Consider the following 54,307-nt stretch of genomic DNA (forward strand, 5'->3'; position numbering starts at 1 on the left):
CCTGGACCTGCTGCTGCCGGGGGCCACCGCGGGAGGGGGCCTGGCCGGGGCCGCGCTGGTCGCCCCGTTCGCGGGCCCAGCGGGCGAGCTGGCCGACCCGCTTGACCACGAACTGGGTGTCCAGGATGCCGAGCATGCCGGCCAGCTGGACGGCGACCTCGTGCTGCGAGGAGCTGTTCTTGATCCGGGCGACGACGGGGGCCGCCTCGTCGAGCGCGGCGCCGCGTCCGGCCGGGGTCTCCAGGTCGTACCGGCCGACGATCTGGCGGAGCGCGAACTCGAAGAGCGGGGTGCGGGGTTCGACCAGGTCGCGGACGGCCTCGTCGCCCTTGACCAGGCGCAGATCGCAGGGGTCCATGCCGTCCGGGGCGATCGCGATGTACGTCTCGGCGGCGAACTTCTGGTCGTCCTCGAAGGCGCGCAGGGCGGCCTTCTGCCCGGCCGCGTCGCCGTCGAAGGTGAAGATCACCCGGGCGCTGCCGTTGTCCATCAGGAGGCGGCGCAGGATCTTGATGTGGTCGCCGCCGAAGGCGGTGCCGCAGGTGGCGATGGCGGTGGTGATCCCGGCGAGGTGGCAGGCCATGACGTCGGTGTAGCCCTCGACGACCACGGCCCGGCTGGCCTTCGCGATGTCCTTCTTCGCCAGGTCGATGCCGTACAGCACCTGGGACTTCTTGTAGATCGCGGTCTCGGGGGTGTTGAGGTACTTCGGTCCGTTGTCGTCGTCGCGCAGCTTGCGGGCGCCGAAGCCGACGACGTCGCCGGAGGTGTCGCTGATCGGCCACATCAGCCGGCCGCGGAAGCGGTCGATGGGGCCGCGCCTGCCGTCCTGGGAGAGGCCGGAGGCGATCAGCTCCTTGTCGCTGAAGCCCTGGCCGCGCAGATAGCGGGTGAGGTGGTCCCAGCCGGCCGGGCTGTAGCCGACGCCGAAGTGGGCGGCGGCCGCCTGGTCGAAGCCGCGCTCGGCGAGGAACCTGCGGCCGATCTCGGCCTCCGGGCCGTCCAGCTGCTCGACGTAGAAGCGGGCGGCCGCCTTGTGCGCCTCGACCAGCCGGATGCGCTCGCCGCGCTGGTGGGAGGGGTTGTACCCGCCCTCCTCGTACCGCAGGGTGATGCCGGCCTTGGCGGCGAGCCGCTCGACGACCTCGGCGAACGTCAGGTGGTCGATCTTCTGCACGAAGGCGATCGTGTCGCCGCCCTCCTGGCAGCCGAAGCAGTGGAAGAGACCCTTGCTCGGACTCACCTGGAAGGAGGGGGACTTCTCGTCGTGGAAGGGGCAGAGTCCCTTGAGGTTGCCACCGCCCGCGTTGCGCAGCTGGAGATACTCGGAAACGACGGCGTCGATCGGGACCGCGTCCCGTACCGCCTTCACGTCGTCGTCATTGATCCTGCCTGCCACGGGTGAAGTCTACGGGTGGGGTGGGACAGCCGTGGAGCGCGCCGATGTGATCCGTGGAACCGCCGGTGCGGCGCGCACCGGCCGGCTCGTCCCGTCCGGGAGCCCCGGCGGGACGGCCGGGCCGCGCTCAGCCCAGGGACTCCAGCGGTACGGACGGGTCCGCCAGTGCGTCCGGGTCGACCGGCCGGCCGGACCGGATCAGCCCCTGCACGGTCTCGGTGACGTCCCACACGTTGACGTTCATCCCGGCCAGTACCCGGCGGTCCTTCAGCCAGAAGGCGATGAACTCCCGCTTCCCGGCGTCGCCGCGGATGACCACCTGGTCGTAGCTGCCCGGCGGCGCCCAGCCGGAGTATTCGAGGCCGAGGTCGTACTGGTCGGAGAAGAAGTACGGCACCCGGTCGTAGCTGACGTCCTGGCCGAGCATGGCGCGGGCGGCGGCCGGGCCGCTGTTCAGCGCGTTCGCCCAGTGCTCCACGCGCAGCCGGGTGCCGAGCAGCGGGTGGGCCACGTTGGCGACGTCACCGGCCGCGAAGATGTGCGGGTCGCTGGTGCGCAGCGAGGCGTCGACGGCGATGCCGCCGCCGTCCGCGCGGGGGGCCATCGCGAGCCCGGCGGTCTCGGCGAGGGCGGTGCGGGGCGCGGCGCCGATCGCGGCGAGCACGTCGTGGGCGGGGTGCTCCTCGCCGTCGTCGGTGCGGACGGCGAGCACCAGGCCGTCCTGGCCGATGATCTCGGTGAGGTGGAGGCCGAAGTGGAAGCGGACCCCGTGGTCGCTGTGCAGGTCGGTGAAGATCTGGCCGAGCTCGGGGCCGACGACCTGGTGCAGCGGGGTCGGCTCCGGTTCGACGACGGTGACCTCGGCGCCGTAGCCGCGGGCCGCCGCCGCGACCTCCAGGCCGATCCAGCCGGCCCCGGCGATCACCAGGTGGCCGTTGTCCCTGCCGAGTGCGGCCAGTACGTTGCGCAGCCGGTCGGAGTGGGCCAGGCGGCGCAGATGGTGGACCCCGGCCAGCTCGGTGCCGGGGACGGGGAGGCGGCGCGGCTCGGCCCCGGTGGCGAGCAGCAGCTTGTCGTAGTGGACGACGGTGCCGTCGCCGAGCCGTACGGAGCGGGCCTCCCGGTCGAGTGCGGTGACCGGCTGTCCCAGGTGCAGTTCGATGTCGGCGCCCGCGTACCAGGCGGTGTCGTGGACGAAGACGCTGTCGCGTTCCTCCTTGCCGGAGAGATAGCCCTTGGAGAGCGGGGGCCGTTCGTACGGATGGTCGCGTTCGTCGCCGAGCAGGATCACCCGGCCGCTGAAACCCTCCGCCCGGAGCGTCTCGGCTGCCTTCGCTCCCGCCAGTCCTCCGCCGACGATGACGAACGTCCGATGTGCGTCGACCACTTGATGCCTCCTCGGTGCTTGCTTCGCGGCGCCGCCAACTGCGAGCGTCCCGCACGCAGTGTGATGGCGAAAGAGGGTGTACCCCGATCAGGTCACACCCAGTGGCCGGGTCCAGTCTGCGCGGCGCCGGCCCCGACGCGGGGCGCGGCTCGCAGACGGGGCGGAATCGGGTCGGGCCGGACGGGGCTCCGCAGGCCGGTCACCGGCGGTGTCCGGTGAGCGCGGCGTGCAGCGAGCGGGCCGAGGCGTCGGTCAGGGCGGCGATCTGGTCGACCAGCACCCGCTTGCGGGCCCGGTCGTCGCGGGCGGCGCCGAACAGCGCCCGGAACTGCGGCTCCAGCCCCTCCGGAGCGCGCGCGGTGAGGGCGGCGGCCAGCTCGGCGATGACGATGCGCTGGTCGGCGCGGATCGCCTCCTGCTCGGCGCGCTGCATGACGTACCGGTCGGCGACCGCCTTGAGCACGGCGCATTCGTTGCGGGCCTCGCGGGGCACGACCAGCTCGGCGGCGTACCGTCCGAGGCGGCCCGTACCGTGAGCCTGCCGGGTGCTGCTCTCGGCGGCGAGGCAGAACCGGCCGATCAGCTGGCTCGTCGCGTCCTTCAGCCGGGCCTGGGCGACGGCCGAGCCGTCGTAGCCGTGCGGCCACCAGTCCTGGGCGATGAGCCGGTCCAGCGCGTCGGCCAGCTCCTGGGGCTCGGTGTCCGCCGGGACGTAACGGCCGACGGCGACCGCCCAGATCGCGTTCCGCTCCGGTTCGGCGTGCAGGCAGTCGGGGTCGATGTGCCCGGCGTGCAGCCCGTCCTCGAAGTCGTGCACGGAGTAGGCGACGTCGTCCGACCAGTCCATGACCTGGGCCTCGAAGCACTTGCGGTCCTTCGGTGCCCCCTTGCGGGCCCATTCGAAGACCGGCAGGTCGTCCTCGTACACCCCGAATTTCGGCGAACCGGGGTCGGTGGGGTGTGCGCCGCGCGGCCAGGGGTACTTGGTGGCGGCGTCCAGGGCGGCACGGGTCAGGTTGAGTCCGACGCTGACCAGCTCGCCGGTGCGGGTGTCGGGGACGAAGCGCTTCGGTTCGATTCTGGTCAGCAGCCGCAGCGACTGGGCGTTGCCCTCGAAGCCCCCGCAGTCCGACGCGAAGTCGTTGAGCGCCTGCTCTCCGTTGTGCCCGAACGGCGGATGGCCCAGGTCGTGGGCGAGGCAGGCCGTCTCGACGAGGTCCGGGTCGCAGCCGAGTGCGGCCCCGAGCTCCCGGCCGACCTGGGCACATTCGAGGGAGTGGGTGAGCCTGGTCCGGGGGCTGGCGTCCCAGGCGTGGCCGCGGGTGCCCGGGGTGACCACCTGGGTCTTGCCGGCGAGCCGGCGCAGTGCGGCGGAGTGCAGCACCCGGGCACGGTCGCGCTGGAACGCGGTGCGGCCCGGCCGTTTGTCCGGCTCGGTGTCCCAGCGCTCGGCGTCGGCCGGGCCGTAGGGGCCGGTGCCGTGGTCCTTTGTGCCGTCCATGCCGTCCATGCCGTCCATGCCGTCCATGGTTCCGACAGTAAACGGCCGGACCGACAAGAAGGCTCAGGCAGCCGCCCCGAGATGTCCGTTCATCAGGTTCTTCCTGCGGATACGTCCCGGGCGTCGTCCCGGGGCCGGGCGTCCGCCGGTACGGGTCTGCGGGTCCCGTTCCGGGTGACCAGGCAGAGCTGGGTGCCGAGCTGTGCGGTGAAGCGGGTCAGCAGTTGCGCCGTGCTGTCGAGGGGCAGGGACTCCTGGGCTGGTGCCGGTGCCGGCTGCGTCATGGCTCGATGGTGCGGGAGAGAGGTTGCGGCGCCGTTGCGTGCGGGTGACGGGCCGCGTGCGGCGGGGTTCAGCCGGCGGCACCGAAGAGCCGCTCGATGACGTCCGCGACCCCGTCCTCCTCGTTGCTGAGCGTGTGCGTCGCCATCGCGGCCAGCACGCTCGGGTGGGCGTTGCCCATCGCGTAACCGGCGCCCGCCCATTCGAGGACGCTCAGGTCGTTGGGCATGTCGCCGAAGGCGACGACCTCCGCGGCGTCGATGCCCAGCCCGGCGCACAGCACCGACAGGGTGCCCGCCTTGGTGACCCCGCACGCGCTGATCTCCAGCAGCCCGCGCCCGCCGGAGTGGGTGAGCTGCACCCCGTCGACGGCCCCCGCCTCGGCGGCGGCCAGCAACGCGTCCGCGTCGAGCCGGTCCGACCAGGCGAGGAGCTTGGTGACCGGGACGTCGGCCAGCCAGAGGTCCGCGAGCGACGGTACGGGCAGCTCGGCGCCGGTGTCCTCGGAGAGCCGCAGGCGGTAGGCCGGCTCGTACAGGATGTGGTTGCCGGTCTCCAGGGCGAAGCCGATCCCGGGCACGGCGGCGGCGAGCGCGGTGGCCACGCGGCGGGCGGTGGTGAGCGGCAGGGCGCGGGAGGAGACGACGGTGCGCGTCCCGATGTCGTACACCAGCGCCCCGTTGCTGCACACCGCCGTCCCCCCGAAGCCCGCGGCGTCGGCGAGCCGGTCGACGAACCTGGGCGGCCGGGCGGTGACGAGGACGATCTGCGCGCCGGCGCTCTCGGCGGTGCGCAGGGCGCGCAGCGTGCGGGGCGAGAGGGTGCCGTCGTTGCGCAGGAGGGTGCCGTCGAGATCGGACGCGATCAGTCGTGGACGCAGCATTGGGCGATGCTAAGGGGCGGCCCGCCCGGCGGCGCGCGCGCCCCGGTCCGGTGGGGCGTACGGCATTCGTCCCGTCCGTCCGAGAACCCTTTCGGCCTCCGGATCGTCCGATCAGGTGGGACGCCCGAGCGGGACGCCCAAGCGGAACGACCGGACGCGGTACGGAAAGAGGGGGCTCCCATGCGGGTGAAGTGGCCGGGACGGCAGCTGCTCGGGCGGTTGCGGCCGCGGTTGCCGCGGACGCGGCGCGGACAGCGGCGGGCCGTGCAGGCGGTGATGCTCGCGTGCGTGGCCGGGCTGGCGCCGATGACCTGGATGTACTCCGTCGCCGACGCCCGGGTCAGGACGACCGCGGACGCGCCCGCGCAGCAGGTGGTCATGGTGTTCGGGGCGGGGCTCTGGCAGGGCAGACCGTCGCCGTATCTCGCCAACCGTCTGAAGGCCGCCGCCGAGCTGTACCGGGACGGGAGGGTGAAGGTCGTGCTCGTCACCGGGGACAACAGCCGGAAGGAGTACGACGAGCCGGATGCCATGCGCACCTATCTCAAGGAGCACGGGGTGCCGGACGAGCGGATCGTGAGCGACTTCGCCGGGTTCGACACCTGGGACTCCTGCGTGCGGGCCAAGAAGATCTTCGGGGTCGACCGGGCGGTGCTGGTGAGCCAGGGGTTCCACATCCGCCGGGCGATCGCCCTGTGCCGGTCCGCGGGGATCGACGCGTACGGGGTCGGCGTGGACGCCAAGCACGACGCGACCTGGTACTACGGCGGGACGCGGGAGGTGTTCGCGGCGGGGAAGGCGGCGCTGGACGCCCTGTTCAAGCCCGATCCGCACTTCCTGGGGCCCCAGGAGACGGGGATCGGGGAGGCGCTGGCGGCGCGGGAGCGGTAGGCCCCGCAGCCCCGGGTCCTGCGGGGCTACAAGGACGTGACCGGCGCGGTCTCGGCCGAGACCCAGGCGAGGTAGCGGGCGCTGCCCCGTACCACCGGGATCGCGATGATCTCCGGGGTCTCGTAGTCGTGCGCCGCCTCCAGGTGGGCCTCCAGTTCGCCGTACCGCTCCGCCGTCGTCTTGATCAGCAGCTGCCACTCCTCGGTGGTCTCGATGGCGTTCTGCCAGCGGTAGACCGAGGTGACGGGCGCAGAGATCTGTACGCAGGCGGCGAGCCGCGCCTCCACCGCGCCCTGCGCCAGGGCATGGGCCTTCTCCTCACTGTCCGTCGTGGTCAGTACGGTCAGCCATGCCGGCGTCGTCACTTTCGGCTCCTGCGGGGTCGGGTCGCCGGATGTCCCGGCACCCGTCGATTGTCGGGGACGTCGCGGCGCGGCGCAGCGCTCCCGGGTCAGGCGCCGTACGGGCGGACCGCCTTGGCCTCGCGCAGGGCGTGCCCCCACCAGACCAGCTGGTCCAGCAGCACCTTGGCCGCCGCGTCGCAGCCCGCCGGGTCCTGGTGCCTGCCCTCGTCGTCGAAGAGCGCGCCCGCGTTGTGGAAGGACACCGTTTCGCGGATGCCGACGGTGTGCAGCTCCGCGAAGACCTGCCGCAGGTGCTCGACGGCGCGCAGCCCGCCGGAGACCCCGCCGTACGAGACGAAGGCGACGGGTTTGGCCTGCCACTCGTCGCGGTGCCAGTCGATGAGGTTCTTCAGCGGGGCCGGGTACGAGTGGTTGTACTCGGGGGTGACGACGACGAAGGCGTCGGCCGCCGCCAGTCTGGACGCGACGGCCGCGAGCCGCTCCCGCGACTCGTCGTCGGGCCGGAAGGAGAGGGCGACCGGGAGGCCGAGTCCGGCGACGTCGACCAGATCGGTCTCGATCTCCGGGTGGGAGCCGGTGTGCGAGAGGAACCAGTCGGAGATGACGGGGGCGAAGCGCCCCTCCCGGTTGCTGGCGAGGATGACCGCGACCTTCAGGGGGGCGGTGGAACCGGTCGTGGGTGCGGTGGATGAAAGTGCCGTGGTGAGGTCCATGCGGAGAGACTCGTAGGTAAACCATGGTTGAGGTCAAGCTCCGTCCGGACCGGGCCCGCGAGATTCCCGGTCCCCGGGATCTGCGCGGCTCCCGACTCGTGACCGCGATGCGCGCAATGCCCGTCACCACGGCGCCGCCCGGCGCCCGTTACCCCGCGCCGGACGAGCGCCTCCATTTCGTCGGCCCGGAAGAGAGCGGCAACAACGTGTCGATGCCGATACCGCCGGGCTCGCTCCATCTCGGCGGGCACCGTCCGACCGTCGGGTCGAAGGGTGTGGAACGGAGCTTCGGCCTGCGGCCCGGGGCGCGGTTTCGGGCGCTGCGCGACGCCGCCGGGCGGGACCGCACCGCCGCCGGACGCAAGCTGCCGCCGAACGGCACCCCCGACGAGCCGCCGCGCTCCTGACCAGGAACGCGCACCAGGGACCGCCCTGACCGCTCCCCCGGCCCCGGGGCCGTCGCCTCGCGCTTCGCCGGGCCTACGGTGGAGGCATGACGACTCCCCCGCACCAGCCCTTCCCGTACGCCGAGTTCGACGGCCGTCCGGCCACCGAGGCGGATCTGCGGATTCCGGCCTTCCTCGGCTACGGCCATTTCACGGCCATGCAGGTCAGGGACGGAAAGGTACGCGGCCTCGATCTGCATCTGGCCCGGCTGGACGGCGCGAACCGGGAGTTGTTCGAGCGCCCGCTCGACGGGGAGCGGGTCCGTGCGCTGATCCGGCACGCGCTGGAGGGCGCCGGGGTGCGGGACGCCTCGGTCCGGGTGCACGGCTATCTGCCGCCGGGTGACACGGAGACGACCGTCATGGTCACGGTGCGCGGACCGGCCCGGAAGTCCGCACAACCGCACGCCCTGATGTCCGTCCCGTACGCCCGCACCGTGCCGCACATCAAGCGGCCCGGCGAGTTCGGCCAGACGTACTACGCGCGGCTGGCCGCCCGCGCCGGGTTCGACGAGGCCCTGCTGACCCTGCCGGACGGCACGGTGACGGAGGGTGCGATCACCAACGTCGGCTTCTGGGACGGCACTTCGGTGGTCTGGCCCGACGCGCCGTGTCTGACCGGCATCACCATGGCGCTGCTGGAGCGGGAACTGCCGGGCGCGGGGCCAAAGTCCGTACGGCGTCCGGTGACCCTGGACGGGCTGGGCGCGTTCCGCTCGGCGTTCCTCACCAACTCGCAGGGCATCGCGCCGGTCGGGCGGATCGACGCCAAGGAATTCGTGGTGGACGAGGAGCTGATGCGGCGGATCGGGCGGGCGTACGACGGCGCGCGGTGGGACACCGTCTGACGCACCCCGGCCGTGTGCGGGCTACTTCTCCCAGCCCACCGTCTCGGGGAGCGGGCTGTGGAAGATGGTGGCGCCGACGTTGGCGAGGCCCTTCTTCACGCTGTACGTCGAGGGGCCGCTGAACAACGGCAGGAAGGCGTACTGCCGGAGCGCCTTCTGCTCGACCTCGTTGACCGCCTTCACCTGCTCGTCGAGGTCGGCAATCGCGGTGGTCGCGCGGATCTCCTTGTCCAGGGCCGGCGTTCCGGCGCCGGTGATGTTGGAGTCACGGTCGGAGCAGTAGAAGTCGCACAGGTAGCGGGCGCCGAACGGGTCCATGGAGCGGTTGCCGGACAGGAAGAGGTCGAACCTGCGCTCGCTGAGGATCTTCGAGAAGTCCGCCTCGTCGGCCTTCCTGGTGACGACCTCGACGCCGATCGGCTTCAGCATCGCGGTGAAGGCACCGGCGATCGCCTTGTCCAGCGGCTGGTCGCCGAGGATCGTGTAGCCGACCTCCAGCTTCTTTCCGTCCTTGACCCGGATGCCGTCGCCGCCGGGCTTCCAGCCCGCCGCGTCGAGCGTCTTCCTCGCCTCGTCGGGTGAGTACTTCAGGACGGCGGAGACATTGTCCCGGTAGCCCTTCTGGAAGCTGTACAGCACCGCCGAACCGGGCAGCGGCTCCTTGTAGTCGAGCCCCTGGAACTGGATCTTCGCGATCTGGGAGCGGTCGATGCCCTGCTGGACGGCCTTGCGGACGGCCGTGTCCGAGAGGTTCGCCGACTTGGTGTTGAAGTAGAGGGAGTACTCGAAGGGGCTGCCGCCGCTGCGGATCTCCGTCCCCTTGAGCCCCTTGACCTGCTTCAGGCTCTCCGCGTCGACCGCCGAGGTGTAGTCGAGCTGGCCGTTCTTGAAGGCGTTGACCGCCGCGGTCGACTCCAGATTGACGTAGACGCGCTTGTCGAGCTTGCCCTTCTTGCCCCACCACTTCGGATTGCGGACGAAGGTGATGCCGCCGGAGTGGGTGTTCCACTCGCCGACCGTGTACGGACCGGCGCCCCACTCCGGGTGGGCCTTCTTGACGTACGCCTTGTTGAAGTTGGCGACGGTGGCCGCCTTCGGGTGCAGGAAGGTGGTGAACAGGGTCGTCCAGGAGGCGTTGACGCCCTTGAACTCGATGACGGCCTGCTTGGCGTTCGCGCCCCGGTGGACGGAGGAGATCTGGTCGTAGCCGTCGGTGGAGGAGGTGTCGAACGCCTTGTCCGAACCGTTGTTGGCCTTCCAGGTGGCCTCGATCGCGGTCCAGTCGATCGGGGTGCCGTCGTTGAAGGCGGCCTTGTCGTTGATGGTCAGCGTGACCGTCTGCCTGCCGCCCTCGACGGAGACCTTCACATCGCTGTAGTAGTCCGGGTTGTACTGCACCTCGCCGGTGGGCGAGTACGTGATCGCGTCGGCGTTGTACCAGGCCCAGACGCGGGACGCGGTCAGGGTGGCGTTGACGTTGAAGGGGTTGCCCTGGTCGTCGAAGGTACCGGCGGTGGTGTACGTGCCACCGTCCTTGATCCGGTCGTACGGCACCGGGTTGTAGTCGGCCGCGGCCGACGCGGCCCTGGGGGCGTCCTTGCCCGCCGCGTCGGACCCGTCCTTCCCGGACGAGGCGTCACAGCCGGTGGCGGCGACCGAGACGGCGGCGACAAGGGCGATGGGCAGGGCCAGTCTTGCGCGCATGGCGGAAGGGCTCCTTCTGGTTTCGGTGAGGCAGGGAGGAATGGCGTGCGCGAGGGGTGCGGCGGGGCTCAGACGGCGTGACAGGCGTACTGGTGGCCGGGGCGTCCGGCCACCGCCGTCGGCTCGGGGCGCTCCGTGCGACAGCGCCGGCGCACCTCCTCGTCGGCGAGGCGGTACAGGGGGCAGCGGTCGACGAAGACGCAGCCCGCGGGCGGCCGGGTGGCGCTCGGCTGCTCGCCCCGGAGCACGACCCGTTCGCGGGCGCGTTCGCGCCGCGGGTCGGGCACCGGGATCGCCGAGAGCAGCGCCCGGGTGTAGGGGTGCTTCGGATCGGCGAAGATCGTCCCGGTGTCCCCGGTCTCGACGATGTGCCCGAGGTACATCACCGCGATGCGGTCGGAGATGTACCGGACCACGGCCAGGTCGTGGGCGACCACCAGGTAGGCGAGGCCGAGTTCGCGCTTGAGCCGGGCCAGCATCTTGATCACCCCGGCCTGCACCGATACGTCGAGGGCCGAGAGCGGCTCGTCGAGTGCGAGCAGTTTCGGCTCGGTCGCCAGGGCCCTGGCGATGCCGACCCGCTGGCGCTGGCCGCCGGAGAGCGCGGCCGGGAAGCGGCCGCTCACCGAGGCGTCCAGGCCCACCAGCGTGAGCAGTTCGTGGATCCGGGCGCGAATGGACTCGCGGTCCCGGCCGGTGGCCCGGAGGGGTTCGGCGAGCAGTTGGAAGACCGGCAGCCGGGGGTTCAGGGCCCCCAGTGGGTCCTGCATGACGATCTGTACGTCCTGCCGCAACTCCCGTACCCGCGCGCCGGAACCGGCCGTCGCGACGTCGGTGCCGGCGATCTCGATCCGGCCGCCCTCGGGCTGTTTCAGCCTCAGGACCTCCAGCAGTGTCGTGGTCTTGCCGCTGCCCGATTCGCCCACCAGTCCCAGGGTCTCCCCGGCGCGCAGCTCGAAACTCACCCGGTTGACGGCGTGCAGCGTGCCGACCCGGCGCTTGAGAAGGGCGCCCTTGGTGACCGGGAAGGTCTTGACCAGGTCCTCGACCCGGAGCACCACATCACCGGCCACCGCGGTCCCGGCGCCGTCCGGGGCGCCGTCCGGGGCGCCGTCCGGGGCGCCGTCCGGGGCGCCGTCCGGGGCGCCGTCCGTCCCGGTCCTCCCGGCGGGGTCCAGGGTTCCGTCGGCGATCTCGTCCGCACGCAGGCAGGCCACGTGCCCGTGTCCGGTGATCTCGCGCAGTTCGGGCTCCTCGGCCCGGCACTCGTCCCGGGCGACGGCGCAGCGGCCGGCGAAGGGGCAGCCGCCGGGCAGGTCCACGAGGGCGGGCGGTTCCCCGCCGATCGGGACCAGGGGGCGGTGGACCCCGCTGTCCACGGTGGGAACGGCGGCCAGCAGCCTCGCGGTGTACGGCATGGCCGGCCGGCCGAACAGCTCGTCGACGCCCGCCCGTTCCACGAACCGGCCCGCGTACATCACGGCGATGTCGTCCGCGTGGCCGGCCACGACCCCGAGGTCGTGGGTGATGAGGACGAGGCCGGCCCCGGTCTCCTTCTGTGCCAGTCGCAGGACGTCCAGGATCTGGGCCTGCACGGTGACGTCGAGGGCGGTGGTGGGCTCGTCGGCGACGAGGACGGACGGCTTGTTGGCGATCGCCATGGCGATGACGACGCGCTGGCGCATGCCGCCGGAGAACTCGTGCGGGAACGACTTGGCCCGGCCCCGCGGGTCGGGTATGCCGACGAGATCGAGCAGTTCGACCGCCTGTTCCCAGGCCGCCCGCTTCGTGAGGTCCTGATGGACGCGCAGGGCGTCGGAGAGCAGCCGGCCCACGGAGAAGATCGGCGTGAGCGCGGACAGCGGGTCCTGGAAGACCATGCCGATGGAGTTGCCCCGTACCGCGGAGAGCTCCTTGTCCCCGAGGCCGATCAGGTCCTGTCCGCCGAGCAGCACCCGGCCCCGCAGTTCGGCGGCGGGCGGCAGCAGGCCCATCACGGCCATCGCGGTGGCCGACTTGCCCGATCCGGACTCGCCGACGATGCCGAGGGTCCGGCCCGGCAGGAGGTCGAAGCCGATGCCGCGCACCGCCTCGACGGGGCCTGCCTCCGAGGGGAAGGTGACCCGCAGGTCCCGCACCGAGAGCACGGGGGTGTCGCCGGTGGCCGCCGGGGATCCGGCCGGAGTGGTGAGGGTCATCGTCGGCCTCCTGCCGCACCGGTCACGGACGTGGGGTCGAGGGCGTCGCGCAGCCCGTCGCCGACGAAGGTCATCGACATGGTGAGCAGGACGACCAGACCCGCGGGGAAGGCGAAGAGCCACGGGGCACTCGTGACGGTGCTCGCACCGTCCGCGAGCATCGTGCCGAGGGAGACGTCAGGGGTCTGGACGCCGAACCCGAGGAAGGACAGGGCGGTTTCGCTGAGCACGGTCGCGACGACGCCGAGCGTCAGATTGACGATCAGCAGTGAGCCGAGGTTGGGGATGATGTGGCGCAGGATGATGCGCGGTGCGCCGACGCCCATGAACTCGGCGGCCGTCACGTAGTCCCTCTCCCGCAGCGAGGTCGAGACGGACCAGATGACCCGCGCGGTGGACATCCAGCCGAACACTGTGAGCACGACGATCAGGACCCGCCAGTCCCCGGCGAGGCGGTGCGAGACCAGGGCGAGGATGAGGAACGAGGGGACGACCAGCAGGAAGTGGATGACGGCGAGCGTCGCCCTCTCCACCCGGCCCCCGAAGTACGCGGCGCTGGAGCCGATGACCGCGGCGACGACGACGGTCAGCGCGGAGACGCTCACGGCGATCGCCAGGGAGCGCTGGAGCCCGTGCACGGCGGAGGCGTAGACGTCGTTCCCGCCCTGGTTGGTGCCGAACCAGTGGGTGGCGCTCGGTGGTCGGGTGAGCGCGGCGAAGTCGGCGTCGGAGTACGCGTAGGGGGTGAACACCCCGCCGAACAGGCTGAACAGCACCAGCAGCACGAAGATCACCACCCCGGCGACGGCGAGCCGGTTGCGCAGGAAGCGCCGCAGGTAGAGCCGGCCGAGTCCGAGGTGGGGCACGTCCGCCTGCCGCGCGGCGGGATCCGCCGGCGTCGCACCGGACGCGGTGTCGGTCGTCATGTCCGTGGTCACGTCAGTTCACCCTCACCCGGGGGTCGAGGAAGACCGTGGCGACATCCGCGAGGATCGCGCCGATCGCGGTCAGGGCGGCGGCGAAGGCCGCGGTCGCGACCGTGCCGTGCACGTCGTTCTTGGCGATGGTCTGGATGAAGTAGCGGCCCATGCCGTTCCAGCCGAAGATCGTCTCGGTGATGACGGCGCCGGTGAACATGGCCGGGATGCCGAACGCCACGGAGGTCGCCGTCGGAATGAGCGCGGCGCGCAGGGCGTGCCTGCGGATCGCTCCGGACCGGGTGAGGCCGGTGGCCCGGGCGGTGCGTACGAAGTCCGCGTCGATCGTGTCCAGCAGCAGCGAACGCTGCGTCAGGTGGTAGCCGACGTAGCCCATCAGCGTCAGGCTCAGGGTCGGCAGGATCAGATGCAGCAGGCGGTCCCCGATCGTCGGGAGCAGTCCCTGGACGCCCGGCGAGTTCTCACCGGCGACGTAGAGGAAGTGCAGCCCGGCGTTCTGGTTCAGCCAGATGGCGACGAAGACCACGGCGAGCGCGGCGACGGAGGTCGGGACGTTGAACACGGCGATGGACACGGCCTGCGAGATCCGGTCGGCCCAGCCGTACTGCCGCGACGCGGTGAACACGGCCAGCGTGACACCGACGACCACGGACAGGACGGTCGCGATGATGACCAGTTCGCCGCTGATGAGCGCCCGGTAGCCGATCTCGCCGTTGACAAAGACGCCGGTGGGGGACCTGCCCCAGTCGAAGTGGAGCACCACCGAGCTGAACCAGTCCCACCAGCGGTGGACCAGCGGTTCCTGCGGGCTCAGGTTGTACGGGGCGAGGGCCCGGTCGATCTGGGCCTCGCTGCGGACCGGGCGCAGCTCCTTGAAGTTCGACCGCGGGTCCAGGAACCAACTGGCCAGGAAGTACGTGGCGTTGGTCGCGACCACGATCATCAGGAGCCAGCCGGCCGCCTTGCGGATCACATGGCGCACCATGCCCGGCACCTCCTCCCCGCATGCGGGAGAAGCACCTCGAAGGCGCCGGGTCTGGGGGACGTGTGCATCTGCGGCGGGGACTTTCTGGGTACGGAGCGTGAGCACGAATGTGCGAGTGCCAGCCTGGTCCGCCGCTGCGGGCCGACGCCAGCCCTTGATCGTTCTCGCCACGAGGCCGAAATACTGCCGCAGCATTCGGCCACAAATAGTGACGGAGCGTGTGCGGACGGGGGCCCTCCGCTCCCGGCCCACTCCCCCTCGGCGCGAATCCGCCCTCACCGGGTCCAGGGGGGCGGACCCGGTGAGGGCGGCGGCCGGGGGCGGCCTCGTACACCGTCCCGTGGGGGGTGACAGACGTGTGCCCGGCACCCGCGAGGTCATGCATGTGACGTACGCCACTTTATTCCCGGGCTCCGTCACTCGATCGGCACCGGGCTCCACGAGACCAGCCCGACCGACCTCCATCACCGCTGTGACCTGCGCGATCACCCCCTGGCAAGGAGGCCGCGCCGGTCCGTTCGAGTGAAAGCTGACTTGGTGTCAGCAGGCATGGATGGCGGCCCGCCCGTTAGCTCAGTGACAGGACACACCTACTCGCGCCATCGCCGGAGGAATCCCCCATGCGTCCTGTCCGCCTAGTGACCGGTACCGCCGCATCCGCGGTGACCATAGCCACGCTCGGCTTCCTCGCCGCTTGCCCCACCGCATACGCGGACGGGGCCGGCGCACAGCGGACCAGCTCGGCCGACGCCGCGTCACGGGCCGCCGACGGTCTCGGGACACGGACCACCGAAGGTCTCGGGACGCGGACCACCGGCGTCGAGGCCGCGGACGACGGGGGATCCGGCGACGGCGCCGGGTCGGGGGCCGGTACGGACACCCCGTTCAGCCTCGACAAGCTCTCCGGACTCGACGCGCCCTCGTTGTTCGACTCGGCCGGCGGGCTCGACGCCTTGTCCGGCCTCGGCATCGCGGGCGCACGCGACACCCCGCCCGGGGACGAGGACACGGACCGGGGCGAGAGCTCCGACCAGGGCGAGGGTTCGGGCCGGGGCGACAGCTCGTCGTCCGGGCGCGAGGACTCGTCCTCGTCCGGGCAGGACAGCTCGGGCGGGCGCGAGAGCGGGAAGCCCTCCGACGAGGAGGGCTCGGGCAAGCAGGAGGACTCGGGCAAGCAGGAGGGCTCCGGCAAGCAGGACGGCTCGTCGTCCGGACATGACAGTTCGTCGTCCTCCGGGCACGACAGTTCCTCGTCGGGCCATGACAGCTCGTCCTCGTCCGGGCACGACAGCTCGTCGTCCGGACACCGCCCCTGGAACCCCACCGGTCCCACCGGGCACGTCAAAACCGGAGTCGGCGGCAGCGTCCGGCCCGACACCACCCAGATCGCGGCGGGCGCCGGCGTTCTCGCCGCGACCGCCGTCGGCGGAGCCTGGCTCCTGCGTCGCCGGGCGAGCGGCACGCAGGAAGCCGGCTGACGGAGGCGGATTCACGTCTCCGTACCGCCTGGTTTCCGTCCCGGTGGCCGCGCGCCACCGGGACGGGACCGTCCCCGTTCCGTCACCCGGAGGACGACCGTGTCCGAGAAGGCCAAGGGCTGGCTGCTGGTCATCGCGGCGCTGGCCGGTGTCTGGCTGATCCGCAACGGCGCCGGCGCCCAGCTGGTCCCGCCCCGGCCGACCGCCGCGCAGGCCTTCGCCGACGGCCCGGTACCGCAGCCGGGATCCCCGGTCGCCGACCCGCTGAAGCCCTCGGCCCCCGTACGCATCCGCATCCCGAGCATCCGGGTGGACGCCCCGATGATGCGTCTCGGTCTGGGGCCGAACGGCAGTCTCGACGTGCCCCCGGCCGGCAACCGCAACGTCGTCGGCTGGTACCGGGACGGCACTCCCCCGGGCTCCAGGGGCAGCGCGATCGTGGCCGGCCACGTGGACGACGCGCAGGGGCGGTCGGTCTTCTACGACCTGGGCGCCCTGCAGAAGGGCAGCACGGTCGAGGTGGTCCGCCAGGACGGCCGTACCGCCGTCTTCTCGCTGGACGCGATCGAGGTCTACGAGAACGACGACTTCCCCGACCGGCGGGTGTACGGCGCCGCGTCCTTCGCCTCGCTGCGGCTGATCACCTGCGGCGGCGGCTTCTCGAAGGAGACGGGGTACGAGGGCAATGTGGTGGCGTACGCGCACCTGACCGCCGTGCGGTGAGGCCCGGCCGGCGCCCGTGGGCCGCTCAGGCCGTCCACTGGTCGAAGGCCAGCTTCGCGACCAGCGAGAACACCACGACCAGCAGCACCCCGCGGACGAACTCGCTGCCCTTGCGGAGCGCCATCCGGGCGCCGATGAGCCCGCCCGCCAGGTTGAACACCGCCATCAGCGCGGCCAGTTGCCACAGCACGCTGCCCTGGTGGGCGAACATCGCCAGCGCGCCGGCGTTGGTGCAGACATTGACGATCTTCGCGGTGGCGGACGCCGTCACCAGGTCGAGGTGGAGCACCGCGGTCAGCGCCAGTACCAGGAACGTGCCGGTACCGGGGCCGAACAGCCCGTCGTAGAAACCGATGCCGCCGCCGACCAGCACGATCGCGGTGACGGTGCGGGCCCGGGTGACCCGCTGCCGCGTACCGTCGCCGGTGTCCTTGCCGAACGAGGGCCGCAGCATCACGAACGCCGCGACGGCCAGCAGCACCACCATGATCACCGGCCGCAGCACGTCGCTGCTGATCCCGGCGGCGAAGAACGCGCCGGCCATCGATCCGGCCAGCGCCGCGAGCCCGATCCGCAGCGCGGTCCCGACCTTCACCGGCGCCTTGCGTACGTAGGTCACGGCCGCGCCCGAGGTGCCGACGATCGCGACCGCCTTGTTGGTGCCCAGCACCTGCGCGGCCGGGACGTGCGGCAGGCCCAGGAGCAGCGCGGGCAGCAGAAGCAGTCCGCCGCCGCCGACCACCGCGTCGATCCAGCCCGCCGCGGCCGCGGCGAGGCAGAGGACGATCACGGTGGTGAGTGCTATGTCCGGCATGATCATGACCTTATGGACGCGGAACGCACGCCGTCCAACCCCGTCGGCCGGATCACGGAAAAGTTGAGCGACTCCTGAGGTTCACGCCCCCCGGTACGCCCCTGCGCCGCCGGGCGCACCCGGGCGCGTATCCGGACCGGCCCGGCAGGTCCGGGCCGCACATCGCGGCCGTACGCTGAGCCCATGAGCCACGGCTGGAACGCGAACGACATCCCGGACCAGAGCGGCCGCACGGCCGTGGTCACCGGAGCCAACAGCGGCCTCGGTCTGCACACCGCGCGGGAGCTGGCCCGGCGCGGTGCGCGGGTCCTGCTCGCCTGCCGGGACGAGACGCGCGGCAGGGCGGCCGAGTCCCGGATCCGGAAGGCCGTGACCGGCGCGGACGTGACGTTCGTACCGCTGGATCTGGCCGATCTGGGCTCGGTGCGCGAGTTCGCCGCGGACCGTGCGCCCGACCGGATCGATCTGCTGATCAACAACGCGGGCGTGATGGCCCTCCCGTACGGGACGACGGCCGACGGCTTCGAGAGGCAGTTCGGCGTCAATCACCTGGGGCACTTCGCCCTGACCGGGCTGCTGCTCCCCCGCCTCCTCGACACCCCCGGGGCGCGGGTGGTGACCGTCTCCAGCGGGCTGCACGCGCTGTCCGACATCGACATGGGGGATCTCAACAGCGAGCGGAACTACCGTCGCTGGATCGCCTACGGCCGCTCGAAGACCGCCAACCTGCTCTTCGTCCACGAGCTGGCGCGACGGCTCACGAAGGCGGGCTCCCGGCTGATGGCCGCCGCCGCGCACCCGGGATACGCGTCGACCAACCTTCAGTCCGCCGCGGCCCGGATGGAGAACCGGCGGGCGGTGGAGCGGTTCTTCGAGCTGGGCAACCGGATCATCGCCCAGCCCGCTTCGGCCGGTGCGCTGCCGACGCTGTACGCGGCCACCGCGCCCGGCGTGCGCCCCGATTCGTTCACCGGTCCGGGGCTGCTGGGCTGGCGCGGTGCGCCCGCGCCGTCCTGGCGGGCGGGCTGGACCCGGGACGATGTCACGAGTGAGCGGCTCTGGATGGCGTCCGAGCAGCTCACGGGGGTGACGTACCCGAGCCTCACCCCCTGAGGCCCGGTCGCCGGCCGGCTCAGCCCTGCCGGTCCTCGACGGCGGCCGGGTCCATCCACATGACCTCCCAGATGTGGTGGTTCGGGTCCTGGAAGGAACGGCCGTACATGTGGCCGTAGTCGACCGGCTCGTTGGCGGGCGATCCGCCGGAGGCGAGGGCGGCGTCGACCAGCTCGTCCACCTTCTCCCTGCTCTCGGCGCTCAGGGCGAGGATCACCTCGGTGGACTTCGCGGAGTCGGCGATCTCCTTCTTGGTGAAGTCCTTGAAGCGCGGCTCGGTGAGGAGCATCGCGAAGATGGTGTCGCTGATGACGAGGCACGCCGTGTTCTCGTCGGAGAACTGCGGGTTGCACGAGAAGCCCAGCTTGCCGAAGAAGGCCTTGGTCGCTTCGAGGTCCTTGACCGGCAGGTTGACGAAGATCATCTGAGGCATGGTCGCTTCGCTCTCTCTTGTTCGAACGTGTACGACAGGTAGACGGCGGGGCCTGCGGGAACTCATCGCCGCCGGCGGAAAAACTTTCGCCGCCCCCAGCCTCCCCTCGCCGCCCGGACCCGGCCACCCGGTCGCCCCGTTCTCAGGACAGGGCGAGCGGGGCGCCGCCCCGGAGCAGCGAGCCGCCCAGCGGCGTGAGTGTGTGCAGGACCGATCCGCCGTGCCGCAGGGTGTGTATCAGGCCCGCCTCGCGCAGCACGCAGGCGTGCTGGCTCGCCGAGGCGAGGGACACCCCGGCCCGCAGCGCGAGCTCGCTGGTCGTGCAGCCGTTGCCGATGGCGCTCAGGACCGTCGAGCGGGTGTTGCCGAGGAGCCGGCCGAGCCAGGGGCCCGGTCCGGCGAAGACGGGGGCGCGGGAGTGGGTGACCGGGTAGACGAGGACCGGCGGGAGTCTCGGGTCGCGGTAGACGACCGGGGTGACGCGGCAGAAGAAGGACGGCTGGAGCAGCAGTCCGCGCCCGTCCAGGCGGACCTCGCGGTCGACGGGGTAGTCCGCCTCCAGCACGGGGGGCCGCCAGCGGATCATCGGCGGGAGGGAGGCGAGCAGCTCGTGCGCGCCGCCGTCCAGGAGGGCGCGGCCGCGGACGGCGCGGTCGGCCTCGACGCTGGCCCGGATGTGCGGCCAGTAGGGCTCGATGGCGGCGCGGTGGTAGGCGCGCAGCGCGTCGACGAGCCGGCCCGGCGCTTCGGTGCGGCCGTCCGGGGAGCCGTACGCGTCGCGGCGTTCGGCGCCGAGCAGGGCGAGTTCGGCCCGGATCCGAGCGGGCGGGGTCTCGCGCAATGCCTGCATTCCCGCGTCGATGCCGTACGGCTCGCCGCTTTCCTGAGAAGGCGTCAGGAAATCCGGGAAATAGCCGCGCGGTGGAATCACGGCGGACAGCAGGCGTACTTCACCATTCAACCGAGGCCGGGTTTCCGTACGCCATTTCCCGAACACCGCGGAACCGCGCCGGTCCCGCAGCCGATGGAAACTCAGAGCGGTTTCCCACAGCGCGTCGGGCCGGGTGGCCATCCGCACCCTGGAAAGGTCCACTCCGGACATATGGATACGCAGCACCGGTCCCCCACCTGTTGCACCTGCAATTACCCCCACCCCAGGGTAGGTGATCCGTAACAGCACGTCACCACGGGGTTTCGGCCAGAGGTGAAACGCCTCGCACCCGCACGGCATCACCCGAAAAGCTGTACGGCGTCGGGTACGAATCCGGCGCCACCGGAAGGGCGAGTGAAGGCCGTGGGGGGTTTTGCTCGCCCGGCGGCGGTGGACGACGGTGCGGCTCCGTGCCCGACGGGGGTAACCCGGGTGCGGCCCATGGATGGGGATCCATGGGCCGCGTCCCGGTCCGTTCCCGGCCCGGCTCTTTGCGTATTGAACGAACTTTGCGTAATGCGCGAAGATGTGTAATGCACAGAGAAAAAGCACAACGCCGCACAACGATTTCCCCGGAACAGAACAGGACGGCGGCACCCCCGCACAGGGTGCCGCCGTCCTCGGGTGTTCCGGAGTCGCCGTCGGGCCGGTGAGGGTGGTGCCCGGCCGACGGCGGCTCCGTCAAAGGGTCATGGATTCACCGCGTCGAAGGTTCACGGAGCCGGTGGACCCGGTGCCGGTTCAGCGGCTGTCGCTGCCGGTCGAGCCCGCCGCCGCACGGCCCGCTTCGAGCCGGGCGACGGGGATGCGGAAGGGGGAGCAGGAGACGTAGTCCAGACCCACCTCGTGGAAGAAGTGCACCGACTCCGGGTCTCCGCCGTGCTCGCCGCAGACGCCGAGCTTCAGGTCCGGGCGGGTGGCCCGGCCGGCCTCGACGGCGCTGCGGACCAGCGAGCCGACGCCGTCCTTGTCGATCGTCTCGAACGGCGACACCCCGAAGATGCCCTTCTCCAGGTACGCGGTGAAGAACGAGGCCTCCACGTCGTCGCGGGAGAAGCCCCAGACCGTCTGGGTCAGGTCGTTCGTGCCGAAGGAGAAGAACTGCGCGGCCTCGGCGATCTGGCCCGCGGTCAGCGCGGCGCGCGGCAGCTCGATCATCGTGCCGATGGTGAGCTTCAGCCGGGTGCCGGTGGCGGCCTCGACGTCGGCGATGACCTGGTCGGCCTCCTCGCGGACGATCTCCAGCTCCTGGACCGTGCCGACGAGCGGAATCATGATCTCCGCGCGCGGGTCACCCTTGGCGTTCTTGCGCTCGGCCGCGGCCTCGGCGATCGCCCGTACCTGCATGGCGAACAGACCGGGGATGACGAGCCCGAGGCGTACCCCGCGCAGGCCCAGCATCGGGTTCTGCTCGTGCAGCTTGTGCACGGCCTGGAGCAGGCGCAGATCGTTCTCGTTGGCGTCCTTGCGGGACTCGGCGAGCGCGACCCGTACCGAGAGCTCGGTGATGTCGGGCAGGAACTCGTGCAGCGGCGGGTCGAGCAGCCGCACGGTGACGGGCAGTCCGTCCATCGCCTCGAACAGCTCGATGAAGTCGGCCTTCTGGAGCGGGAGCAGCTCCTCCAGCGCGGTTTCGCGCTCGGCGTCGGTGTCCGCGAGGATCAGCTTCTCGACCATCTCGCGGCGCTCGCCGAGGAACATGTGCTCGGTGCGGCACAGGCCGATGCCCTGGGCGCCGAAGCGGCGGGCCCGCAGCGCGTCCTCGGCGTTGTCGGCGTTGGCCCGCACCCGCAGCCGGCGCACCCGGTCCGCGTACGCCATGATCCGGTGCACGGCGGCGACCAGCTCGTCGGCGTCGTCGGCGCCGGCGTGCATCCGGCCCTCGAAGTACTCGACGACCGGGGACGGCACGACGGGGACCTCACCGAGGTACACCTTGCCGGTGGAGCCGTCGATGGAGACGACGTCGCCCTCCTCGACGACCCGGCCGCCCACCGTCATCCGGCGGCGCTTGGTGTCGACCTCAAGGTCCTCGGCGCCGCAGACACAGGTCTTGCCCATGCCGCGGGCGACGACGGCCGCGTGCGAGGTCTTGCCGCCGCGCGAGGTCAGGATGCCCTCGGCCGCGATCATGCCGTCGAGGTCGTCGGGGTTGGTCTCGCGGCGGATCAGGATGACCTTCTCGCCGGAGCGGGACCACTTGACCGCGGTGTACGAGTCGAAGACGGCCTTGCCGACCGCGGCGCCCGGCGAGGCGGCGATGCCGCGGCCCAGCAGCTCGGTCCTCGCGTCGTCGTCGAAGCGCGGGAACATCAGCTGCGCCAGCTGCGCGCCGTTGACCCGCTGGAGCGCCTCGGCCTCGTCGATCAGGCCCTGGTCGACGAGCTGGGTCGCGATCCGGAAGGCGGCACCGGCGGTGCGCTTGCCGACCCGGGTCTGGAGCATCCACAGCTGGCCGCGCTCGATGGTGAACTCGATGTCGCACAGGTCCTTGTAGTGCGTTTCGAGGGTCTTCATGATCTGCATCAGCTGGTCGTACGACTTCTTGTCGATCGACTCCAGCTCGGCGAGCGGCACGGTGTTGCGGATACCGGCGACGACGTCCTCGCCCTGCGCGTTCTGCAGGTAGTCGCCGTACACGCCCTGGTGGCCGCTGGCCGGGTCGCGGGTGAACGCGACGCCCGTACCGGAGTCGGGGCCGAGGTTGCCGAAGACCATCGAGCAGACGTTGACGGCCGTGCCCAGGTCGCCGGGGATGCGCTCCTGGCGGCGGTAGAGCTTGGCCCGGTCGGTGTTCCACGAGTCGAAGACGGCCTTTATGGCCAGGTCCATCTGCTCGCGCGGGTCCTGCGGGAAGTCGCGTCCGGCGTCCCGCGCGACGATCTTCTTGAACTGCTTGACCAGCTTCTTCAGGTCGGCCGCGTCGAGGTCGACGTCGACGGTGACGCCCTTGGCCTCCTTGGCCGCCTCCAGCGCCTCCTCGAAGAGGTCGCCGTCGACGCCGAGGACGGTCTTGCCGAACATCTGGATGAGGCGGCGGTAGGAGTCCCACGCGAACCGCTCGTCGCCGGCCTGGGCGGTGAGACCGACCACGGACTCGTCGGAGAGACCGATGTTGAGGACCGTGTCCATCATGCCGGGCATCGAGAACTTCGCGCCGGAGCGGACCGAGACCAGCAGCGGATCGTCGGCCTGGCCGAGCTTCTTGCCCATCTGTGCTTCGAGGGCGTCGAGATGCGCGCTGACCTCGGCGCGGAGCGCGGTCGGTTCCTCACCGCTCTCCAGGTAGACCTTGCACGCCTCGGTGGTGATGGTGAATCCCGGAGGGACGGGAAGCCCGAGGTTGGTCATCTCGGCGAGGTTCGCGCCCTTGCCGCCGAGGAGGTCCTTCAGATCCTTGTTGCCCTCGGTGAAGTCATAAACGAACTTCTCGCCCTTGAGCTCCGGGGATTCCGGGGTGGCTACGTGGGGATCTTTGTTTTCCGACACGGGTCTCGACTCCTCGAGGACGCGGTGGCTGCCCTGACGGCGAGGAACATACCCAGATCGAAGGTGTCTGGGTACGTCCACTTGTGCGTCATGAGGCCTCAACCACCCGTCCGCCAGCAGATCGAAAGTGACGCGATCCGTAGCCCGATCGGCAGCATTCGTTCACTTCTTGAACACATAAACACCGAGAGCCACGGAAATCCGCCATTTTGATGACGCTACGCAGCGGAAGCGTCGATCGATCAAAGTGGAGGCCCTTGGCACCCAGTGCCATCATTTGAGAAATGCAGCTCTCAAAATTGCGCTCATCTGAGCGCATCGGCTCTCAGGGTGGCGAGAATCACTCTACGGTCGACGCTCAGATGTCACCATCCGGACGCCCGATCGGCAACCGCCCGTCACGTCGCGATCACCAATACGGAACCAAGGGGAGGCGGAGTCACCGCGCGACGCCCGTTTCCGACTCGTTCGAGTCGCGTCCCGACCGAACCACCGCCGATTCCGGCCGAATACTGCGCTCACATGAGCGAGGTAAAAGAAGAGGCACGCGGTGCCTGTGGCGCCGCGTGCCCGAGAGCTGCCCGGAAGACCGGGCGGACCCCCTCAGCCGCCCGAGGTGTCCAGCTCCGCGTCCGGGCTCACGCCCGCGCAGTCGTACGGGTCCTTCAGCCAGCCGTCCGGCAGCACCACGCGGTTGTTGCCCGAGGTGCGCCCGCGCGGCCCGTCCGCGCCGTCCGGCCACGGCTGGTCCAGGTCCAGCTCCCGCAGCTGTCCGCCGAGCTCCTCCAGCGAGGAGGTGACCGCGAGCCTCTTGCGCATCTCCGAGCCGACCGAGAAGCCCTTGAGGTACCAGGCCACGTGCTTGCGGAAGTCGATCACGCCGCGCGTCTCGTCGCCGATCCACTCCCCCAGCAGCGTCGCGTGCCGCAGCATCACATCGGCGACCTCGCGGAGCCCCGGCGCCTGCCGCGCCCCCGTGCCCTCGAACTCGCTCACCAGGTCGCCGAAGAGCCAGGGACGGCCCAGGCAGCCCCGGCCCACGACCACACCGTCGCAGCCGGTCTCGCGCATCATCCGGCGGGCGTCGTCCGCGCACCAGATGTCGCCGTTGCCGAGGACGGGGATCTCCGGGACGTGCTCCTTCAGACGCGCGACGGCGTCCCAGTCGGCGGTGCCGCCGTAGTGCTGGGCGGCCGTCCTGCCGTGCAGGGCGACGGCCGTGACGCCCTCCTCGACCGCGATCCGGCCCGCGTCCAGGTAGGTCATGTGGTCGTCGTCGATGCCCTTGCGCATCTTGATGGTGACCGGCAGATCACCCGCGTTGGAGACCGCCTGGTTGAGGATCGCGCGCAGCAGCGGCCGCTTGTACGGGAGCGCCGAGCCACCGCCCTTGCGGGTCACCTTGGGGACCGGGCAGCCGAAGTTCAGGTCGATGTGGTCGGCGAGGTCCTCGTCGACGATCATGCGGACGGCCTTGCCGACGGTGACCGGGTCGACTCCGTACAGCTGGATCGAGCGCGGGGTCTCGCTCGCGTCGAAGTGGATCAGCTGCATGGTCTTCTCGTTGCGCTCGACCAGCGCCCGCGTGGTGATCATCTCGCTGACGAACAGCCCCTTGCCGCCGGAGAACTCCCGGCACAGGGTGCGGAAAGGGGCGTTGGTGATGCCGGCCATGGGGGCGAGCACCACCGGCGGCTGCACGGTGTGCGGGCCGATCCGGAGCAGCGGGAGCGAGGGGGCGAGCGTGGTCATTGCTCCATTGTCGCGTACGGATCGGGGCTCCCCGGCAGCGGATTTCATTAGTTAACCGTACTATCCATGTATGCCCGAGCTCAGCCACCGCCGCCGGCAGTTGGTACTGGCGATCTGCTGCATGAGTCTGCTGATCGTCAGTCTCGACAACACCGTGCTCAACGTCGCCCTCCCGTCCATGCAGAAGGAACTGCACGCCACCGTCGCGGGCATGCAGTGGACGATCGACGCCTACACCCTCGTACTGGCCTCGCTGCTGATGCTCGCGGGCTCCACCGCCGACCGGATCGGGCGCCGGAAGATCTTCAAGATCGGGCTCGTCCTGTTCACCCTCGGTTCGCTGCTCTGCTCCGTGGCGCCGAACCTGGAGTCCCTGGTGGCGTTCCGGATGGTGCAGGCGGTGGGCGGCTCGATGCTCAACCCGGTCGCGATGTCGATCATCACCAACACCTTCACCGACCCGCGCGAGCGGGCCCGTGCCATCGGGGTGTGGGGCGGCGTCGTCGGCATCTCCATGGCGGCGGGACCGGTGGTCGGCGGTCTGCTGGTGGACTCGGTGGGCTGGCGGTCCATCTTCTGGATCAATCTGCCGGTCGGCCTCGCCGCGCTGCTGCTCACCTGGCGGTACGTCCCCGAGTCCCGCGCCCCGAAGCCGCGCCGGCCCGACCCGGTGGGGCAGCTGCTGGTGATGGCGCTGCTCGGTTCACTGACGTACGCGATCATCGAGGCGCCCTCGGCCGGGTGGACCTCGGCCCGCATCCTGGCCTTCGCGGCGCTCGCAGCGTGCTCGCTCGTCGGCCTGCTGCTGTACGAGCCCCGGCGGGCCGAGCCCCTGATCGATCTGCGGTTCTTCCACAGCGCCCCGTTCAGCGGTGCCACCGTCATAGCGGTCAGCGCCTTCGCCGCACTGAGCGGGTTCCTCTTCCTCAACACCCTGTACCTGCAGAACGTGCGCGGGCTGAGCGCGCTGCACGCCGGTCTGTACATGCTGCCGATGGCGGCCCTGACCTTCGTCTGCGCACCGCTGTCCGGGCGGCTCGTCGGCAACCGCGGGCCCCGGCTCTCGCTGCTCGTGGCGGGCGTGGCCATGACGGCGTGCGGGCTGCTGTTCGCCGCGTTCGACGCGGAGACGGACAACGCCCTGCTGTTCACCGGCTATGTGCTGTTCGGCCTCGGCTTCGGCATGGTGAACGCGCCGATCACCAACACGGCCGTCTCCGGGATGCCCCGCTCGCAGGCCGGGGTGGCGGCCGCGGTCGCCTCGACCAGCCGGCAGATCGGCGGGACGCTGGGGGTCGCCGTGATCGGTGCGGTGCTGGCGGCCGGGGTGGCCGGCACCGGGTCGCCGCGCGGCGCCGCCTACGCCGAGGCCTTCGTGGACGCGAGCACGCCCGCCTGGTGGATCCTCGCCGGTTGCGGGCTGTGCGTCCTGCTGGTGGGGGCCCTGACCAGCGGGCGCTGGGCGCGGGGGACGGCGCTGCGGACCGCGCAGCGGCTGGAGCGGCCGGCGGACGTCCCGGCCGGGAATCAGACGTCGGCGGGCTCCAAGGCCTGAAGCCGTTCGAGGCGCTCCCTGGTCTCCTCGTCGGCGGGCGCGTACGTCACCATCCGCGGCCCGCGCGACGGGCCGAGCCACAGGTCGGTGTGTTCGACGCGGAGCAGTCCGACGTGGGCGTTGCGGAAGACCTTCGTCCGGCTGCCCGCGCCGACCACCTCGTGCCGGGCCCAGATCTCCCGGAACTCCGCGGACGACTCCTCCAGCCGCCCCAGGAGCGCCTTCCAGGCGGGCTCGGCCAGGTGCTCGGCCATCGCCCCGCGGAACTTGGCGGCCATCAGCCGGAGCACCTCGGGAAGGTCGACGACGGAGGAGCGCCACTGCGCGTCGGTGTAGGCGAGGATCATGCAGTTGCGGTCCTCGGGGGCGACCGCCTCCAGGTCGCAGAGCAGCCTGCCGTAGGTCCGGTTGTACGCGAGGATGTCGTAGCGGCTGTTCTGGATGCAGGCCGGGATGGGGTCCAGCTGCCGCAGCATCTCGCGCAGCCCCGGGGTCACGCTCGGGCAGTCCGCGCCCGGTGACGGGTCGACGGCGCCGGCGAGCGAGAAGAGATGGCCGCGCTCGCTGCGGTCGAGCAGCAGGGCGCGGGCCAGCGCGTCGAGCACCTGGGGCGAGACCTGGATGTCGCGGGCCTGTTCCAGCCAGGTGTACCAGGTGACGCCCACGGCGGAGAGCTGGGCGACCTCCTCGCGGCGCAGGCCGGGGGTGCGCCTGCGGCGGCCCCGGGGCAGGCCGACCTGTTCGGGGGTGATGCGCTCACGGCGGCTGCGCAGGAAGTCCGCGAGTTCGTGCCGCCGGACATCGGGCTCGAAGGGCCCGCCGCGCCCCTGGGCCGGCGGAACCCCGGGTACCACGCGCACCTCGGGCAGTTCGCTCGCCATCGTCGCCATGCCTCCAGCCTGCCGAACCGCTCGGCGCTCTGCCAGGTGCTCCTTGTACCAGGATAAAGACACTCTGGTACCAGGCTGGTAAGGCCGCGATTCTCGATGGCGTGAGTGAATCAACTGTACGGACGCAACCCTCCGCCACCGCCGACGCCGTGGTGCGGCACGACCACCCCGATCCGGTGCTCGGCGCGCTCGGACTGTTCACCGTGCTGCTCGGTGCGGCGCTGCCGCTCATCGACTTCTTCATCGTGAACGTCGCCCTGCCGACGATCGACCACGATCTGGCCGCGGGCCCCGCCCTGCTCGAACTGGTCGTCGCGGGCTACGGCCTCTCCTACGCCGTGCTGCTCGTCCTCGGCGGCCGGCTCGGGGACATGGCCGGGCGGCGCCGGCTCTTCCTGCTGGGCATGGCCGCCTTCGGGGTCACCTCGCTCGCCTGCGGCCTCGCCCCCGACGCCTGGACGCTGGTGGCGGCGCGGGTGGCCCAGGGCGCCGCGGCCGCGCTGATGCTGCCGCAGGTGCTCGCGACCATCCAGGCGGCCACGTCGGGCCACCGGCGGGCCCGGGCGATGGGCCTGTACGGGGCGACGGCCGGACTCTCCATGGTGGCGGGCCAGATCCTCGGCGGTGTCCTCGTCGCCGCCGCGCCGCTGTCGTCGGTGTTCGGCGAGAGCGCGGGCTGGCGTTCGGTGTTCCTGGTGAACGTTCCGGTGGCGGCGGTGGGGCTGGTGCTGGCCGCCCGCGCCGTGCCGGAGACCCGCTCCGAGCGGCCCGCGCCGGTCGACGTGCCGGGCACGCTGCTGCTGACCGTGTCGCTGGTGACGCTGCTCGCCCCGCTGACGGAGGGGCGCGCCGCGGGCTGGCCGCTGTGGACCTGGGTCTCGCTGGCCCTGTTCCCGTTCGCCGGTTACGCGTTCTACCGGGTGGAGCGGCGGGCCGACCGCCGCGGGCTGACCCCGCTGGTGCCGCCGAGCCTGCTGCGGCTGGAGTCGCTGCGCCGCGGGCTGGCGCTGGTGGTGCCGTTCTCGATCGGCTTCGGCGGCTTCATGTTCGTCATCGCGGTCGCCCTCCAGCAGGGGCTGGAGCTGGGTCCGGCCGCGGCCGGGCTGTCGATGGCGCCGATGGCGGCGGCGTTCTTCGTGGCGTCGCTGGCCGGTCCGCGGCTGATCCTGCGGTACGGCAGCCGGGTCGTGACGGCCGGCGGGCTGATCCAGGCGACGGGGGTGCTGGTGCTGGCGATCACCGTGTGGCGCGAGTGGTCCGGTCTCGGGGCACTGGGGCTGCTGCCGGGGGTCGCGATCGCGGGGTTCGGGCAGGGGCTCCAGCTGCCCGTCCTGTTCCGGATCGTGCTCTCCGACGTACCGGCCGCGCGGGCCGGGGTGGGCGGCGGGGTGATGACGACGACCCAGCAGGCCGCGCTGGCCCTGGGGGTCGCCACGCTCGGCACGCTGTTCCTCGCCCTGGTCCCGGGCGCCGGGATGCGGGACGCGCTGGCCGTGACGCTGCTGGTGCAGCTGGCCGCGGTGGTGCTGACGACGCTGCTGAGCCTGCGGCTGCCGCGCAGGGTGGCGTGAGCGCGGGGCGGTCACGGGGCGCGGACAAGGGCGTGGGCCCGGATCACGAGGTGATCCGGGCCCACGGTCGTACGGGTGGTGAGGAGGCGTCAGCTCTCGGCCGGGGCGTCCTGCCCGGACGCGTCCGCGGCACCGTCCGCCGGGGCCGCCTCGGGGGCGGTGCCGGACTGGGCGCGCTCGCGCATCCTGCGCAGCAGCTCCTGCTTCTGGTCGGCCGCCGCCTTGCGGTCGGTGTTGCGGGCGCCGCCCGCGCCCTGCTGATCGGCGCGGGACAGCTTCTTGCGCTGTCCGCCCACACCGAGAAGGTTGTTACGGCTCTTGGCCACGGCGTTCTCCGGTTCGTAGTGCGAAGTGAGGTCTCAGGCGACCTGGAAGGGGTCCGGTGGGCGGCGGGTGGTCGAACCCGCCGCGCTCTCACTCGTAGATCTGGAAGAACGAAGACATGCCGGAACCGTACCCCGGTCCGGTGCGCACCCGCACCGGCTTTTGGGCCCGGCTCCCGCGCCGGGTGGTCGGCCGGACGGGCCGACGGTCGCCCGATGGGCCTCGGCCGGATGCTCCCGGCCCCGGACCGGGGCGGGGCGGGCACCGCACCCGTTCGCCCCGGCCGCAGGTGTCCCGGCCCGGCTGCCGCCGCACCCCGACTTGCGCACGTGGACGCATCGGGTGACCCCGCCGGTGTCATTGACGGCATCGGGGGCCTCCTGGGTGGGGGCGCCCGGTGCGCGACGAAGCCCCCGGTTCCGTACGGGGAACCGGGGGCTTCGTCGGTGCGGTCGATACGTCAGCAGCCGATCAGGCGGGCGCCGAGGTAGGCCTGGATCTGGTCCAGGGAGACGCGCTCCTGCTTCATGGTGTCGCGCTCGCGCACGGTCACCGCGTTGTCGTCGAGGGTGTCGAAGTCGACCGTGACGCAGAACGGCGTACCGATCTCGTCCTGACGGCGGTAGCGGCGGCCGATGGCGCCCGCGTCGTCGAACTCGATGTTCCAGTTCTTCCGCAGGTCGGCCGCGAGGCCCTTGGCCTTCGGCGACAGCTGCGGGTTGCGGGACAGCGGCAGGACGGCGACCTTGACCGGCGCCAGACGCGGGTCGAGACGCATCACGGTGCGCTTCTCCATGACGCCCTTGGCGTTGGGCGCCTCGTCCTCGATGTAGGCATCGAGGAGGAAGGCGAGCATCGCGCGGCCGACACCGGCCGCCGGCTCGATGACGTACGGGGTCCAGCGCTCACCGGCCTCCTGGTCGAAGAACACCAGGTCGGTGCCGGAGGCCTTGGAGTGCGCCTTGAGGTCGTAGTCCGTGCGGTTGGCGACGCCCTCCAGCTCACCCCACTCGCTGCCGCCGAAGCGGAAGCGGTACTCGATGTCGGCGGTGCGCTTGGAGTAGTGGGAGAGCTTCTCCGCCGGGTGCTCGAACCAGCGCATGTTCTCCTCGCGCATGCCGAGGTCCGTGTACCAGTTCCAGCGCTGGTCCATCCAGTACTGCTGCCACTCCTCGTCGTCGCCCGGCTTGACGAAGAACTCCATCTCCATCTGCTCGAACTCGCGGGTGCGGAAGATGAAGTTGCCCGGAGTGATCTCGTTCCGGAACGACTTGCCCATCTGGGCGATGCCGAACGGCGGCTTCTTGCGCGAGGTCTGCAGCACCTGGCCGAAGTTGGTGAAGATGCCCTGGGCGGTCTCGGGACGCAGATACGCGACCGAGCCGGAGTCCTGGGTCGGGCCGAGGTGGGTGGAGAGCAGGCCCGAGAACTGCTTGGGCTCGGTGAAGGTGCCCTTGTTGCCGCAGTTGGGGCAGTTCAGCTCGGTCAGCCCGTTCGCGGGCGCGTGACCGTGCTTCTCCTCGTACGCCTCCTCCAGGTGGTCGGCGCGGAAGCGCTTGTGGCAGGAGGTGCACTCGGTCAGCGGGTCGGTGAACGTGGCGACGTGGCCGGAGGCGGACCAGACCTCGGGGGCGAGGATGACCGACGAGTCGAGACCGACCACGTCCTCGCGCGAGGTGACCATGTAGCGCCACCACTGGCGCTTGAGGTTCTCCTTCATCTCGACACCCAGCGGCCCGTAGTCCCAGGCGGCGCGCTGACCGCCGTAGATCTCACTGCACGGGTAGACGAAGCCACGGCGCTTGCTCAGGCTGACGATGGAGTCGATCTTGTCGGCGGCCACGGTGCTCTCTTCATTGCGACGAAATGGGACAGGGTGCGGCGCGAAGCGCCTCGGTGGGGGGTGGTGTTCGGGAGACGGGCGGGCGAATGACTCAGATTACCGGCGGGGACGGCCCCTGGATCAAATCGGTACCGGCGCCGTCGGCCGGGAAGTCATCTCATAAGCCTTGTTGACAATCGTTTCCAGTTTTGTTGAAAATGACTGTCATGAACGTCAGCCGCCTCATACCTACCGCCGCGGTCGCCGGAGCAGTCGCCCTCGGCCTCACCGCGCTCACCGCCTGCTCCTCCTCGGACACCGCGGACCACAAGAACGGCGACAAGCTGGACGTGGTGGCCTCGTTCTATCCGATGCAGTTCCTGGCCGAGCAGATAGGCGGGGAACACGTCTCCGTCACCACGCTGACCAAGCCGGGCGTCGAGCCGCACGACCTGGAGCTCAGCCCGCGGCAGATCGGCGGGCTCACCGACGCCGACTACATCCTGTACCTCAAGGGCATCCAGCCCGCCGTGGACGACGCCATCGGGCAGTCCGGCGCGAAGGACGCCGTCGACGCCGCGAAGCTCACCACGCTGGAGGACCACGGCACCGAGGCCGGCGGCGAGGAGCACGGCCACGAGCACCACGGCGACGAGGCCGGCGCCGACCCCCACATCTGGCTGGACCCGGTGAAGTACGCCGAGGTCGCCAAGGGCGTGGGCGCCTCCCTGGAGAAGTCCGACCCCGGCCACGCCGCGGACTACCGGAAGAACACGGCCGCGCTGGTCGGCAAGCTCGACGCGCTGGACAAGGCGTACGCGGACGGCCTGAAGAACACCGCCACCAAGACGTTCATCACCACCCACTCCGCCTTCGGGTACCTCGCCGAGCGCTACGGCCTCACCCAGGAGGGCATCGCCGGGGTCGACCCCGAGGCCGAGCCCAGCCCGGCCCGGATCAGCGAGATCCACACCATCGCCGAGAAGGACCGGGCCACCACCGTGTTCTTCGAGACGCTCGCCAGCGACAGGACGGCGAAGACGCTCGCCAAGGACACCGGCCTGAAGACCGACGTCCTGGACCCGCTCGAAGGCATCACGCCCAAGTCCAAGGGCGCCGACTACATCGAGGTCATGCGGTCCAATCTCGCCGCCCTGCAGAAGGCGCTCGGCGCGAAGTGACTCTCGTACCCCCCGCCACAGCAGCATCGGAGGCGCACATGCCCGAGACCGGGAGCACCACGACCGACCCCGTGATAACCGTGCGGGGCGCCACCGCCACCCTCGGCGCGCGTCCGGTGCTGCGCGGCATCGACCTGACCGTCCACCGCGGCGAGGTCGCCGCCCTGCTCGGCGCCAACGGCTCCGGCAAGTCGACCGCCGTACGTTCCGTCATCGGCCAGGTCCCGCTCACCGGCGGCTCCGTCGAGCTGTTCGGCACCCCGCTGCGCCGCTTCCGCTCCTGGGCGCGGATCGGCTACGTGCCCCAGCGCACCACGGCGGCCGGCGGCGTCCCCGCCACGATCCGCGAGGTCGTCACCTCCGGACGGCTGTCCCGTACGAGGCTGGGCCTGCTCCGCAGGGCCGACCGGGCCGCCGTCGACCGGGCCATCGAGCTCGTCGGCCTCGCCGACCGCGCCGGGGACTCGGTGAACGCCCTCTCCGGCGGGCAGCACCAGCGGGTGCTGATCGCCCGCGCGCTGGCCGCCGAACCCGAGCTGCTGATCATGGACGAGCCGATGGCCGGCGTCGACCTGGCCAGCCAGGAGATCCTCGCCGCGACCCTGCGCGAGCAGGTCGCGGCCGGCACCACGGTGCTGCTCGTGCTGCACGAGCTCGGCCCGCTGGAGCCGCTGATCGACCGCGCGATCGTGCTGCGCGACGGCTGTGTGATGCACGACGGGCCGCCCCCGAAGGCCCTGGGCCAGCACGCGCTGCCCGGACACGACCACGTACACCCCCACGCGGCCTCCGAGCCCGTCCGGACGGGACTGCTGAGCTGACCATGGAATTCCTCGACCCTCCCTTCATGCAGCGGGCCCTGCTCGCCGCCGTGCTCGTCGGCGTCATCGCGCCCTCCGTCGGCATCTACCTCGTCCAGCGCCGCCAGGCCCTGATGGGCGACGGCATCGGCCACATCGCGATGACCGGTGTCGGCCTCGGCTTCCTGCTCTCCACCAGCCCGGTCTGGATGGCCACGGCGGTGGCCGTCGCCGGTGCCGTCGTGATGGAACTGATCCGCTGGTACGGACGCACCCGCGGCGACATCGCGCTGGCCATGCTGTTCTACGGCGGCATGGCGGGCGGTGTGCTGCTGATCAACCTCTCCGACACCGGGTCCAACGCCAACCTCACCTCGTACCTCTTCGGCTCCCTGTCCACGGTCTCCTCCGAGGACATCACCTCGATCTGCGTGCTGGCCGCCTTCGTGCTGCTGGTGGCGCTGGGGCTGCGCCGCCAGCTGTTCGCGGTCAGCCAGGACGAGGAGTTCGCCCGGGTCACCGGGCTGCCGGTACGCGCGCTGAACCTGCTGGTCGCCGTGACGGCGGCGGTGACCGTCACCGTCGCGATGCGGGTCGTCGGGCTGCTGCTGGTCAGCGCCCTGATGGTGGTCCCGGTCGCGGCCGCGCAGCAGATCTCCCGGTCCTTCAAGGTGACGTTCGTGCTGTCGGTCGCCATCGGTACCGCGGTGACCCTGGCCGGCACCGTCACCTCGTACTACCAGGACGTCCCGCCCGGCGCGACGATCGTGCTGCTGGCCATCGGGGTCTTCGTCGCCCTGACGCTGCTGGCGGCCCCGCTGGCCAGAAGCCGCGCCCGCCGGAGCGAAGCGGCGTCCGAGGAGTGCACCCTGGAAGTACCGGCCACCCGTCCGGCCCCGGACGAGCTCCGGATCTGACCGTGACGCCCGGACGGGCTGGCACAATGGCCCGACACAAGTACGGGCGACACGAGGAGGCTGCTGTGGCGACGGCGCCGATCAGTGGAACGAACGCGGCTCCGGTACGCGGCCGGTCGACCCGGCAGCGGGCGGCGGTGGCGGCGGCGCTCGACGAGGTGGACGAGTTCCGCAGCGCCCAGGAGCTGCACGACGTGCTCAAACACCGCGGCGACTCGGTCGGGCTCACCACCGTCTACCGCACCCTCCAGTCCCTGGCCGACGCCGGGGAGGTCGACGTGCTGCGCACCACGGACGGCGAGTCCGTGTACCGCCGCTGCTCGACCGGAGACCACCATCACCACCTGGTGTGCCGGATGTGCGGCAAGGCCGTGGAGGTCGAGGGGCCCGCGGTGGAGCAGTGGGCGGAGACGATCGCCGCCCAGCACGGGTATGTGAACGTCGCCCATACGGTGGAGATCTTCGGCACCTGCGCGGAGTGCGCGGCCGCGAAGAAGTGACGGTGCGGGGCCGGCGTCCCCGGCCCCGAGCCCGTCTCAGAGCCTCTGCACGTTGCGGTCGAGCACGCTCCGCAGCCGGTCGAGGTCTTCCGGCCCGCGCAGGCCGCGCTTGGGCAGCATGGTGATCCCGGTGGCCTGCTTGTCGCCGCTGAACAGCACGAAGAGCTGCGGAGTCTCCCGGTAGCGGGGCACCATCGGCCAGTGGACGGTCATGGTGCTGTGGTCCGTGGCCACTTCTATGCCGGTCTCGCGCACCACCGTGCGGCAGCTGCCCTGGCGCACGGCGAACCGGTACAGCTGCCGGCCCTGGAGCCAGGGCGTCAGGACCACGGCCAGCATCACGAAGACGAGCCCCACCCAGACCGGCGCCCCCGGGCCACGCCGGCCGCTCGCGATCGTGATGCCCATCAGCACGGCCAGCGCCGGCATCAGAATCAGCAGCTTGCGCTGCATACGGCCACTTCTGCTGATCTTCGCGCGGGCGTTCAGCGCCTCCGCGAAATCGGCCGTGGTCGGCTGGTACTCCAGCTCGACCACGGCCCCTTCCGGTTCCCGCCCCTGAGTTGTCATGGGGCGGAATCGTAACGGCAGGGTCAGACGGCCGGCTCCGCGGTACCCGCCTCCACCGCACCGCCGAAGCGACGGTCCCGCTGGGCGAATTCCAGACAGGCCCGCCACAGGTCACGGCGGTCGAAGTCCGGCCAGAGCACGTCCTGGAAGACCATCTCGGCGTAGGCGCTCTGCCAGATCAGGTAGTTGGACGTGCGCTGCTCGCCGCTGGGGCGGACGAAGAGGTCCACGTCCGGCATGTCCGGGTAGTAGATGTACTTCGCGAAGGTCTTCTCGTTGACCTTGGACGGGTCGAGCTTCCCGGCCGCGACGTCCTGGGCGATCCGCTGCGCCGCGTCCGCGATCTCGGCCCGGCCGCCGTAGTTGACGCAGAAGTACAGCGTCATCCTGTCGTTGTCCTTGGTCTGCTCCTGGGCGACCTGGAGCTCCTGGACGACGGACTTCCACAGCTTGGGCATGCGGCCGACCCAGCGGATGCGGATGCCCAGTTCGTCCATCTCGTCGCGGCGGCGGCGGATCACGTCCCGGTTGAAGTTCATCAGGAACTTCACCTCCTCCGGGGACCGCTTCCAGTTCTCGGTGGAGAACGCGTACAGCGAGAGGTTCTTCACGCCCATCTCGATGCAGCCCTTGAGCACGTCCATGACGACGCCCTCGCCGACCTTGTGGCCCTCGGTGCGCGGGAGGCCGCGTTCCTTGGCCCAGCGGCCGTTGCCGTCCATCACGACGGCCACGTGCTTGGGCACCAGCTCGCCGGGGATCTTCGGGGGCGTGGCACCGGAGGGGTGCGGCTCCGGGGTCTTGTAGTCGCGCCGGTTACGGCCGCCGAGCATCCCGCGTACTGCCATGAACTGTCTCGCTCCCTGTGCCTGATCTGCCTGTGTCACTTCTCTACGTACCGCAGTGAGCGCAGCCCGCGCTCCAGATGCCAGTGCAGATAGGCGGACACCAGTCCGCTCCCCTCCCTGACATGACGCGCCTCGCACGCGTCCGCCGTCTCCCAGTCGCCGCTGAGCAGTGCGCTCAGCAGTGTGACGGCCTCAGCCGAGGGTACGACGCTGCCGGGCACCCGGCAGTCGCCGCATATGACGCCCCCCGCCGAGACCGAGAAGAACCGGTTCGGTCCGGACATTCCGCACTTGGCGCAGTCCTCGAAGCTGGGTGCGTAGCCGTTGACGGCCAGCGAGCGCAGCAGGAACGCGTCGAGGATGAGATGCGGCTCGTGTTCGCCGCGGGCGAGGGTGCGCAGCCCGCCGACGAGCAGCAGGTACTGCTGGACCGCGGGCTCGCCCTCGTGGTCGGTGAACCGCTCGGCGGTCTCCAGCATCGCGGTGCCCGCGGTGTAGCGGGCGTAGTCGGTGACGATGCCGCCACCGTAGGGGGCGATCGTCTCGCTCTGGGTGCAGAGCGGCAGCCCGCGGCCGATCAGCTCGCTGCCCCGGGCGAAGAACTGCACGTCGACGTGGGAGAAGGGCTCCAGCCGGGCCCCGAACTTGGACTTCGTGCGGCGCACCCCGCGCGCGACGGCGCGCACCCGGCCGTGGCCGCGGGTCAGGATCGTGATGATCCGGTCGGCCTCGCCCAGCTTCTGCGTGCGCAGCACCACGCCGTCGTCCCGGAACAAGCTCATGCGTCCATTGTCCGGTACGGGGAGGGCGGCCGGGGCCGGGGCGGGTCAGGAGGGCGTGCGCGCCGCCTCGGCGAGCAGCCGGGCGGTGTCCTGGGCGCAGAGCTGGAGCGCGCCGCCGACCGTGGTCAGCACCTCGCGCTCCGCCTGCCCGTACGGTCCGTCGGCGAGGGCGATCCGGGCGCCCTGGAGCAGAATCGATTCGCGTCCGGCGGGGGCGAGGTGCGGGCCGAGGGGTTCCAGCGCCTCGTGCAGTTCGATGGCGAGGGCCGCTCCGCACGCATCGGCCGCGGGGTCGAAGGCGGAGCCCTGGCCGGTGTCGGCGGCGAGGACCTCGACGACGGTGCAGAGCTGTTCCTCGGTGCAGTCGTCGAACCCGGCGCCGCGCACGATGGTGGCCGCGGTCTCCAGTACGGTGCGGGAGGTGGTGCCGCCGGCCGCGAGGACGCCGAGCGCGACGGTGTGGACGCCGTCCCGGAGCATGGCGGAGAGCCGGGTGGTGGTGGGGTGGTCGAGCGCGTCGGTGCCGAAGTGCTCGTGGCAGGCGGCGCATTCGACGACCGGGCCGACGGTGCCGCGCCGCAGCATCGGCACGCCGAGCACCGCGAAGCGCCGACGGCCGGTGAGCCTGCGGTAGTTGCGGTCGCCGCCGCAGCCGGGGCAGAAGAACTCGCCGTCGCCGACGGGGTCCCAGACGGTGCGGATGCCGCAGATACGCAGCTTCATGGCGCGTTGTCCCATGCCTGACCGCACGTCGCACACCTCCGTAACTCCCCCGTAGCCCTAAAAGCACGGGAGGTGCCCCCTCCGGCAACATTGCCGTGTGGACGTGATGTTAACCACAGTCGTGATGTGGCGTCAGTACCTCGCCCGTCACAACCGCCCGGAGATGGCCGAACCCCGCCCCCCGGAAGCGGGTGGACGGGGTTCCCGGCCGTGCGGCGGAACGCCCTCGCGGGCGCCGGATCAGCGGGTGGCGCGGTTGACCGCGGAGACGACCGCCTTCAGCGAGGCCCGGGTGGTGTTGGCGTCGATGCCGATGCCCCACAGGACCTTTCCGTCGATCGCGCACTCGATGTACGAGGCGGCCTGGGCGCTGGCACCCTCGCTCATGGTGTGCTCGGTGTAGTCCAGCAGCCGGGCGTCGATGCCGATGGCCTGCAGCGCTTCGAAGAACGCGGAGATCGGTCCGTTGCCGGTACCGGTCAGCACGGTGTCCGCGCCGTCCACGGTCGCCTCGACGGTGATCGTGTCCTTGCCGTCGGAGCCGGTGGTGGTCTGGCCGGTGCGGATCTGCACGCGGCCCCAGGCGTTCTCCGGGCTGGGCAGGTACTCGTCGCGGAACGTGGACCAGATCTGCGCCGGCGTGACCTCGCCGCCCTCGGCATCCGTCTTGGCCTGAATGATCCGGGAGAATTCGATCTGCATCCGGCGCGGCAGGTCCAGTTTGTGGTCGTTCTTCAGGACGTAGGCGATTCCGCCCTTGCCGGACTGCGAGTTGACCCGGATGACGGCCTCGTAGCTGCGGCCGACGTCCTTCGGGTCGATCGGCAGGTACGGCACCGCCCACTCGATGTCGTCGACCGTCTTTCCCCGGGCGGCCGCGTCGGCCTCCATGGCGTCGAAGCCCTTCTTGATGGCGTCCTGATGGGAGCCGGAGAAGGCGGTGTAGACCAGGTCGCCCGCGTAGGGGTGGCGCGGGTGGACCTCCATCTGGTTGCAGTACTCGCTGGTGCGGCGGATCTCGTCGATCTGCGAGAAGTCGATCTGCGGGTCGACGCCCTGCGAGAACAGGTTCATGCCCAGGGTGACCAGGTCGACGTTGCCGGTGCGCTCGCCCTGGCCGAACAGGCAGCCCTCGACCCGGTCCGCGCCGGCCATGACGGCCAGTTCGGCGGCGGCGACGGCGGTGCCGCGGTCGTTGTGCGGGTGGACCGACAGGCAGATGAACTCGCGGCGCGACAGGTTGCGCGACATCCACTCGAACCGGTCCGCGTGCGTGGACGGCGTCGAACGCTCCACGGTCGCGGGCAGGTTGAGGATGATCTCGCGCCCCTCCTCGGGCTGCCAGACGTCACAGACCGCCTCGCAGACCTCCAGGGCGAAGTCCAGCTCGGTGTCGGTGAAGATCTCGGGGCTGTACTGGTAGCCGAAGGTCGTCTCCGGGCCCAGCAGCTTCTCCGCGTACTCCATGACCAGCCGGGTGCCGTCCACGGCGATCTGCTTGATGTCGTCCTTGGAGCCGCGGAAGACGACCCGGCGGAAGGTGGGCGCCGTCGCGTTGTACAGGTGCACGGTGGCGCGGCGGGCGCCGACGACGGACTCGACGGTCCGCTCGATCAGGTCCTCGCGGGCCTGTGTCAGGACGGAGATCGTCACGTCCTCGGGGATCGCGCCCTCTTCGATGATGGAGCGGACGAACGCGAAGTCGGTCTCGCCGGAGGACGGGAAGCCGACCTCGATCTCCTTGTAGCCCATGCGTACGAGCAGATCGAACATCTCGCGCTTGCGGGCCGGCGACATCGGGTCGATCAGGGCCTGGTTGCCGTCGCGCAGGTCGGTGGAGAGCCAGCGGGGCGCGACCGTGATCCGGTTGTCCGGCCAGGTGCGGTCGGGGATCTCGACGGCCTCGTAGCCGCCGTACTTGTGGATCGGCATCCCGGACGGCTTCTGCAGCCGAGTCGCGTTGGTGATCGGCGTCGGGCGGCCGACAGCGGCTTCGGCGGAGGACTGAGCGGGATTTGCGGCGGTCATGGCGTACGGCTCCTCGGGGTCCAACCAGGTGGGACGGCCGACTGTGTCGCTGCAACACCAGACTCCGCGGGGAGGGGGTCGGCCTACGACTACAGGCCCTCGCCGCGGCAGCTAAGAAGAAGCAGCCCGAAACGCATGATGCGACGAGACTAACCGAGAGGCGCCCGATGCGTCGGTCCCGTATCAGTATGCGGGACCGGGCGCCGGAAACGCCCAACCGTGATCGATCACTCCATTTCGTCAATCCTGATCGCAACCAGTGACATAGCGGTTACCTGCTGCCACAGTCGGCTGCATGCACCCTCAGTCTCAGCACGGGTTCCAGCCCGTCTTCTGCACGATCGTGCCGCCTCATGTCCTCGACAAGCTGTCGCAGTCCGACAACCCCGATCTCGCCGGGCCCTCCCGTCGCACCCTGGAGGGCGACGCCGCCCGCCGCACCCGCCGCCAGATGGCCACGGTCGTCACCGTGCCCGTCGCCCCCGCGTCCGACGGGGAGGTGTCCGACAAGCCCGAGCGCGTCCTGTACGACTGCCGCAACGGCACACAGCTGCCCGGCACCAAGGTCCGCGCCGAGGGCCAGGATCCGACGAAGGACGCGAGCGTGAACCGCGCGTACGCGGGCCTCGGCGCCACCTTCGAACTGCTGCTCAAGGCGTACGGCCGCCGTTCGATCGACGGCAACGGACTGCCGCTGATCGGTTCCGTGCACTACGACGAGAAGTACAACAACGCCTTCTTCGACGGCGAGCAGATGGTCTTCGGCGACGGGGACGGCGAGATCTTCCTGGACTTCACCGTCGCCATCGACGTGATCGGCCACGAGCTGACCCACGGCCTGACCCAGTACACCGCCAATCTGAGCTACTACGGCCAGTCCGGCGCGCTCAACGAATCCATGTCCGACGTCTTCGGCTCCCTGGTCAAGCAGTACTCGCTGGGCCAGAGCGCCGACCAGGCGGACTGGCTGATCGGCGCCGGACTGCTCGCACCCCGCGTCCAGGGCGTCGCGCTGCGCTCGATGAAGGCGCCGGGCACGGCGTACGACGACGACGTGCTGGGCAAGGACCCGCAGCCGGCCTCGATGGAGGACTACGTCCACACCGGCGAGGACAACGGCGGGGTGCACCTCAACTCGGGCATTCCGAACCGCGCGTTCTATCTGCTGGCGACGGCGCTCGGCGGCAATGCGTGGGAGCGGGCCGGTCAGCTCTGGTTCGATGTGCTCACAGGTGGTCAACTGGCCGTGGACGCGGACTTCGCGGACTTCGCCCGGCTGACGGTCGCCGCCGCCCGCAGCCGCTTCGGCGAGGGCGACGAGGCCGAGGCCGTCCTGAAGGCGTGGTCGGAGGTGGGCGTTCCGACCGCATGACGCGGTTCCGGCCCCTTGCCCGGCCCGCCCGGCGTTGGAGGACACCACATGCGGATCCAGGTCAGCAGGACCGGCGGCTTCGCCGGCATCGCACGCCGCCGCGAGGTCGACACCGCCGGGCTGGCCGACGCGCCGGAGTGGGAGGCGCTGGCCGAGACGGCGCTCGCGGCGGGCCACGACACCCCGCCCCGCGGTGTGCCGGACGGCTTCCGGTACGCGATCACGGTCGGCGACCGGACGGTCCACTGCGCGGACCCGAGGCTGACCGACGCCCAGCGGGCACTGATCTCACGCGTCCTGAAGGAGGGCGCGTGAGACCGGTCTCCCGGTGGCCCGGCTCGGAAGCCGGGCTTGCGCAGCCGTTTCGGGCCCACCCCCGCGGCCGCCCTCGCACCCCACGGCCCCGGAGGGCCACAGCGGCTTCGGGCAACTGCGCCGCCCTCCGGCCGCCGGACCGGGCCGGACTCAGAAGCCGAGCTTGCGCAGCTGCTTCGGGTCGCGCTGCCAGTCCTTCGCGACCTTCACATGGAGGTCCAGGAAGACCGGAGTGCCGAGCAGCGCCTCGATGTGCTTGCGGGACTTGGTGCCGACGTCCTTCAGCCGCTTGCCCTTCGGGCCGATGATGATGCCCTTCTGGCTCGGGCGCTCGATGTAGACGTTGGCGTGGATGTCGAGCAGCGGCTTGTCCGCCGGGCGGCCCTCGCGCGGCAGCATCTCCTCGACGACGACCGCGATGGAGTGCGGCAGCTCGTCCCGTACGCCTTCGAGCGCGGCCTCGCGGATCAGTTCCGCGACCATGACCATCTCGGGCTCGTCGGTGAGGTCGCCCTCCGGGTAGAGCGGCGGGCTCTCGGGGAGCAGCGGGGCGATCAGGTCGCCGAGCAGACCGACCTGGGTGTCCTTGACCGCGGAGACCGGGATGATCTCGGCCCACTCGAAGCCGAGCTCCTCGCCGAGGCGGGAGACGGCCAGCAGCTGTTCGGCGAGCTGCTTGGAGTCGACCAGGTCGGTCTTGGTGATGATGGCGATCTTCGGGGTCTTCTTGATGCCCGCGAGTTCCTTGACAATGTACTTGTCGCCGGGGCCGAGCTTCTGGTCGGCCGGCAGGCAGAAGCCGATGACGTCGACCTCGGCCCAGGTGGTCCGTACGACGTCGTTGAGACGCTCGCCCAGCAGCGTGCGCGGCTTGTGGAGACCGGGCGTGTCGACCAGGATCAGCTGCGCGTCGTCACGGTGCACGATGCCGCGCACGGTGTGCCGGGTGGTCTGCGGCCGGTTGGAGGTGATCGCCACCTTCTGGCCGACCAGAGCGTTCGTGAGGGTGGACTTGCCCGCGTTGGGGCGGCCCACGAAGCAGGCGAAACCGGCCCGGTGGGGGGCTTTGCCCGCGGCCTGCTGCGCGGCGGCATCTGTGTCAGGTCGAACGCTCATGGCGCCCATTGTCCCCGATCCCGGCGGCCCCGCCGCACCAAGGGCCGCGGCGGGGCCTGTCGGATGTCGTCTCAGGCGGTGCGGGTGCGGCCCCGGCGGGCCCGTATCCACATCCCCGTGCCCCCGCCGACGATCACCAGCAGGATCCCGGCGACCAGCCAGGGCAGCGCGAAGTACGAGGCGGTGGCGGACTCCCGGGTCTCGCGGGCGCTCGCGGTCAGCCGGATCTCGCCCCATTCCAGCTGGGGCGCGCCGGCCCACTGCTCGGTCAGCCGGACCTGCTGGCGGGGCAGCAGTTCGGAGGGGATCTTCTTCAGGTCGCGGGCGAGCAGGGTTCGGCCGAAGAGGCCCTCGGCCTTGAGGGCGACCTTGGGGCTGAGGGTGACATTGCCCCGGTTGTGGAGCGTGTACGAGATCACGGCCCGGCTCTTCCCGGTGCCGGGGACCAGGGGCTGGCTGTGCTCGACCCGGACGTCGTCCACGGAGAGGGCGGGCATGGTCGGACCGTTGACCCGCAGATAGATCCGGGCGCCGACCGCCTTCTGGATGCCGACGGCGACGGCACCGGCGTCGGCGGGGTCGATGCGCTCGTCCAGTGCGACGAGCGCGCCAGGGTGGTCGCCCGGTTCGGCGTTCTCGGGCACGGCGATGGTGACCGGGACGGTGACCGAGCCGTGCGGCTCGACGGTGACCCGGTCGCGGCCGGTCCTCGCCCAGGCACCGACCGAGCTCTGCTTCTCGTCGCGGGTGCGGACGGCGAAGCCGCCGTCGCGGGCGGTGTTGTAGGCGTCGGCGGCGTACAGCCGGAAGGTCTGCGGCCGGTCCGTCCTGTTGGTGACGGTGACCTTGTCGTGGAGCGTGGCGCCGGGGTCGGCCGAGAGGTAGAAGTACGGGCGCTGGCCGGCCCGTGCGGTGGCCGGGAAGACCGACCAGCTGCCGTTGTCCGCGGCGTCGGCCGCGGGCGCGCCGATCAGCAGGAGGACGCCGGCCAGGAGCAGTACACGGATGTGGCGCACGGTTCAAAACCCCCGGGTGGTGGTCGGGACGGACGGTCCGGGCGGGTGCGCGCCCGGACCGCCGGTTGCTCGGGAGCGCTCGGTCACGTGAGGGTGAGGGTGAGCACGCCGGAGTACGCGCCGGGGGCGGTGTACGCCGGTACGTTCAGCGCGAGCCGGGCGTCGACGGTGAACTCGCCGCCGGTGAAGGTCCCGTTCGGTGTGGACGCCAGGGTGGCGCCCGCGCTGCCGACCGGTCCCGCGGAACCCGCCGCGCAGGTGCTCGGGCTGCCGGGCTTCGTCGCGCAGACCGGGGTCCAGGAGAGTGCGGACGCGCCGATCGTCGCGCCGCCGGGGCCCTGGAAGTCGGTGACCTTTCCGGTCAGGGACCAGCCCGCGGGGCCGCCGCGGAAGTCCTCGACCGTCACCGTCTGCAGGGAGCCGCGGGAGGCGCCGCCCCGGCCGAAGTCGACCGCCGACATCTCGACGGTGTCCCCGGCCTGGAGCATGGCGAGCGTGCCCGCCTGGACGGAGGTGTTGAGCCGCTGGCTGCCGTCCGGGATCTCGCCGCCGCCACCGGTGACGGTGTAGGCCTGCGGGCCCGCGCCCTTGGCCGGGTCCCAGGCGCCGCCCTCGTAGGCGACGATGCCGGTGGTCGCCGGGTCGTTGACGGTGAGCCGGCCGCTGAAGCCGCCGGAGCCGTCCGCCTTCACGGTGGCCGTGTCGGCGGTCGGGCTGTCACCGGCCCGGCCGGCGAGGGTGATGTCCGCGCCCGGGGCGAACTTCGACCCGGTGACGGCGACCTCGTCGCCCGCCTTGCCGGACGCGGCCCCGAGCCGGATGGCGCGCTCGTTGACCTGGCCGCCGTCGTCCGTCGCGATGATCGTCTCGGAGACGGGGGCGGGCGGGTCGGTCACCGTGCAGGGGGTATCCAGCTCCATGATGTAGCTGGTGTGGATGTTGTAGTCGCCGGGCGACAGGGTGATCGAGCCGGGCGCCGTGACCGTGAAGGTGCCGGTCATCGAGAACGACGGGAAGGTGCCCTTGCCGGGCACCGGGTCGTTCTTCTTCGGGCCCGCGACGGTGACGCTCGCGCTCTGCGCACCGCCGACGGTGACCTTGCCGGTCGGCGTCATGATGTCGGCGGGCAGTGCCAGATCGACCGGGTTGCTCGCGGCCGCTTCGACGACGGTGTACGTCACGGTGACCGTGTCGCCCACCTTCGGGGCGGCGTTGTCGACGGTGATCGAGGCCTTCGTCGTCCCGTCGATCGGCGGGATGCCGGCGATGGCCGGCGGGATGCAGTGGGTGGGGAAGTCCACCGGCACCGAGGCGGTGACCATGGCCTGCGCGGGGCCCGCGAGCACCCCTCCCCCGGCCACGACGAGCGCGCCCACGCCCAGCGCGGCGGCCCAGCGGCGGCGGTGTCCGGGCCGCCCCCGGGCGCCGGATCTTCGCATGCTGATTCTTCGGTCGGTCGGACGCATGGAGCCCCCTCCTGCGGATGCGGCGCAGCGGCTCTCCGCGCCGACGGGGGCCCATTGACGGCTCCGGCCGAAAAGAAGTCAATGGCAGCGAAACGCGCCGACTGATGGTCCATCAGATGCTGTCAAGATCCCTGTGCCGGAGGGATCTCGACCGCGTCCGTCACCAGCCGCCCGGCCGCATCCGCCGTCAGCCGGCCGTCACGCTGATCCGCAGGGTGCCGTCGGGCCCGGCGAGCAGGACGGGGGTGTCCGGGCCGCCCAGGTCCCGTACCGCGGCACGGTCCTCGTCCGACGGGGTCTGCGCCTCGGAGACGACTGCGGCCGCCTCCAGCGAGGTGGCTCCGCTGGCCACGGCCATCGCCACGGCGGTCTGCAGCGCGCTGAGCTTCAGCGACTCCAGCCGGACGGTGCCGGCGACATAGGTACGTCCGGTCTCGTCCCGTACGGCCGCGCCCTCCGGCACACCGTTGCGGGCGCGGGCGCTGCGCGCCAGCGTGACGATCTTGCGGTCCTCGGCGCCGAGGTCGGTGCTCTCAGTCATGTGCCGAGCATACGAACCGGGCGCACGGGCACGCGCACCGCCTACGGCCGGTCGAGCCTGAGCCGTTGCGCCTTCGGCAGTCCCGCCACCACCAGGTCGTAGGAGTCCTCGATCAGCTCGCGGAGCACCCGGTCCGGCACCCCGGACACCGTCACCGTGTTCCAGTGCCGTTTGTTCATGTGCCAGCCCGGCACCACCGCGTCGTACTTCTCCCGCAGCCGCACCGCCTCGTCCGGATCGCACTTCAGGTTCACCGTCAGCGGCCGGGCGTCCAGCGTGCTGAGCGCGAACATCTTGCCGAGCACTTTGAAGACCAAGATCTCGGGGCTGAACGGGAACTCCTCGGCGCTCGCGTTGAACTCCAGGCAGAACGCCCTGAGCTGCTGCGGGGTCATCCCTCGTCCTCCCCCTGGTCCGGCACCGGCTCCACCAGCACCGTGACGATCTTGTTGCGGCGGCCCGCCGGGGACTCCGCGGTCAGCCGCAGCCGACGGCCGTCGGGCAGGTCGACGACGGCCGAGGCCCCGGCGATCGGCACCCGCCCCAGCGCCTTGGCCAGCAGTCCGCCGACGGTCTCCACGTCCTCGTCGTCGTACTCGTCGAGGCCGAACAGCTCCCCGAGGTCGCCGATGTCAAGGCGCGCGGTCACCCGGAAGCAGTCGTTCCCCAGCTCCTGGACGGGCGGGAGTTCGCGGTCGTACTCGTCGGTGATCTCGCCGACGATCTCTTCGAGGATGTCCTCGATGGTGACGATGCCCGCCGTGCCTCCGTACTCGTCGATCACGACGGCGACGTGGCTGCGTTCCTGCTGCATCTCGCGCAGCAGGTCACCGGCGTTCTTGGTGTCGGGCACGAAGGACGCCGGCCGCATCGCGGTGGAGACCAGGTCGGCCTCCGACTCGCGGTTGATGTGGGTCTTGCGGACCAGGTCCTTGAGATACACGATGCCGACGATGTCGTCCTCGTTCTCCCCGGTGACCGGGATCCGCGAGAAGCCGGAGCGCAGCGCCAGGGTCAGCGCCTGCCGGATCGTCTTGTAGCGCTCGATGCAGACCAGGTCCGTGCGCGGCACCATGACTTCGCGCACCAGCGTGTCACCGAGCTCGAAGACGGAGTGCACCATGCGGCGCTCCTCGTCCTCGATCAGCGACTCCGCCTCGGCGAGGTCGACCATCGCGCGCAGTTCGGCCTCGCTGGCGAACGGGCCCTTGCGGAACCCCTTGCCCGGGGTCAGCGCGTTGCCGATGAGGATGAGCAGTTGCGGGATCGGGCCCATGACCCTGGCCAGCGGCAGCAGGACGTACGCCGCGGCGGTGGCGGTGTTCAGCGGGTGCTGACGGCCGATGGTGCGCGGCGAGACGCCGATGGCGACGTAGGAGACGAGGACCATCACGCCCATGGCGACGGCCAGCGCCTCCCAGGTCTCCGGGAGCTCCTTCAGACAGGCGTACGTGACGAGCACGGCCGCCGACATCTCACAGGCGACCCGGACCAGCAGGGCGACGTTGAGATAACGGGTCGGGTCCGCCGCGACCTGTTCCAGCTTCCCGCTGCCGCGCCGACCGGAGCGGACCGCCTCGGCGGCCCGGAAGCTGGAGACCCGGGCGATGCCCGCCTCCGCGCAGGCCGCCAGCCAGCCGACCACGACCAGCAGAACGGCCCCGAGGACGAGAGGAACGCTCACGAGACGGTGGGGGCGGGCGACGGCCCGGTCAGGCCGTGCTCGGCGCGCCAGCCGTCGACGATCGCGGCCTGGAGGCCGAACATCTCGGCCTTCTCGTCCGGCTCCTCGTGGTCGTACCCGAGGAGGTGCAGCACTCCGTGGACCGTGAGGAGCTGGAGCTCCTCGTCCATGGAGTGCCCGGTCTCCGCGTCCTCGCCCTGCTTCTTGGCGACCTCCGGGCAGAGCACGATGTCACCGAGGAGCCCCTGCGGGGGCTCCTCGTCGTCCTTGGCCGGCGGACGCAGCTCGTCCATCGGGAAGGACATGACATCGGTCGGGCCCGGGAGGTCCATCCACTGGATGTGGAGCTGTTCCATGGCGTCGGTGTCCACCACGATCACCGAGAGCTCGGAGAGCGGGTGGATCCTCATCCGCGCGAGCGCGTAGCGGGCGATGTCGAGGATCGCCTGCTCGTCGACCTCGGTTCCGGACTCGTTGTTGACGTCGATCGACATGGTGCGCTGCTACTGCTTCCGTTGGTGGCTGTCTCGGTTGTCGTACTTCTCGTACGCGTCGACGATACGGCCGACGAGCTTGTGCCGGACGACATCCTGGGAGGTGAGCCGGGAGAAGTGCACGTCCTCGACGCCGTCCAGGATCTCCTGGACCTGGCGCAGACCGCTCTTGGTGCCGTTGGGCAGGTCTACCTGGGTGACGTCACCGGTGATGACGATCTTCGAGTCGAAGCCGAGCCGGGTCAGGAACATCTTCATCTGTTCGGCGCTGGTGTTCTGCGCCTCGTCGAGGATGATGAAGGCGTCGTTGAGGGTCCGGCCGCGCATGTACGCCAGCGGCGCCACCTCGATCGTGCCCGCCGCCATCAGCCGCGGGATCGAGTCGGGGTCGAGCATGTCGTGCAGCGCGTCGTAGAGCGGGCGCAGGTACGGGTCGATCTTCTCGTAGAGCGTGCCGGGCAGGAAGCCGAGCCGCTCGCCCGCCTCGACGGCGGGACGGGTCAGGATGATCCGGTTGACCTGCTTGGACTGCAGGGCCTGGACCGCCTTCGCCATGGCGAGATAGGTCTTGCCGGTACCGGCGGGGCCGATGCCGAACACGATCGTGTGCTTGTCGATCGCGTCGACGTACCGCTTCTGGTTGAGCGTCTTGGGGCGGATCGTGCGACCGCGGCTGGAGAGGATGTTCTGGGTGAGCACCTCGGCCGGCGTCTCCTCGCCGTCCCCCTCGCCGTTCTCAGTCGCCCTGAGCATGGCGATCGAGCGTTCCACTGCGTCCTCCGTCATCGGCTGACCGGTGCGGAGCACCAGCATCATCTCGTCGAACAGGCGCTGGATCAGCGCGACTTCCGTCGCGTCACCGGCGGCGCTGACCTCGTTTCCCCGGACGTGGATGTCGGCCGCCGGGAAGGCCGTCTCGATCACGCGCAACAAGGCGTCGCCGGAGCCCAGAACGGTCACCATCGGATGGTTGGCGGGGACGGTGAAATGGGCTCGCGCCTGCCTCGGCGCAGGGGACTGGGCTGTGGGTGTCTGAGTCATGGGCCGGCTCTGTGGCCTGCACATTCCTCCCGTTGCAAGGTTCTCGCCGATCGACAACCTCTCGGATTACCAAGCCTACGACTCCGCACCGGCAACACCGAGGGCTTTTTCGTACAGGCTCGCGAAGGGGCGGGCGTGTCCGCCGGTCAGGAGGGGTGGCGGAATCCGATCGTGGGGACCGCCCGGCGCAGCGGCCAGGGCCGGGCGGCGGCGGGCAGCAGCTCGTCCAGGAAGGCGTACCGCTGGAGCGCGGCCGGGTCCTGGTCGGCGAAGGTGCGGATCTGCTGCCACCAGGCGCCGATCTCCGCCCAGCCGGGCGCCGAGAGCGATCCGCCGAACTCCTGGACGGAGAGGGCCGCGGTCAGCCCGGCGAAGGCCAGCCGGTCGGCCAGCGGCCAGTCCGCCAGGGTTCCGGTGACGAAACCGGCGACGAAGACGTCGCCCGCGCCGGTGGGGTCGAGCGCCTCGACCTCGATCGCGGGCACCTCGGCGCTCGCCCCGGTCGCCGAGTCCACCGCGTAGGCGCCCTCCGCGCCGAGGGTGACCACGGCGAGCGGCACGCGCTCGGCCAGGGCGTGGGCGGCGGCGCGCGGGCAGTCGGTGCGGGTGTAGCGCATCGCCTCCTCGGCGTTGGGCAGGAAGGCCTGGCAGTGCTCCAGGTCGGTGAGGGCGTCCAGGTCCCAGCGGCCGGTGTCGTCCCAGCCGACGTCGGCGAAGATCCGGGCACCGTTGCGGGCCGCGGTGGCGACCCAGGACTCGCTGCGGCCGGGGGCGAGCGAGGCGACGGCGGCACGGGCGCGGGGCGGACAGCACGGGAACGCGGGTTCCCCGGCGGGGACCGCGGGGCCGGGGGCCTCGTGGCCGTGCGAGACCATCGTCCGCTCGCCCTCGTACGCCATCGAGACGGTCACCGGCGAGTGCCAGCCGGGGACGGTGTGCGACATGGACAGGTCGATGCCCTCGCCCTGTTCGAGGGCGTCCCAGCAGTACTCCCCGTAGTGGTCGTCGCCGAACGCGGCGGCCAGCGAGGTGTGCAGCCCCAGTCTCGCCAGGGCGGTCGCCATGTTGGCGACCCCGCCGGGACTGGAGCCCATGCCGCGCGCCCAGGACTCGGTGCCGCGCACCGGGGCGCTGTCCAGGCCGGTGAAGATGATGTCGAGGAAGACCGTGCCGGTGAGGAAGACGTCGCAGTCCGGGTCCTGCGGGGCGCGCAGCCCGTCCAGTGGGTCGATACCTGGAATGTCCGCTGGAATGTCCGTGCTCACCTTGCACTCCCGGTCGTGGCAGATCTGGCCAGTGTGCCCGATGCGCCGCCGTAACCGGAGGGTGCGCGCCGTCGGCCGCGAAGGGCTCGTCCCGGCGCCTCATATGCGGGCTCCCACCTGCATAAACATGCGCTGCTACCCGGGCTCCCGGAAGGTAAACACATATGTGATCCAGATCACACTGGGGCGGCTTTCGGTCGACTGGCCGCAGTTGATACAAATTGGCCCGCGAGCCCAGTCGGTGACAGTTACCGAAGAGTGGCCCGAATTCCCCGCATTTCCAGCTTTGCCCCCCTTCTTCTCGCATTGCCCTCCCCTGCCTTCTCTGCCGCCTCAGGCATGTCCTCAGGAACGCCCATGTCCTCGCGCCCTCGCGCCGCGTGGCCCCTGGTCGCCGTGTTCACCGCCGGTTACCTCGCCGCCTATCTGCTCCCCACCATCGTCGGGCGGCTCTCCGTCTATCTGGGCCTCAGTACGGCGCAGGCCGGCCTGGTCGGCAGTGCCCTGCTGGTGAGTTCGGCGACCGCCGGGTTCGCGCTGGCGGGCCGGGTCGAGACCTGTGGTCCGCGCCGACCGGCCCGGATCGGGCTGGTGCTGGCCGCGGTGGGGTACGGCTGCGCCGCGCTGGCCGGGTCGGTGCCGCTGGTGGTCATGGGCGCGGTGCTCGGCGGCTTCGGCTCCGGCACGGCGACCGCGGTGGCCGCCGCGGGCATCGCCGCCCAGCGCGATCCGCACCGCACCTCGTCCCTCGGGCTGCTCAGCGTCTCCGCGACGGCGGGCGCCCTGTATCTGTCGATCCCGCACCTCGGCGGCGGCCACCGGCTGCCGTTCGCCTCGATCGCCGTGGTCGCCCTGCTCGTCTGGCCCGCCACGGCGCGGCTCGGCGGTGCCACACCGGCCGGTCCGGCCGCCCCGGTCGCCGGCCGGCTGCCGCACCGCCGCTCCGGGCTGGTGCTCGCGGGCGGCATGCTCGTCTGGTCGATGGCGCAGAACGCGCTGTGGGGCGTCAGCAGCCGGATCGGGGTGGACCGGGTCGGGCTCTCCGAGGTCACCATCGGCGCGGTGTTCGCCGCCGCGCTCGGTGCGGGTCTGCTCGGAGTGATGGGCGCCGGGGTGCTGGGCGCCAGGCTCGGCCGGGCGGTACCGATCGGCCTGGGCACCGTGATCATCGCGGCGAGCATCGTGCTGAGCTCGTCGGCCGGGAACCTCGGCCAGTTCGCGACCGGCGAGATCCTCTGGAACACGGTCTACCCCGTGGTCCTGTCGTACCTGATCGGCCTGGCCGCCTCCCTGGACGTACGCGGCCGCTGGGCGGTCCTCGCGGGCTCCGCCTCGTCCGTCGGGGTGGCCTGCGGACCGGTCCTCGGCAGCGTGCTCTCCGAGCAGGCCGGCTACCCGGTCATGGGCCTGGTCCTGGGCGCCGTGACGCTGCTGGTGGCGGCCCCGGTCACGGCCGTCGCCCTGCACACCGGTGGCCGTCCGCTGGTGCCGGGATCGGTGCGCCGCAGGGGCGGCGCCCCGGCCGCGCTGCTCGCCGTCACCACCGGCGCGGTGCCCGGCGCCGTGCCCAGGCTGGGCGCGCCCGAGCAGGCCGTCACGGAGATCAGCCTGCCGGTGCGCCGCAGGCGCCCGGTCAGGACCGCGTTCCGGACGGCCGGCCCGGCGGGTGGGGCCGGTCAGTCGAACGCGTACGCCTCGACCTCGGAGAGATAGCGCGCCCTGCGCTCCTCGTCGTGGTCGAGGAAGGCAGCCTCGAAGGAGTTGCGGGCCAGGGTGCGCAGCCGCTCCCGGTCCAGGGCGAGCGCCTCGTGGACGGCGTGGAAGGTGTCCCCGACGTATCCGCCGAAGTAGGCGGGGTCGTCGGAGTTCACCGTGCAGAGCAGCCCGGCGTCCATCATGGCCCGCAGCGGGTGCTCCTCCAGGGTGTCGATGGCGCGCAGCCGTACGTTGGACAGCGGGCAGAGGGTGAGCGGCACCCGGTCCGCGACCAGCCGCTCCACCAGCTCCGGGTCCTCCATGCAGCGCAGTCCGTGGTCGATGCGCTCGACCCCGAGAACGTCCAGCGCCTCCCGGATGTACTCGGGCGGGCCCTCCTCGCCGGCGTGGGCGACCTTGCGCAGGCCGAGCGCCCCGGCCGCCTCGTACACCTCGCGGAACTTGACGGGCGGGTGGCCGACCTCCGCGGAGTCCAGGCCGACCGCGCTGATCCGGTGCAGATACGGCTTCGCCGCCTCCAGGGTCTCCAGCGCGGACTCGGCGGACTCGTCGCGCAGGAAGCACATGATCAGCTGGGTGGAGACACCGTGCTTCTCCTCGCTGCGGTCCAGCGCCCGGCCGAGCCCCTCGACGACGGTGCCGATCGGGACACCGCGGGCGGTGTGCGCCTGCGGGTCGAAGAAGATCTCCGCGTGCCGGACGCCCTGCGCCGCGGCGCGGGCGAGGTAGGCATCGGCGAGCTCCTCGAAGTCCTGCTCGGTCCGCAGCACCGCCATCAGCGCGTAGTACAGGTCCAGGAAGCTCTGCAGGTCGTCGAAGAGGTAGGCGGTGCGCAGCTCCTCGGTGTCCGCGTAGGGCAGCTGGACGCCGTTGCGCGCGGCGAGCGCGAAGGCCAGCTCGGGTTCGAGGGTGCCTTCGATGTGCAGGTGGAGTTCGGCTTTGGGAAGGGGCACGGGTATTTCACGCTCACAGACGGTGGTGCTGATGTGGTGCTGATGTGTTCAGAGGTGCCGGGTGGGCACGGCGATACGGCTGAGGTCCTGGGCGACGGTCAGTTCGCCCTCGAAGCCCGCCGCACGGGCCTGGGTCTCGAAGGCGGCCGGGTCGTCGTAGCGCTGCGAGAAGTGCGTCAGCACGAGGTGCCGTACTCCCGCGTCCCGGGCCGCCCGGGCCGCCTGTCCGGCGGTCAGATGGCCGTGGTCGGTGGCGAGCCGTTCGTCCTCGTCGAGGAAGGTCGACTCGATGACCAGCAGGTCGCAGCCGTCGGCGAGCACCTGCACGCCGTCGCAGAGCCTCGTGTCCATGATGAACGCGAACCGCTGGCCGCGCCTGATCTCGGAGACCTCGTCCAGCGTGACGCCGCCGATGGCTCCCTCGCGCCGGATCCGGCCGACGTCGGGCCCCTTGATGCCGTGCTCGGCCAGTTTCGCGGGCAGCATGCGACGCCCGTCGGGTTCGACGAGCCGGTAGCCGTACGACTCGACGGGGTGCGAGAGCCGGTGGGTGCTGAGCGTGTACGCGTCGGTGGTGGCGAGCACCCCGTCGGCGGCGACCGGTGCCTCGGCCAGCTCGACGGACTCGCGGTAGGCGGTGGCGTAGCGCAGCCGCTCGAAGAAGCGCTGCCCGCTCGCCGGGTAGTGCGCGGTGACCGGGTGCGGGACCTGGTCGAGGTTGATCCGCTGGATCACCCCGGCCAGGCCGAGCGAGTGGTCGCCGTGGAAGTGCGTGACGCAGATCCGGTCGATGTCGTGCGCGGCGACACCGGCCCGCAGCATCTGGCGCTGGGTGCCCTCACCGGGGTCGAAGAGGATGCCCTCGCCGTCCCAGCGCAGCAGGTAGCCGTTGTGGTTGCGGTGCCTGGTCGGGACCTGGCTGGCGGTGCCGAGGACCACGAGTTCGCGTACGGACACGGTGTGCGGACCGCTCTAGCCGGGGGGCCACTGAAGTCCGCGGCCGCCCAGGACGTGGGCGTGCGCGTGGAAAACGGTCTGGCCGGCACCGGCGCCGGTGTTGAAGACGACCCGGTAGCCGGTGTCCACGATCTTCTCGTCGGCGGCCACCTGCCCGGCCTCACGCAGTATGTCGGCGGCGATGCCGGGCTCGGCGGCGGCGAGCGCGGCGGCGTCCGGGTGGTGGACGCGCGGGATGACGAGTACGTGGGTGGGGGCCTGCGGGTTGATGTCCCGGAAGGCCACGGTGGTCTCGGTCTCGCGGACGATGGTTGCCGGGATCTCACCCGAGACGATCTTGCAGAACAGGCAGTCGGGCTGCGGTTCTCCTGCCATGGGGTGGCTCCTCGGTAGCTGGTGACGGTGGTGGTGGATCGTTGTACGGCATGCTATCGGGCCGTCCGCGGGGGGCGTTGTCCCCTGCCGCCCTTCCCGGGCACCTGGCGATCAGCCCCTCCCGGAACCTGGAACCCAGCCCCTCCGGCGTTCGAGGAGCTGGGGTCCGGGGGCGGAGCCCCCGATCACGGGAAGGGGCGGCAGGGGGCAAC

The 54,307-nt window shown here is 71.2% G+C and carries 51 protein-coding genes; 15 read left to right on the forward strand and 36 right to left on the reverse strand.

Features of this window, described 5'->3' with window-relative positions; genetic code table 11:
* The 5 genes from dnaG to AADR41_RS17340 all read right to left on the reverse strand — a co-directional run.
* Window positions 1-1,399 (reverse strand): DNA primase (gene dnaG / locus AADR41_RS17320; protein ID WP_342282309.1); only part of this gene is annotated, 1,399 nt, incomplete at its 3' end.
* Between the two features lie 127 nt (window positions 1,400-1,526).
* Window positions 1,527-2,786, reverse strand: a complete 1,260-nt coding sequence (locus tag AADR41_RS17325) for an NAD(P)/FAD-dependent oxidoreductase (RefSeq protein WP_342282310.1) — start codon at window positions 2,784-2,786, stop codon at window positions 1,527-1,529.
* Window positions 2,787-2,985: 199 nt separating this feature from the next.
* Window positions 2,986-4,305, reverse strand: a complete 1,320-nt coding sequence (locus AADR41_RS17330; RefSeq protein ID WP_446751064.1) for a deoxyguanosinetriphosphate triphosphohydrolase — start codon at window positions 4,303-4,305, stop codon at window positions 2,986-2,988.
* Between the two features lie 74 nt (window positions 4,306-4,379).
* Entirely contained in the window at window positions 4,380-4,571 is a 192-nt protein-coding gene (locus tag AADR41_RS17335) for a hypothetical protein (RefSeq protein ID WP_342282312.1), read from the reverse strand.
* Window positions 4,572-4,639: 68 nt separating this feature from the next.
* On the reverse strand, window positions 4,640-5,437 hold the full coding sequence (locus AADR41_RS17340; protein WP_342282350.1) for a Cof-type HAD-IIB family hydrolase: 798 nt from the start codon (window positions 5,435-5,437) through the stop codon (window positions 4,640-4,642).
* 195 nt (window positions 5,438-5,632) lie between these two features.
* Here AADR41_RS17340 and AADR41_RS17345 point away from each other — a divergent pair, with 195 nt between their 5' ends.
* Complete coding sequence (locus tag AADR41_RS17345) at window positions 5,633-6,343, forward strand: SanA/YdcF family protein (RefSeq protein ID WP_342282313.1); 711 nt, start codon at window positions 5,633-5,635, stop codon at window positions 6,341-6,343.
* 26 nt (window positions 6,344-6,369) lie between these two features.
* Here the strand turns inward: AADR41_RS17345 and cutA are convergent, their stop codons facing one another.
* Together cutA and AADR41_RS17355 are read right to left on the reverse strand one after the other, a co-directional pair.
* Window positions 6,370-6,708, reverse strand: coding sequence for a divalent-cation tolerance protein CutA (cutA, locus tag AADR41_RS17350; protein WP_342282314.1), 339 nt, complete (start codon window positions 6,706-6,708; stop codon window positions 6,370-6,372).
* An 86-nt stretch (window positions 6,709-6,794) separates the two neighbouring features.
* Window positions 6,795-7,421 (reverse strand): NADPH-dependent FMN reductase, encoded by a 627-nt coding sequence (locus tag AADR41_RS17355; protein ID WP_342282315.1) that lies wholly within the window; start codon window positions 7,419-7,421, stop codon window positions 6,795-6,797.
* Window positions 7,422-7,444: 23 nt separating this feature from the next.
* On the opposite strand from AADR41_RS17355, the gene AADR41_RS17360 reads away from it, so the two are divergent.
* The gene (locus AADR41_RS17360; RefSeq protein ID WP_342282316.1) at window positions 7,445-7,828 is read left to right on the forward strand and encodes a hypothetical protein; all 384 of its coding nucleotides are present in this window, start codon (window positions 7,445-7,447) and stop codon (window positions 7,826-7,828) included.
* 86 nt (window positions 7,829-7,914) lie between these two features.
* Complete coding sequence (locus tag AADR41_RS17365; protein WP_342282317.1) at window positions 7,915-8,715, forward strand: aminotransferase class IV family protein; 801 nt, start codon at window positions 7,915-7,917, stop codon at window positions 8,713-8,715.
* Window positions 8,716-8,736: 21 nt separating this feature from the next.
* On the opposite strand, the gene AADR41_RS17370 is transcribed toward AADR41_RS17365, so the two are convergent.
* The 4 genes from AADR41_RS17370 to AADR41_RS17385 all read right to left on the reverse strand — a co-directional run bounded on the left by AADR41_RS17370 (window position 8,737) and on the right by AADR41_RS17385 (window position 14,540).
* On the reverse strand, window positions 8,737-10,419 hold the full coding sequence (locus AADR41_RS17370; RefSeq protein WP_342282318.1) for an ABC transporter family substrate-binding protein: 1,683 nt from the start codon (window positions 10,417-10,419) through the stop codon (window positions 8,737-8,739).
* A 68-nt stretch (window positions 10,420-10,487) separates the two neighbouring features.
* On the reverse strand, window positions 10,488-12,617 hold the full coding sequence (locus tag AADR41_RS17375) for an ABC transporter ATP-binding protein (RefSeq protein ID WP_342282319.1): 2,130 nt from the start codon (window positions 12,615-12,617) through the stop codon (window positions 10,488-10,490).
* Window positions 12,614-13,543 carry an ABC transporter permease gene (locus AADR41_RS17380; protein ID WP_446751065.1) on the reverse strand — a complete coding sequence of 310 codons (930 nt, stop codon included), beginning with the start codon at window positions 13,541-13,543 and terminating at the stop codon, window positions 12,614-12,616. Before AADR41_RS17380 ends, AADR41_RS17375 begins: the two co-directional genes overlap by 4 nt.
* Window positions 13,544-13,556: 13 nt before the next feature.
* Window positions 13,557-14,540 (reverse strand): ABC transporter permease, encoded by a 984-nt coding sequence (locus tag AADR41_RS17385; RefSeq protein WP_342282321.1) that lies wholly within the window; start codon window positions 14,538-14,540, stop codon window positions 13,557-13,559.
* 620 nt (window positions 14,541-15,160) lie between these two features.
* On the opposite strand from AADR41_RS17385, the gene AADR41_RS17390 reads away from it, so the two are divergent.
* The gene (locus tag AADR41_RS17390; protein WP_342282354.1) at window positions 15,161-16,018 is read left to right on the forward strand and encodes a hypothetical protein; all 858 of its coding nucleotides are present in this window, start codon (window positions 15,161-15,163) and stop codon (window positions 16,016-16,018) included.
* Between the two features lie 99 nt (window positions 16,019-16,117).
* Window positions 16,118-16,741, forward strand: a complete 624-nt coding sequence (locus tag AADR41_RS17395) for a class F sortase (RefSeq protein ID WP_342282322.1) — start codon at window positions 16,118-16,120, stop codon at window positions 16,739-16,741.
* 25 nt (window positions 16,742-16,766) lie between these two features.
* Here the strand turns inward: AADR41_RS17395 and AADR41_RS17400 are convergent, their stop codons facing one another.
* Entirely contained in the window at window positions 16,767-17,555 is a 789-nt protein-coding gene (locus AADR41_RS17400) for a sulfite exporter TauE/SafE family protein (protein ID WP_342282323.1), read from the reverse strand.
* A gap of 183 nt (window positions 17,556-17,738) precedes the next feature.
* On the opposite strand from AADR41_RS17400, the gene AADR41_RS17405 reads away from it, so the two are divergent.
* A complete protein-coding gene (locus AADR41_RS17405; RefSeq protein WP_342282324.1) occupies window positions 17,739-18,668 on the forward strand; it encodes an oxidoreductase in 930 nt (309 codons plus the stop codon).
* Between the two features lie 19 nt (window positions 18,669-18,687).
* Here the strand turns inward: AADR41_RS17405 and AADR41_RS17410 are convergent, their stop codons facing one another.
* The 4 genes from AADR41_RS17410 to dusB form a co-directional block, all read right to left on the reverse strand.
* Window positions 18,688-19,101 carry a VOC family protein gene (locus AADR41_RS17410; protein WP_342282325.1) on the reverse strand — a complete coding sequence of 138 codons (414 nt, stop codon included), beginning with the start codon at window positions 19,099-19,101 and terminating at the stop codon, window positions 18,688-18,690.
* Between the two features lie 142 nt (window positions 19,102-19,243).
* Window positions 19,244-20,218, reverse strand: coding sequence for an ArsR/SmtB family transcription factor (locus AADR41_RS17415; protein ID WP_342282326.1), 975 nt, complete (start codon window positions 20,216-20,218; stop codon window positions 19,244-19,246).
* A 555-nt stretch (window positions 20,219-20,773) separates the two neighbouring features.
* Window positions 20,774-23,521, reverse strand: a complete 2,748-nt coding sequence (ppdK, locus tag AADR41_RS17420) for a pyruvate, phosphate dikinase (RefSeq protein WP_342282327.1) — start codon at window positions 23,519-23,521, stop codon at window positions 20,774-20,776.
* A gap of 603 nt (window positions 23,522-24,124) precedes the next feature.
* On the reverse strand, window positions 24,125-25,273 hold the full coding sequence (gene dusB, locus AADR41_RS17425) for a tRNA dihydrouridine synthase DusB (protein ID WP_342282328.1): 1,149 nt from the start codon (window positions 25,271-25,273) through the stop codon (window positions 24,125-24,127).
* Window positions 25,274-25,343: 70 nt separating this feature from the next.
* Here dusB and AADR41_RS17430 point away from each other — a divergent pair, with 70 nt between their 5' ends.
* Window positions 25,344-26,828, forward strand: coding sequence for an MFS transporter (locus tag AADR41_RS17430; protein ID WP_342282329.1), 1,485 nt, complete (start codon window positions 25,344-25,346; stop codon window positions 26,826-26,828).
* Here AADR41_RS17430 and AADR41_RS17435 read toward each other — a convergent pair.
* Window positions 26,801-27,718 (reverse strand): MmyB family transcriptional regulator, encoded by a 918-nt coding sequence (locus tag AADR41_RS17435; RefSeq protein ID WP_342282330.1) that lies wholly within the window; start codon window positions 27,716-27,718, stop codon window positions 26,801-26,803. The two genes, AADR41_RS17430 and AADR41_RS17435, sit on opposite strands and share 28 nt — an antisense overlap.
* Before the next feature lie 101 nt (window positions 27,719-27,819).
* Here AADR41_RS17435 and AADR41_RS17440 point away from each other — a divergent pair, with 101 nt between their 5' ends.
* The gene (locus AADR41_RS17440; RefSeq protein ID WP_446751063.1) at window positions 27,820-29,289 is read left to right on the forward strand and encodes an MFS transporter; all 1,470 of its coding nucleotides are present in this window, start codon (window positions 27,820-27,822) and stop codon (window positions 29,287-29,289) included.
* Window positions 29,290-29,378: 89 nt separating this feature from the next.
* Here the strand turns inward: AADR41_RS17440 and AADR41_RS17445 are convergent, their stop codons facing one another.
* On the reverse strand, window positions 29,379-29,615 hold the full coding sequence (locus AADR41_RS17445; protein ID WP_342282331.1) for a DUF6243 family protein: 237 nt from the start codon (window positions 29,613-29,615) through the stop codon (window positions 29,379-29,381).
* A 458-nt stretch (window positions 29,616-30,073) separates the two neighbouring features.
* Window positions 30,074-31,456, reverse strand: coding sequence for a glycine--tRNA ligase (locus tag AADR41_RS17450; protein ID WP_342282332.1), 1,383 nt, complete (start codon window positions 31,454-31,456; stop codon window positions 30,074-30,076).
* 206 nt (window positions 31,457-31,662) lie between these two features.
* Between AADR41_RS17450 and AADR41_RS17455 the strand changes: the two genes are divergently transcribed.
* The 4 genes from AADR41_RS17455 (at window position 31,663) to AADR41_RS17470 (ending at window position 34,833) form a co-directional block, all read left to right on the forward strand.
* Window positions 31,663-32,616, forward strand: a complete 954-nt coding sequence (locus tag AADR41_RS17455; RefSeq protein ID WP_342282333.1) for a metal ABC transporter substrate-binding protein — start codon at window positions 31,663-31,665, stop codon at window positions 32,614-32,616.
* 38 nt (window positions 32,617-32,654) lie between these two features.
* The gene (locus AADR41_RS17460; RefSeq protein WP_342282334.1) at window positions 32,655-33,437 is read left to right on the forward strand and encodes a metal ABC transporter ATP-binding protein; all 783 of its coding nucleotides are present in this window, start codon (window positions 32,655-32,657) and stop codon (window positions 33,435-33,437) included.
* A 2-nt stretch (window positions 33,438-33,439) separates the two neighbouring features.
* Window positions 33,440-34,333: a metal ABC transporter permease gene (locus AADR41_RS17465; RefSeq protein ID WP_342282335.1), complete on the forward strand. Its 894-nt coding sequence runs from the start codon at window positions 33,440-33,442 to the stop codon at window positions 34,331-34,333.
* Window positions 34,334-34,398: 65 nt separating this feature from the next.
* Window positions 34,399-34,833, forward strand: coding sequence for a Fur family transcriptional regulator (locus AADR41_RS17470; RefSeq protein WP_266733149.1), 435 nt, complete (start codon window positions 34,399-34,401; stop codon window positions 34,831-34,833).
* A 36-nt stretch (window positions 34,834-34,869) separates the two neighbouring features.
* Here the strand turns inward: AADR41_RS17470 and AADR41_RS17475 are convergent, their stop codons facing one another.
* The 5 genes from AADR41_RS17475 to leuA all read right to left on the reverse strand — a co-directional run bounded on the left by AADR41_RS17475 (window position 34,870) and on the right by leuA (window position 39,784).
* Window positions 34,870-35,403 carry a YcxB family protein gene (locus tag AADR41_RS17475; protein WP_342282336.1) on the reverse strand — a complete coding sequence of 178 codons (534 nt, stop codon included), beginning with the start codon at window positions 35,401-35,403 and terminating at the stop codon, window positions 34,870-34,872.
* A 23-nt stretch (window positions 35,404-35,426) separates the two neighbouring features.
* Window positions 35,427-36,251 carry an isoprenyl transferase gene (locus tag AADR41_RS17480; RefSeq protein WP_259927430.1) on the reverse strand — a complete coding sequence of 275 codons (825 nt, stop codon included), beginning with the start codon at window positions 36,249-36,251 and terminating at the stop codon, window positions 35,427-35,429.
* Window positions 36,252-36,286: 35 nt separating this feature from the next.
* Window positions 36,287-37,033 carry a DNA repair protein RecO gene (gene recO, locus AADR41_RS17485; protein ID WP_342282337.1) on the reverse strand — a complete coding sequence of 249 codons (747 nt, stop codon included), beginning with the start codon at window positions 37,031-37,033 and terminating at the stop codon, window positions 36,287-36,289.
* A gap of 45 nt (window positions 37,034-37,078) precedes the next feature.
* Window positions 37,079-37,756, reverse strand: coding sequence for a TerB family tellurite resistance protein (locus tag AADR41_RS17490; RefSeq protein WP_342282338.1), 678 nt, complete (start codon window positions 37,754-37,756; stop codon window positions 37,079-37,081).
* A gap of 240 nt (window positions 37,757-37,996) precedes the next feature.
* Entirely contained in the window at window positions 37,997-39,784 is a 1,788-nt protein-coding gene (leuA, locus tag AADR41_RS17495; protein WP_342282339.1) for a 2-isopropylmalate synthase, read from the reverse strand.
* A 295-nt stretch (window positions 39,785-40,079) separates the two neighbouring features.
* Here leuA and AADR41_RS17500 point away from each other — a divergent pair, with 295 nt between their 5' ends.
* Window positions 40,080-41,156: a M4 family metallopeptidase gene (locus AADR41_RS17500; protein ID WP_342282340.1), complete on the forward strand. Its 1,077-nt coding sequence runs from the start codon at window positions 40,080-40,082 to the stop codon at window positions 41,154-41,156.
* 48 nt (window positions 41,157-41,204) lie between these two features.
* Window positions 41,205-41,471: a protealysin inhibitor emfourin gene (locus tag AADR41_RS17505; RefSeq protein WP_342282341.1), complete on the forward strand. Its 267-nt coding sequence runs from the start codon at window positions 41,205-41,207 to the stop codon at window positions 41,469-41,471.
* 150 nt (window positions 41,472-41,621) lie between these two features.
* Here AADR41_RS17505 and era read toward each other — a convergent pair whose 3' ends face one another.
* The 9 genes from era to AADR41_RS17550 all read right to left on the reverse strand — a co-directional run bounded on the left by era (window position 41,622) and on the right by AADR41_RS17550 (window position 50,082).
* Window positions 41,622-42,596: a GTPase Era gene (gene era, locus AADR41_RS17510; RefSeq protein WP_124717787.1), complete on the reverse strand. Its 975-nt coding sequence runs from the start codon at window positions 42,594-42,596 to the stop codon at window positions 41,622-41,624.
* 62 nt (window positions 42,597-42,658) lie between these two features.
* A complete protein-coding gene (locus AADR41_RS17515; RefSeq protein ID WP_342282342.1) occupies window positions 42,659-43,603 on the reverse strand; it encodes a WxL protein peptidoglycan domain-containing protein in 945 nt (314 codons plus the stop codon).
* An 83-nt stretch (window positions 43,604-43,686) separates the two neighbouring features.
* Window positions 43,687-45,042: a beta-xylosidase gene (locus AADR41_RS17520; protein ID WP_342282352.1), complete on the reverse strand. Its 1,356-nt coding sequence runs from the start codon at window positions 45,040-45,042 to the stop codon at window positions 43,687-43,689.
* Window positions 45,043-45,256: 214 nt separating this feature from the next.
* Window positions 45,257-45,610, reverse strand: a complete 354-nt coding sequence (locus tag AADR41_RS17525) for a cytidine deaminase (protein WP_342282343.1) — start codon at window positions 45,608-45,610, stop codon at window positions 45,257-45,259.
* Window positions 45,611-45,651: 41 nt separating this feature from the next.
* Complete coding sequence (locus tag AADR41_RS17530) at window positions 45,652-46,005, reverse strand: MmcQ/YjbR family DNA-binding protein (RefSeq protein ID WP_342282344.1); 354 nt, start codon at window positions 46,003-46,005, stop codon at window positions 45,652-45,654.
* A complete protein-coding gene (locus tag AADR41_RS17535) occupies window positions 46,002-47,294 on the reverse strand; it encodes a hemolysin family protein (RefSeq protein ID WP_342282345.1) in 1,293 nt (430 codons plus the stop codon). Before AADR41_RS17535 ends, AADR41_RS17530 begins: the two co-directional genes overlap by 4 nt.
* The gene (ybeY, locus tag AADR41_RS17540; protein ID WP_124717782.1) at window positions 47,291-47,788 is read right to left on the reverse strand and encodes an rRNA maturation RNase YbeY; all 498 of its coding nucleotides are present in this window, start codon (window positions 47,786-47,788) and stop codon (window positions 47,291-47,293) included. The genes AADR41_RS17535 and ybeY overlap by 4 nt, the downstream gene beginning before the upstream one ends.
* Window positions 47,789-47,797: 9 nt before the next feature.
* Entirely contained in the window at window positions 47,798-48,829 is a 1,032-nt protein-coding gene (locus AADR41_RS17545) for a PhoH family protein (RefSeq protein WP_342282346.1), read from the reverse strand.
* Between the two features lie 146 nt (window positions 48,830-48,975).
* Complete coding sequence (locus AADR41_RS17550; RefSeq protein ID WP_342282353.1) at window positions 48,976-50,082, reverse strand: carbohydrate kinase family protein; 1,107 nt, start codon at window positions 50,080-50,082, stop codon at window positions 48,976-48,978.
* A 369-nt stretch (window positions 50,083-50,451) separates the two neighbouring features.
* Between AADR41_RS17550 and AADR41_RS17555 the strand changes: the two genes are divergently transcribed.
* Window positions 50,452-51,807 carry an MFS transporter gene (locus AADR41_RS17555; RefSeq protein WP_342282347.1) on the forward strand — a complete coding sequence of 452 codons (1,356 nt, stop codon included), beginning with the start codon at window positions 50,452-50,454 and terminating at the stop codon, window positions 51,805-51,807.
* Here AADR41_RS17555 and AADR41_RS17560 read toward each other — a convergent pair.
* From AADR41_RS17560 to AADR41_RS17570, 3 genes are read right to left on the reverse strand one after another with little or no spacing between them, the layout of a single operon-like run.
* Window positions 51,771-52,763: an adenosine deaminase gene (locus AADR41_RS17560; protein WP_342282348.1), complete on the reverse strand. Its 993-nt coding sequence runs from the start codon at window positions 52,761-52,763 to the stop codon at window positions 51,771-51,773. The genes AADR41_RS17555 and AADR41_RS17560 overlap by 37 nt on opposite strands.
* A 48-nt stretch (window positions 52,764-52,811) precedes the next feature.
* Complete coding sequence (locus AADR41_RS17565) at window positions 52,812-53,720, reverse strand: ribonuclease Z (protein ID WP_342282349.1); 909 nt, start codon at window positions 53,718-53,720, stop codon at window positions 52,812-52,814.
* Between the two features lie 15 nt (window positions 53,721-53,735).
* Window positions 53,736-54,095: a histidine triad nucleotide-binding protein gene (locus AADR41_RS17570; RefSeq protein ID WP_124717777.1), complete on the reverse strand. Its 360-nt coding sequence runs from the start codon at window positions 54,093-54,095 to the stop codon at window positions 53,736-53,738.
* Window positions 54,096-54,307 lie beyond the last annotated feature (212 nt).

This window comes from Streptomyces sp. CLV115 (genome assembly GCF_038448545.1).
Classification (GTDB): Bacteria; Actinomycetota; Actinomycetes; order Streptomycetales; family Streptomycetaceae; genus Streptomyces; species Streptomyces sanglieri.

Coding starts and splice junctions, on each gene's coding strand:
- AADR41_RS17330 (WP_446751064.1), bottom strand. CDS start 4,305: ATGGACGGCATGGACGGCATGGACGGCACAAAGGACCACGGCACCGGC.
- AADR41_RS17335 (WP_342282312.1), bottom strand. CDS start 4,571: ATGACGCAGCCGGCACCGGCACCAGCCCAGGAGTCCCTGCCCCTCGAC.
- AADR41_RS17345 (WP_342282313.1), top strand. CDS start 5,633: ATGCGGGTGAAGTGGCCGGGACGGCAGCTGCTCGGGCGGTTGCGGCCG.
- AADR41_RS17355 (WP_342282315.1), bottom strand. CDS start 7,421: ATGGACCTCACCACGGCACTTTCATCCACCGCACCCACGACCGGTTCC.
- AADR41_RS17360 (WP_342282316.1), top strand. CDS start 7,445: ATGGTTGAGGTCAAGCTCCGTCCGGACCGGGCCCGCGAGATTCCCGGT.
- AADR41_RS17365 (WP_342282317.1), top strand. CDS start 7,915: ATGACGACTCCCCCGCACCAGCCCTTCCCGTACGCCGAGTTCGACGGC.
- AADR41_RS17370 (WP_342282318.1), bottom strand. CDS start 10,419: ATGCGCGCAAGACTGGCCCTGCCCATCGCCCTTGTCGCCGCCGTCTCG.
- AADR41_RS17375 (WP_342282319.1), bottom strand. CDS start 12,617: ATGACCCTCACCACTCCGGCCGGATCCCCGGCGGCCACCGGCGACACC.
- AADR41_RS17380 (WP_446751065.1), bottom strand. CDS start 13,543: ATGACGACCGACACCGCGTCCGGTGCGACGCCGGCGGATCCCGCCGCG.
- AADR41_RS17385 (WP_342282321.1), bottom strand. CDS start 14,540: ATGGTGCGCCATGTGATCCGCAAGGCGGCCGGCTGGCTCCTGATGATC.
- AADR41_RS17390 (WP_342282354.1), top strand. CDS start 15,161: ATGCGTCCTGTCCGCCTAGTGACCGGTACCGCCGCATCCGCGGTGACC.
- AADR41_RS17400 (WP_342282323.1), bottom strand. CDS start 17,555: ATGCCGGACATAGCACTCACCACCGTGATCGTCCTCTGCCTCGCCGCG.
- AADR41_RS17405 (WP_342282324.1), top strand. CDS start 17,739: ATGAGCCACGGCTGGAACGCGAACGACATCCCGGACCAGAGCGGCCGC.
- AADR41_RS17410 (WP_342282325.1), bottom strand. CDS start 19,101: ATGCCTCAGATGATCTTCGTCAACCTGCCGGTCAAGGACCTCGAAGCG.
- dusB (WP_342282328.1), bottom strand. CDS start 25,273: ATGACCACGCTCGCCCCCTCGCTCCCGCTGCTCCGGATCGGCCCGCAC.
- AADR41_RS17430 (WP_342282329.1), top strand. CDS start 25,344: ATGCCCGAGCTCAGCCACCGCCGCCGGCAGTTGGTACTGGCGATCTGC.
- AADR41_RS17435 (WP_342282330.1), bottom strand. CDS start 27,718: ATGGCGACGATGGCGAGCGAACTGCCCGAGGTGCGCGTGGTACCCGGG.
- AADR41_RS17455 (WP_342282333.1), top strand. CDS start 31,663: ATGAACGTCAGCCGCCTCATACCTACCGCCGCGGTCGCCGGAGCAGTC.
- AADR41_RS17460 (WP_342282334.1), top strand. CDS start 32,655: ATGCCCGAGACCGGGAGCACCACGACCGACCCCGTGATAACCGTGCGG.
- AADR41_RS17465 (WP_342282335.1), top strand. CDS start 33,440: ATGGAATTCCTCGACCCTCCCTTCATGCAGCGGGCCCTGCTCGCCGCC.
- AADR41_RS17475 (WP_342282336.1), bottom strand. CDS start 35,403: ATGACAACTCAGGGGCGGGAACCGGAAGGGGCCGTGGTCGAGCTGGAG.
- AADR41_RS17480 (WP_259927430.1), bottom strand. CDS start 36,251: ATGGCAGTACGCGGGATGCTCGGCGGCCGTAACCGGCGCGACTACAAG.
- recO (WP_342282337.1), bottom strand. CDS start 37,033: ATGAGCTTGTTCCGGGACGACGGCGTGGTGCTGCGCACGCAGAAGCTG.
- AADR41_RS17490 (WP_342282338.1), bottom strand. CDS start 37,756: ATGAAGCTGCGTATCTGCGGCATCCGCACCGTCTGGGACCCCGTCGGC.
- leuA (WP_342282339.1), bottom strand. CDS start 39,784: ATGACCGCCGCAAATCCCGCTCAGTCCTCCGCCGAAGCCGCTGTCGGC.
- AADR41_RS17500 (WP_342282340.1), top strand. CDS start 40,080: ATGCACCCTCAGTCTCAGCACGGGTTCCAGCCCGTCTTCTGCACGATC.
- AADR41_RS17505 (WP_342282341.1), top strand. CDS start 41,205: ATGCGGATCCAGGTCAGCAGGACCGGCGGCTTCGCCGGCATCGCACGC.
- era (WP_124717787.1), bottom strand. CDS start 42,596: ATGGGCGCCATGAGCGTTCGACCTGACACAGATGCCGCCGCGCAGCAG.
- AADR41_RS17520 (WP_342282352.1), bottom strand. CDS start 45,042: ATGCGAAGATCCGGCGCCCGGGGGCGGCCCGGACACCGCCGCCGCTGG.
- AADR41_RS17525 (WP_342282343.1), bottom strand. CDS start 45,610: ATGACTGAGAGCACCGACCTCGGCGCCGAGGACCGCAAGATCGTCACG.
- AADR41_RS17530 (WP_342282344.1), bottom strand. CDS start 46,005: ATGACCCCGCAGCAGCTCAGGGCGTTCTGCCTGGAGTTCAACGCGAGC.
- ybeY (WP_124717782.1), bottom strand. CDS start 47,788: ATGTCGATCGACGTCAACAACGAGTCCGGAACCGAGGTCGACGAGCAG.
- AADR41_RS17545 (WP_342282346.1), bottom strand. CDS start 48,829: ATGACTCAGACACCCACAGCCCAGTCCCCTGCGCCGAGGCAGGCGCGA.
- AADR41_RS17555 (WP_342282347.1), top strand. CDS start 50,452: ATGTCCTCGCGCCCTCGCGCCGCGTGGCCCCTGGTCGCCGTGTTCACC.
- AADR41_RS17570 (WP_124717777.1), bottom strand. CDS start 54,095: ATGGCAGGAGAACCGCAGCCCGACTGCCTGTTCTGCAAGATCGTCTCG.